Annotated in this window: 44 protein-coding genes (1 of these 44 cut by a window edge); 17 read left to right on the top strand and 27 right to left on the bottom strand. The window is 57.5% G+C overall.

The annotated features are described in order from the left end of the window. Positions 1-830: 830 nt before the first annotated feature. A complete protein-coding gene (locus J5Y06_RS22310) occupies positions 831-1544 on the bottom strand; it encodes an alpha/beta fold hydrolase (protein WP_245248303.1) in 714 nt (237 codons plus the stop codon). On the opposite strand from J5Y06_RS22310, the gene J5Y06_RS23210 reads away from it, so the two are divergent. Together J5Y06_RS23210 and J5Y06_RS22305 are read left to right on the top strand one after the other, a co-directional pair. Then, complete coding sequence (locus J5Y06_RS23210) at positions 1488-1649, top strand: hypothetical protein (protein ID WP_245248305.1); 162 nt, start codon at positions 1488-1490, stop codon at positions 1647-1649. The genes J5Y06_RS22310 and J5Y06_RS23210 overlap by 57 nt on opposite strands. A gap of 207 nt (positions 1650-1856) precedes the next feature. Further along, positions 1857-2705, top strand: coding sequence for a class I SAM-dependent methyltransferase (locus J5Y06_RS22305; RefSeq protein ID WP_209337413.1), 849 nt, complete (start codon positions 1857-1859; stop codon positions 2703-2705). Between the two features lie 103 nt (positions 2706-2808). Here the strand turns inward: J5Y06_RS22305 and J5Y06_RS22300 are convergent, their stop codons facing one another. Both J5Y06_RS22300 and J5Y06_RS22295 read right to left on the bottom strand, forming a co-directional pair. Next, the gene (locus J5Y06_RS22300; protein WP_209337412.1) at positions 2809-3564 is read right to left on the bottom strand and encodes an N-acyl amino acid synthase FeeM domain-containing protein; all 756 of its coding nucleotides are present in this window, start codon (positions 3562-3564) and stop codon (positions 2809-2811) included. 29 nt (positions 3565-3593) lie between these two features. Next, positions 3594-5897 (bottom strand): putative bifunctional diguanylate cyclase/phosphodiesterase, encoded by a 2304-nt coding sequence (locus J5Y06_RS22295; RefSeq protein WP_209337411.1) that lies wholly within the window; start codon positions 5895-5897, stop codon positions 3594-3596. A gap of 565 nt (positions 5898-6462) precedes the next feature. Here J5Y06_RS22295 and J5Y06_RS22290 point away from each other — a divergent pair. The 4 genes from J5Y06_RS22290 to J5Y06_RS23385 are packed head-to-tail and all read left to right on the top strand — an operon-like array spanning position 6463 to position 9649. Next, complete coding sequence (locus tag J5Y06_RS22290) at positions 6463-7314, top strand: CsgG/HfaB family protein (protein ID WP_209337410.1); 852 nt, start codon at positions 6463-6465, stop codon at positions 7312-7314. After that, complete coding sequence (locus tag J5Y06_RS22285) at positions 7311-8417, top strand: hypothetical protein (RefSeq protein WP_209337409.1); 1107 nt, start codon at positions 7311-7313, stop codon at positions 8415-8417. The genes J5Y06_RS22290 and J5Y06_RS22285 overlap by 4 nt, the downstream gene beginning before the upstream one ends. A 57-nt stretch (positions 8418-8474) precedes the next feature. Continuing rightward, a complete protein-coding gene (locus J5Y06_RS22280; protein WP_209337408.1) occupies positions 8475-8915 on the top strand; it encodes a hypothetical protein in 441 nt (146 codons plus the stop codon). Positions 8916-8956: 41 nt separating this feature from the next. Next, a complete protein-coding gene (locus J5Y06_RS23385; protein WP_342453477.1) occupies positions 8957-9649 on the top strand; it encodes an invasion associated locus B family protein in 693 nt (230 codons plus the stop codon). Positions 9650-9742: 93 nt separating this feature from the next. Here J5Y06_RS23385 and J5Y06_RS22270 read toward each other — a convergent pair whose 3' ends face one another. From J5Y06_RS22270 to J5Y06_RS22260, 3 genes are all read right to left on the bottom strand, one after another. Beyond that, positions 9743-10429: a LuxR C-terminal-related transcriptional regulator gene (locus J5Y06_RS22270; RefSeq protein WP_209337406.1), complete on the bottom strand. Its 687-nt coding sequence runs from the start codon at positions 10427-10429 to the stop codon at positions 9743-9745. Positions 10430-10726: 297 nt separating this feature from the next. Continuing rightward, complete coding sequence (locus J5Y06_RS22265) at positions 10727-11341, bottom strand: TetR/AcrR family transcriptional regulator (protein WP_209337405.1); 615 nt, start codon at positions 11339-11341, stop codon at positions 10727-10729. A 141-nt stretch (positions 11342-11482) separates the two neighbouring features. After that, positions 11483-16306 carry a DUF4214 domain-containing protein gene (locus J5Y06_RS22260; RefSeq protein WP_209337404.1) on the bottom strand — a complete coding sequence of 1608 codons (4824 nt, stop codon included), beginning with the start codon at positions 16304-16306 and terminating at the stop codon, positions 11483-11485. A gap of 793 nt (positions 16307-17099) precedes the next feature. Between J5Y06_RS22260 and J5Y06_RS22255 the strand changes: the two genes are divergently transcribed. From J5Y06_RS22255 to J5Y06_RS22245, 3 genes are all read left to right on the top strand, one after another. Next, positions 17100-17549 carry a DUF5681 domain-containing protein gene (locus tag J5Y06_RS22255; RefSeq protein WP_209337403.1) on the top strand — a complete coding sequence of 150 codons (450 nt, stop codon included), beginning with the start codon at positions 17100-17102 and terminating at the stop codon, positions 17547-17549. After that, on the top strand, positions 17527-18741 hold the full coding sequence (locus tag J5Y06_RS22250; protein WP_209337402.1) for a hypothetical protein: 1215 nt from the start codon (positions 17527-17529) through the stop codon (positions 18739-18741). The genes J5Y06_RS22255 and J5Y06_RS22250 overlap by 23 nt, the downstream gene beginning before the upstream one ends. 217 nt (positions 18742-18958) lie before the next feature. Further along, positions 18959-20254 (top strand): site-specific DNA-methyltransferase, encoded by a 1296-nt coding sequence (locus tag J5Y06_RS22245; protein ID WP_209337401.1) that lies wholly within the window; start codon positions 18959-18961, stop codon positions 20252-20254. Between the two features lie 81 nt (positions 20255-20335). Here J5Y06_RS22245 and rfbD read toward each other — a convergent pair whose 3' ends face one another. The 3 genes from rfbD to rfbC are packed head-to-tail and all read right to left on the bottom strand — an operon-like array spanning position 20336 to position 22839. After that, on the bottom strand, positions 20336-21211 hold the full coding sequence (gene rfbD / locus J5Y06_RS22240) for a dTDP-4-dehydrorhamnose reductase (RefSeq protein WP_209337400.1): 876 nt from the start codon (positions 21209-21211) through the stop codon (positions 20336-20338). Further along, on the bottom strand, positions 21208-22272 hold the full coding sequence (gene rfbB, locus J5Y06_RS22235) for a dTDP-glucose 4,6-dehydratase (protein WP_209337399.1): 1065 nt from the start codon (positions 22270-22272) through the stop codon (positions 21208-21210). The genes rfbD and rfbB overlap by 4 nt, the downstream gene beginning before the upstream one ends. 12 nt (positions 22273-22284) lie before the next feature. Next, positions 22285-22839, bottom strand: a complete 555-nt coding sequence (rfbC, locus tag J5Y06_RS22230) for a dTDP-4-dehydrorhamnose 3,5-epimerase (RefSeq protein WP_209337398.1) — start codon at positions 22837-22839, stop codon at positions 22285-22287. A gap of 931 nt (positions 22840-23770) precedes the next feature. On the opposite strand from rfbC, the gene J5Y06_RS23200 reads away from it, so the two are divergent. Genes J5Y06_RS23200 through J5Y06_RS22215 form a run of 3 tightly spaced genes read left to right on the top strand, consistent with a single transcriptional unit; the run spans position 23771 to position 27830 of the window. Next, complete coding sequence (locus tag J5Y06_RS23200) at positions 23771-25465, top strand: glycosyltransferase family 2 protein (protein WP_209337397.1); 1695 nt, start codon at positions 23771-23773, stop codon at positions 25463-25465. After that, a complete protein-coding gene (locus J5Y06_RS22220) occupies positions 25462-26700 on the top strand; it encodes a glycosyltransferase (protein ID WP_209337396.1) in 1239 nt (412 codons plus the stop codon). Before J5Y06_RS23200 ends, J5Y06_RS22220 begins: the two co-directional genes overlap by 4 nt. A 32-nt stretch (positions 26701-26732) precedes the next feature. Continuing rightward, positions 26733-27830 carry an acyltransferase gene (locus J5Y06_RS22215; RefSeq protein WP_209337395.1) on the top strand — a complete coding sequence of 366 codons (1098 nt, stop codon included), beginning with the start codon at positions 26733-26735 and terminating at the stop codon, positions 27828-27830. On the opposite strand, the gene J5Y06_RS22210 is transcribed toward J5Y06_RS22215, so the two are convergent. From J5Y06_RS22210 to J5Y06_RS22190, 5 genes are all read right to left on the bottom strand, one after another. Next, a complete protein-coding gene (locus J5Y06_RS22210; protein ID WP_209337394.1) occupies positions 27753-28868 on the bottom strand; it encodes a glycosyltransferase family 61 protein in 1116 nt (371 codons plus the stop codon). The genes J5Y06_RS22215 and J5Y06_RS22210 overlap by 78 nt on opposite strands. A 16-nt stretch (positions 28869-28884) precedes the next feature. Beyond that, positions 28885-29964, bottom strand: a complete 1080-nt coding sequence (locus J5Y06_RS22205) for a polysaccharide pyruvyl transferase family protein (protein WP_209337393.1) — start codon at positions 29962-29964, stop codon at positions 28885-28887. Positions 29965-30159: 195 nt separating this feature from the next. Next, positions 30160-31023 carry a glucose-1-phosphate thymidylyltransferase RfbA gene (rfbA, locus tag J5Y06_RS22200; RefSeq protein WP_209337392.1) on the bottom strand — a complete coding sequence of 288 codons (864 nt, stop codon included), beginning with the start codon at positions 31021-31023 and terminating at the stop codon, positions 30160-30162. Positions 31024-31138: 115 nt separating this feature from the next. Then, positions 31139-31999 (bottom strand): class I SAM-dependent methyltransferase, encoded by an 861-nt coding sequence (locus J5Y06_RS22195; protein ID WP_209337391.1) that lies wholly within the window; start codon positions 31997-31999, stop codon positions 31139-31141. 389 nt (positions 32000-32388) lie between these two features. Beyond that, a complete protein-coding gene (locus J5Y06_RS22190; RefSeq protein ID WP_209337390.1) occupies positions 32389-32595 on the bottom strand; it encodes a hypothetical protein in 207 nt (68 codons plus the stop codon). A 24-nt stretch (positions 32596-32619) separates the two neighbouring features. Between J5Y06_RS22190 and J5Y06_RS22185 the strand changes: the two genes are divergently transcribed. Both J5Y06_RS22185 and J5Y06_RS22180 read left to right on the top strand, forming a co-directional pair. Further along, positions 32620-33819 carry a hypothetical protein gene (locus J5Y06_RS22185; protein WP_209337389.1) on the top strand — a complete coding sequence of 400 codons (1200 nt, stop codon included), beginning with the start codon at positions 32620-32622 and terminating at the stop codon, positions 33817-33819. Between the two features lie 24 nt (positions 33820-33843). Then, positions 33844-35124 (top strand): glycosyltransferase family 4 protein, encoded by a 1281-nt coding sequence (locus J5Y06_RS22180; protein WP_209337388.1) that lies wholly within the window; start codon positions 33844-33846, stop codon positions 35122-35124. 106 nt (positions 35125-35230) lie between these two features. Here J5Y06_RS22180 and J5Y06_RS22175 read toward each other — a convergent pair whose 3' ends face one another. From J5Y06_RS22175 to J5Y06_RS22150, 6 genes are all read right to left on the bottom strand, one after another. Further along, on the bottom strand, positions 35231-35623 hold the full coding sequence (locus J5Y06_RS22175; RefSeq protein ID WP_209337387.1) for an HNH endonuclease: 393 nt from the start codon (positions 35621-35623) through the stop codon (positions 35231-35233). A gap of 67 nt (positions 35624-35690) precedes the next feature. Next, positions 35691-36311 (bottom strand): lambda exonuclease family protein, encoded by a 621-nt coding sequence (locus J5Y06_RS22170; RefSeq protein ID WP_280819710.1) that lies wholly within the window; start codon positions 36309-36311, stop codon positions 35691-35693. Beyond that, positions 36311-37096 carry an ERF family protein gene (locus J5Y06_RS22165; protein WP_209337385.1) on the bottom strand — a complete coding sequence of 262 codons (786 nt, stop codon included), beginning with the start codon at positions 37094-37096 and terminating at the stop codon, positions 36311-36313. Before J5Y06_RS22165 ends, J5Y06_RS22170 begins: the two co-directional genes overlap by 1 nt. Before the next feature lie 55 nt (positions 37097-37151). Beyond that, the gene (locus J5Y06_RS22160; protein ID WP_209337384.1) at positions 37152-37655 is read right to left on the bottom strand and encodes a hypothetical protein; all 504 of its coding nucleotides are present in this window, start codon (positions 37653-37655) and stop codon (positions 37152-37154) included. Positions 37656-38086: 431 nt separating this feature from the next. Beyond that, positions 38087-38449, bottom strand: coding sequence for a response regulator (locus J5Y06_RS22155; RefSeq protein WP_209337383.1), 363 nt, complete (start codon positions 38447-38449; stop codon positions 38087-38089). Between the two features lie 345 nt (positions 38450-38794). Next, positions 38795-40078 (bottom strand): flagellar hook protein FlgE, encoded by a 1284-nt coding sequence (locus J5Y06_RS22150; RefSeq protein ID WP_209337382.1) that lies wholly within the window; start codon positions 40076-40078, stop codon positions 38795-38797. A 469-nt stretch (positions 40079-40547) separates the two neighbouring features. Between J5Y06_RS22150 and J5Y06_RS22145 the strand changes: the two genes are divergently transcribed. Together J5Y06_RS22145 and J5Y06_RS22140 are read left to right on the top strand one after the other, a co-directional pair. Next, the gene (locus tag J5Y06_RS22145; protein ID WP_209337381.1) at positions 40548-41753 is read left to right on the top strand and encodes a GGDEF domain-containing protein; all 1206 of its coding nucleotides are present in this window, start codon (positions 40548-40550) and stop codon (positions 41751-41753) included. 573 nt (positions 41754-42326) lie between these two features. Next, a complete protein-coding gene (locus J5Y06_RS22140; RefSeq protein ID WP_209337380.1) occupies positions 42327-42614 on the top strand; it encodes a DUF982 domain-containing protein in 288 nt (95 codons plus the stop codon). A gap of 282 nt (positions 42615-42896) precedes the next feature. Here the strand turns inward: J5Y06_RS22140 and J5Y06_RS22135 are convergent, their stop codons facing one another. Both J5Y06_RS22135 and J5Y06_RS22130 read right to left on the bottom strand, forming a co-directional pair. Further along, entirely contained in the window at positions 42897-43244 is a 348-nt protein-coding gene (locus J5Y06_RS22135) for a helix-turn-helix domain-containing protein (protein WP_245248290.1), read from the bottom strand. Positions 43245-43302: 58 nt separating this feature from the next. Further along, positions 43303-43707, bottom strand: a complete 405-nt coding sequence (locus J5Y06_RS22130; protein ID WP_209337379.1) for a helix-turn-helix domain-containing protein — start codon at positions 43705-43707, stop codon at positions 43303-43305. A 308-nt stretch (positions 43708-44015) separates the two neighbouring features. Between J5Y06_RS22130 and J5Y06_RS22125 the strand changes: the two genes are divergently transcribed. Beyond that, positions 44016-46355, top strand: a complete 2340-nt coding sequence (locus J5Y06_RS22125) for a DUF4214 domain-containing protein (RefSeq protein ID WP_209337378.1) — start codon at positions 44016-44018, stop codon at positions 46353-46355. 58 nt (positions 46356-46413) lie between these two features. Here J5Y06_RS22125 and J5Y06_RS22120 read toward each other — a convergent pair whose 3' ends face one another. The 5 genes from J5Y06_RS22120 to J5Y06_RS22100 form a co-directional block, all read right to left on the bottom strand. Continuing rightward, a complete protein-coding gene (locus J5Y06_RS22120) occupies positions 46414-46644 on the bottom strand; it encodes a hypothetical protein (protein ID WP_209337377.1) in 231 nt (76 codons plus the stop codon). Positions 46645-47022: 378 nt separating this feature from the next. Continuing rightward, on the bottom strand, positions 47023-47454 hold the full coding sequence (locus J5Y06_RS22115; protein WP_209337376.1) for a hypothetical protein: 432 nt from the start codon (positions 47452-47454) through the stop codon (positions 47023-47025). Positions 47455-47553: 99 nt separating this feature from the next. Continuing rightward, entirely contained in the window at positions 47554-47946 is a 393-nt protein-coding gene (locus J5Y06_RS22110; RefSeq protein WP_209337375.1) for a Rap1a/Tai family immunity protein, read from the bottom strand. 90 nt (positions 47947-48036) lie between these two features. Continuing rightward, entirely contained in the window at positions 48037-48435 is a 399-nt protein-coding gene (locus J5Y06_RS22105; RefSeq protein WP_209337374.1) for a helix-turn-helix domain-containing protein, read from the bottom strand. 135 nt (positions 48436-48570) lie between these two features. Then, positions 48571-48897, bottom strand: partial view of an acyl-CoA dehydrogenase family protein gene (locus J5Y06_RS22100; RefSeq protein ID WP_209337373.1) — the final stretch only. Its footprint extends 813 nt past the window's final position; only the last 327 of its 1140 coding nucleotides appear in the window; its start codon lies off the right edge, out of view; the stop codon is at positions 48571-48573.

Below are 48897 nucleotides of genomic sequence, written 5' to 3'. Positions count from 1 at the left end.
CGAGCACCGGCCGCACACGAGCCTGCGCGGCCTCACCCCGAACGAGTTTGCAACCCGGTCCAGATCGGACCACAAGGAGAACAGAGTCCAGTTATGAACGAGGGCTGATCGGGGGCAACGTCAGAGCTCCAAAGGAAATCGCTCTCGGGTATACCAATTGATCTCCCGGATCGCTTCGAAAAGATGCGGCAAAGGACGGTTTGGCGGCGCCTTCGATGCGCTCACTTCGAGCCATCTTTTCGATCCAATGGCTGTGTCGTCCGTCCATTCACCCGCGTGAACGGCGAATGTGTCCGCCACCGATCATGGTCATGTCATTAAGCCGCTCGTAAGTGTCACGCCTGTGAACTCGAGGAAGGTTCTCAAGGGATCACCCACGCTGAAGCCTTCAACTTACTCAACCTTCTGGTGCTGCGCAGCTTTGCGCAAGCCTGTGGCAATATCTAGCCGTCAACAGCGGCGTCGCCCTGCACCGACAGCTTGATGGGCTCCGCGCTGGCCCTTGACGTGGTATGGGCCACTAACGAACGCTTGCCGAGAAGCTCGAGGCTTTCAGCACTTCCGGCGCGGTCGGTACCACCGCGTCGAGCCCCGTGCCGTCACATTCGATACATGGGATCAAGTCGGGTTCGCCGGCGTCCGAACACATCCCGGCCACACCCAAATCAGCGCCTGAAATGTATCCCGCGCCTTCGCACGCGAGGCAAGCGAGCCTCGTTCCTGATCGCCTTTGCGAATGCCTATCCTTGCACATGCCTGATCATCCAAATGGGGAAGCAGTTTAGGCGGCTGACAGTTGTCAGCAGCAACATTTCTTAGTGTCGTACTGGTTAGGCGGCTAACCGCCTTTGCTTTGCTTCCACCTCACGGAGAAAGGCCGCGAGATGCGCGTTATAGGCGCGGGAACTTTCAAGGAACGGCGCGTGGCCTGCCTGCGCGATCCGCGCGGGGTGACCGCCCCAAAGCGACTTGAAGTGGACGTTTTCAAGGAAGCTCGCGCTTGAGAATGGCTCCGCCTCGCCATCGATGATGGCGATTGGCACGTCGCTGTTTTCAACGAAGTCGAGTTCGTCGGTCGCCAGCCCTGCCGCCAAGCTTGCAAACAGGATCTGCCGCGCCTGACCATCAGTCCGGCGAATGGCTGCCTGGAAATCGGCAACATACGGCTCCGAGGCCATGGCTCGGGCAACGAATGCGATCTGCTCATCATCCAGGTGTGCTTGAGATAGCAACCCGAAGGCAGGGTGGGGCTGAAATGCCTCCATCAGCCCTTCCATTCCGGGGCGCGCCGGCGGTGTGCCTGTCAAGGCGATGGCAGCAACACCTGCCCAGCGAGACGCCACCTCAAGGGCAACATGTCCTCCGAGAGACCAACCCGCCAAAGCAGCGCGTTTGATACTCAGAGCCTCCAGCACCTCGCAAACCGCGTCGGCGTAGCCGGGGAGTGTATACGTGCGCTGCGGATCAACAGCATCCTGCGATCCGCCATGACCTGGAAGATCCAAGGTAATCACCCGATGCTTAGAAGCCAAACCACTTTCCATCTGGCTCTTGAAGACATCCTGCGATGCAGAATTGCCGTGCAGGAAGAGGATCGGCAATCCATGACCGCCGCTATCTTTTCCGACGATCTTGCCATGACTTGTTGATAGTGCAAAATCTCGCATAATCGGCCTCGCCTCCTGACGAAGTACTTGAATGGGAGCGAAGAAGTCGTGTACTTCTCCGTTGGTGCTCCTGTTCTAATAGGCGTCGGTTATGAAGTGGTAGACCGGCGGCCCTCTGCAAGAAATGTCTGGACTTAAGGTAAATCCTTCCGCTAGCTGTTCGATAAAGTTGCACGGAAGTTCAGACCGATGACCAAGCTAAGCCAAATGTACGATGCGTCTGCGGCCGGTTATGTTTTGGGTCACGGCAAGGAGGAGCTCGAGCGCCTCACGCAACAGGGCGAGTTTTTTCGTCACTTTACGGAATCCGTTTTTCACAACGCGGGCCTGCGTCCCGGCATGCGGGTCCTCGATATCGGATGCGGCGCCGGTGACGTTTCACTGATCGCCGCCGGCGTGGTCGGAGCCGAAGGTCAAGTCGTCGGACTCGACCGGGCTCCTGATGCCCTCCAGGCTGCGCGGAACAAGGTTGCCGCTGCCGGATGGTCAAACGTCACGTTCGTGGAGGGCGAAATCCACGAGGTGGAACACGACAGGTTCGACGCCGTAGTGGGGCGCTTCATTCTGCTTCACATGCGGGATCAGGCGAAGACATTGACCCGGCTCAAGCAGGCTTTGAAGCCGGGTGGCGTCATGGCGTTCATCGAGATGGATCTCACCACCGCCAGTGTTTATCCGCCCATGGCGCTCTTCGACCAGGCGCTCGGCTGGATCGTGGAATGCTATCGCAAGGATGGTGTCGACGTTGATGTCGGATCGAAGCTGTTCAGCTTGATGTCGGCGGCGCAGCTCAACCCGCTTGTGACGGCGTCCACGCGCGTGTCGGCGGGCGAGACCACGGACCAGGCCTGCGACTACCTTGCCGAAACACTTCGTAGCCTCATGCCGCGAATCGAACAGCTATCGGTTGCTGATCCGAACCAGATCGACTTGGCAACCCTGGCCCAGCGCCTCAAGGAACAAGCCCGTCTCGACAATTCCTGCTTCTTTTACCCGCGCATGGTCGGTGCCTGGGGTGCTCTCAGCAACATGCAGTGAGCGAGCGACCGGCGTCTTCCGAAAGCGACCTGGATTCTGTTCTCCGAGGGATCTTCTGTAAAACCTGATCGGCGGATAAAACGACGGTTCGGGGCCGCAGTAGTCAGGTATTCCGCTCCGCGGCTCCTCCATAGGAGCAGCCGTGTCTGCTGCTGCCAAACAGCGTCGCCGGAGTGCTTGTTCTCTCGGCTTCTCCGAACATCGCCTCACGCTCGGCGCGCGTGGAGCGCAGAAACGGATAGCGCGCTTCAACGACGTTCCGCTGCTCCTGAAAGTCCAGAAACAGCAGGCTGAGCGGTTTGGTCAGCGTGTGGTATTGCCTGCAATCGCAAACAAGCCGGTAGTTGAAGACGCGCTTATAGAACGCCTGGTGCTCCGCCCTGGCCGTGGAAAGCACCAGATCCGCCTTGTAGTGTTCTCCGGCGACCCAGCCCGTCCGCGCCGTCAGATACGCGAGTTCCGGATATTGCCGCGACCATTGGGCATCAACCACGAAGCGGGTCGGATCGACGATCCGACGGCCCCTTTCCATTTCCGGCTTCAGAATATCCGCAAAGGCCCACATGGCCGGCAGTTCGAAACAGCCTGATCCCGTTGCGTGGATGCGCATGGACGCACACAGGTTGTCGTCGACAAACAGACCGAGAAGCTGCGCGTTCGGCGTTTCGTCATAGGGATCGGTGAAGCGGCCGGTTGAATTCGCCACGATCGCGCCTTCGCGGAGATAGGCGGCATATCGCTGACGGAAGATCTGCTCCCGGTCTTCGGGTGTCCTGGCGGGTCGGTATTCAACCCGCTCAAGGAGCTTCTGGACGCGATCAACAAACCGGTTGCCTGCGGTTTCAGCGATCGCTTCCATATTTCGTCCTTGGGCCGAAGGAGCGCCGTCTAGGCTGCGTCTCGCTTCTGGCTTAAGCTTGCAATCAGAGTCAAGGTCTCATCAATATGTAAAGGTTTACTGAAAAGATAGCCTTGAAGCTCATCAATTTGTCCGATCTCTTCCAAGAGAGCCAGTTGTTGCCGAGTTTCAACGCCTTCCACCGTGACCGAAAGACCGAGCTCCTTTGCCAAGCTGACGATGCCGGCTATGAGTTTCAGGGACTTCGGATCCTGACCAATATCGCGCACGAATGCGCGGTCGATCTTGATTTTGTCGAGCTTAAGCCAGCGGAGATAGCTGAGGCTCGAGTAACCTGTGCCGAAATCGTCCAGGGCCAAACGAACACCCATCCTGGATAAGCCCGCGAGGTCCTTAAGAGCCCCCGCCTCGTTGTGAAGCAACACTGACTCGGTGATCTCAAGCTCTAGTCGTGAGGCGGGCAAGCCGGTTTGCTTAAGGGTCTGGCGCACGACCTCAAGGAAGTTTCCGTCGCGAAACTGCAAGGAGGAAAGGTTTACGGCGACGCGGATGTCCTCTGGCCATTTCAGACATTGCAGGCAGGCGGTTTCTAGCACCCAACGTCCCAGAGAAACGATGAGCCCGAGATCTTCTACAACCGGGATGAACTCCTGCGGCGAAACGGAGCCGCGTTCCGGATGATCCCACCGAAGCAGCGCCTCGAACGTGCGCACGTGCCGGGACTTCATGTCAACTAACGGCTGATAGGCCAGGTGGAAGCGGCGCTCTTCAACCGCCTTCCGGATGTCCGTCTCGATCGCTTGCCGCGCCCGCGCGCGATGAGCCATCTCGGGTTCGAAAGCACGCCAGATGCCTTTGCCATCGGCCTTCGCCTGGTAAAGCGCCGTATCGGCGTCTCGAAGCAGCTTTTCTTTCGTGGTGTTCCTGCCGCCCGACACCGCCACGCCTACGCTGGCGCCGAGAGCAACGGAGTGATTGCTCAATTGATATGGCTTCGACAGGATCGCGATAGCCGCTTCTGCAAGCTCAACCGCAGTGGGCATGTCGACCGACGGCAAGCAGACCACGAACTCGTCGCCACCGAAGCGAGCAGTCTTGCCAGCCTGCCCGACCACTGCGGTAAGCCGTCGCGCCACTTCACGCAGCAGATTGTCACCTTGATGGTGCCCCAACGTGTCGTTGACGCGCTTGAAGTTGTCTAGGTCGATGAACATCACCCACAAGCGCCCCCCGTCCGCTTCTGCTTTTGCGAGCGTTCCCTCGATTAAGGAGTCAAGGCCGTTGCGGTTCAGCAGCCCGGTAAGAGAATCGAATGTGGCAAGGAACTCCACCTTTTCCTCGGCGGAGCGGCGTTCCGTGATGTCCTCGAAACACACCACAAAGCCGCCGCTGTCCGCGCCTTGGACGGTAACAGACAAGAAGCGGCCATCATCCGTAGGGAAGTCGGCTTTCTCGCTTCGGCCTGTGCTTGCGGAGAGGCACATGCGCTTCAGCAACCGTTCCGCCTGAGGCGATGCTTTGAAAGGGCAGGCGGCGATCAGGTCGTCCAGGCTGTCGATGGAAAAAGGCTGTTCCGGCTGTGACGCAGTACCCAGCACGGAGCGAAGGCTCTGGTTGAGCACCACGGCACGACGTTGTGCATCGAACATCACCAGTCCATGCGGCATGTTCGTTAAGGCAGTATCGAACCGGCTGGCCAGCTTCGAATAGCCACTCGCGCTGCTGACGGCCTTTACGAGCGTGTTCTTCAGGCCAGCAGCGATGCGTCTCATCGCCACGAAAAGAGGCAACAGCACCAATATGCCGATTAAGGGATAATAGCCGCCGGCCGAAATCAGGCCGATCGCCAGCGGAACGGCAGAGCAAAGGATCTGCGCATCGATCAGCTTGTCGTGGGCATAGTTCCGGCCAGAGACTCCGATGTGGTAGGCAATCACCATGGACAGGCTCAGCATCTGGCTGAAGGCGTCATCGGTCAGCAGGAACGTCATCATGCAAAACGTGCTGAGCAGGGCAACGTAAGCCGCGGCTGCTATGACGTAGTGAGCTTCCCAGTCTCGCGCGTCGTCCTGGGTCCAGGAAGAAGGATCCGAGCGCCGGTAGCGCCGCACCTCGATGGCACGATAGGTGGCGACCGCGAGGATGAGCGCCACGCTGGCGTAAAGATAGGGATTGCCGGTCTTCCAGGCGATGAGCAACGCCGCGCCGGTGGCAGCAACACTTCCGATAATTAGCGAGCGCAGTTCACCGTACAGAGCCGAGACGAACGAGATGTAGATCTCGCGCGGGAGCTGCTCACTGGTCTGCTGGTCGGGAAGTGTGAACGAGTTCATGTCCTCAGCACCGGAGACGATCTAAACACCCAGGGTAGAGCGGTTGGTGTAAAGATCGCTTTAACGGAGCAAGATCTGAAGAAGCTGAACTAGAAGAAGGGATCAGCTGCTCAGGGAGCAATCCCCGTAACAGGGATAGTTATAGTTTTATGGGCTCTGAAGCCGGCCTCATTTCCTCGAAACTCCCGGGAACAAGCCGTTTCAAAGGCAGAATTCCCTAAGCCAAGTAGCAGGGAATGACTTTCGCCGAGCAGGGAAGCTACACCAGCGCAGCAGGGATCGAAGTTCTAGTTCGGTTCGATAGGTGTGATAGCCCGCCTGCACCGGTCACGACACTTGGACGCTTGCAGATGATCGCGTCCTGATCTCCCCAATTTTGGATACTCCTTTTGAGGTAGGTTGAAGATCTTTCAATCATCTTACCTCCTAGGTCGTAATACCGCTCGAGCTCAAGGAAAAAATTTGGCTTAAGACAGTTAATAATTTCATTATACAAAGGTTTGCAAAGTAATAGTCTGATCATGCGATTGTAGCTCGGGGTTAGGGCTTATTGGGGGGTGATCGCATGTGGGGACGTCTACTAACGATCTTATCTGTCAGTTCTTTGGGTTTAGCAGGTTGTTCAACAACAAAAGAGGACATGAATACCGCGGGGGTCAAGCCCGCTTACGGCTACGCCGTTACAAACAACCCTACGCCATACAGCAAGTGCCTCGCAGATCTTGCTGATCTCAAAGTGAATTCGAAACGACTGCCGGTCTTTTCCGTGGGGGAGATCGTAGACAAGACGGGGCAGATCAATACCGACAATGACAGCCGGGCTTTGAGCCAGGGTGTGTCTGAGATGGTGATCAGCGCTCTGCAGAAAACGAAGAAGGTCACACAGGTCGAGCGGCTCGACCTTCGTATACCGCTGGCGGAAGTGAAGCTTGCTGAACAGAAGAAGCTGTCCCGTACTGAGGCGGAATACGGCAAGCTACCCGCCAGCGACTTCATCCTTATCGGTGCTCTGACGGAGCTTAACTACAACATCGTCTCAGGCGGTGCGCAGCTCTTTGTGCAGGGTATCGGCGGCGGCGCCCGTAGCGTCGTGGTCAATGTCGCCCTCGATCTGCGTGTGATCGACGCGCGGAGCTTCAAGATCCTTTACGTCGCAAGCCTGCAAAAGCAGGTGCGCGGCTACGAAGTCGAAGCCGGAGTGTTCCGGTTCTTCGGCAATACGCTCATCGAGCTAGACGTCGGAGCGATTCGGAATGAACCGCTTCAGCTCGGCGTGCGGTCCGTCGCTGAAATGGCCGTTCACCAGATCATGACGGACTTCCTTGGTCTCCCCAAGAGTGAAGGCTGCGCTCTCGTGGAGAACAATCACACGGCGTCATACCTGAAAAAGCGGCCATCAACAGGAGAGAAGTCATGACTAAGTATCGGGCAATACTTCTCGGCGCGACGGCTTCGGCGGCGTTGCTGGGGATTACACAAGGCGCTTCGGCGTTCGAAGTGGTGGATTGGGATTGGACGCATACCGTAACGGGCGAAACGAATGTCAGCGTCGACGTTTATGTCGACAACGACCCGGAAGGCCTGGTGCAGGTAGAGAAGCTGCAGGTCCACTTCGGCAACATCAGCGCAACCTCGAATGTGGACGGCGTCTTCAACAACGCGGCCCCGAACGGGACCACCGGCAGTGGGACCATTCTGGTCAACGAAACATTCAACTTCGACACCGTTTTTGATGACAGCGGGCCTGATCCGGCAGAAATCACGCCGGTGGTTGGGACTGGTCCTGCCAGCAACAACTTGACGGCAAGCCTTCTGGACGGTGGGACGATCACCGAAGGGACTGATACCCTCGGGTTCCAAGTTCAGGTGACAGGTGAAGTCCCTGTTGAAAACGTGATCCTGGATGGGGTCCTCAGCGCGGTCGACTTGCCGATGGTCGAGAACGCCGCAACGGCTGTGGCCAACAACCAGTCGATTGAGGCTGATGTGCCGCTTTACCTGCACGATGCACAATTCGCTGCAGGCGGGTTCGGCGCAGAGGGAGGCGAACTGTCCGGCATCGGCGCTCTCGGTGCGCTTCTCGCTGGCGCCTACATCGTCGAGAACGACGAGGATCTCGAAGACATCAACGAGCATACGACAATGGCCGCTCTCCTGACGGTGGCGGCGGGCGCGGGACTGATCGAGCCAGCGGAGGTCAATGCCAGCGCAAGCGTGTCAAACATCTTAAACGCTTACGTCGACAATGCGGCCACGGCGGTCACCAACAACGCCTCGTTTACGATCGAGTCCGACAACATCGAAAATCATGTGATGGTGGCGGATCTAACGCAGTGGGGCTACGCAAATGTCAGCGCTGCTGCATCGGTGAACAATGTGAGCCTGAACGGCTACACCGGCTTCGGCGAGGCGGGCCTCGGTGGTGGTTTGGACGAGATCACCCCGATTGTGCGTAACGCTGCAACGGCGGTTGGAAACAACCTCAGCATCTCTGTTGGCATGCCTGACAGCGACGAATGATGAAAGCGGGGGAGGGCGGCTCCCGCCCTTCCCCACCTTTCTGGGGAGAGCACGCACATGAAACGGTTCTTATTTTCGATGGTGGTCGGCGTCACGGCTTCGCTTATAGGCAGCCCAACATCAGCCGACCCATTCAGTTCAGGCTGGAAGCCGAAGCCTAACGCCAACCGCGCGTCAATCGCTTCGCTCATGCTTCAGAAGGAACAGATGCGCAACAAGGTGCCCAGCTATGCCGGGGCGATATTCACGTGCGGTGGTTCAGGCGGGGGTGGCAGAGGTGGTGACGGTGCGGCCGGCGCCAGTGCTGGGCCGGGCGGTGGTTCCGCCACGGGAACAGCCACCGCCAACAACAACTGTTCCATCGTTGTAGACTCGAAGGGCACGGTACTCACCTCTGACCAAGTCAGCGATGGCGATCAGAGCTCAAACGTCAACACCGGACGCGCGAGCAGTCATGGGGCGGAAAGCCTCTCATCTATCTTGGAAAGCATGGAGTAACCCCAAGAGCTAGGGTCACCATCGGTGCTCCTCACTCCTCCATGCAGCTCCGGCCGCGCTTCACGGCGCGGCCGGAGTCAAATCAATCAACCGAAGGAGATGTACCCATGCGTACACGTCATCATGTGGGGAGAACATCCTCATCTTTCGTGCTCTCTGCCTTTGCTGGCCTCCTTTTGACAAGCAGCGCCAGCGGGCAACAGACCACGCCAACAGGAGCAACTGCGGGCTCAGAACAAGCGGCGCAACTTGCACCTGATCAGCCGGCCGCTCCGCCGCCGACAGCCGCAGCCGCAGCCGAGCGACCCGTGCAAGCCGCCGCACCCGTGAAGCCATGGAATGTCCGCTGCAGCGAAGGACAAGGCGCCCAGGGAGGCAGCTGTCAGATGTTCCAAACGCTCGCCAATCCGAAGGGCGAGCGCGTGCTAGCGGTATCCATTCGCAAGCGGCCACAAGGTTTGTCGATGGTTATGGCCTTGCCACATGGCCTGCATCTTCCTGGCGGCGTCGTGTACCAGGTCGATGGTGGTCAGAAGAAGAGCATCCCGATCGAGGCAAGCGACGACAAGGGTGTTTACGCTGTGATCCCGATGAACGAGGCCCTCCTCGCGTCCATGAAGCGAGGCAACACGTTCAATGTAACAATGACAGCTATGAACCGTCGGCCCGTTTCAATCCCGATGACTTTGTCGGGCTTTACTGCGGCCGCAGACGAGCTCGTCGCCAAGCAATAGCCGGCAACACCAACTGACCACAACTAGCGCGGAGCGGCTCGCTTCGCGCTTTTTGTCGGCTGGGGCCAAACTCCCCCCGAGGTGCTGAAACCTTCAGAGGTGGAGCCGGGGCGGCATGCTGCTCAAGGGAACAACAAGCTCGGGCGAGAAAGTGATGCCGTGCTGTATCGCCCATATCGCTGCCTGTGTGCGATTGCGCACGCCAAGCTTCTTTAGGATGGCCTTCACATGGACTTTAACGGTCGCTTCGGTGATGTTGAGCTTGGTTGCGATCACCTTGTTTGGACAGCCATCAGCTAGCCACTGCACAATGTGCAACTCGCGGTCCGATAATGGAATGATGTGGCCCAGCTCTTTGACGTCGCGCCTGAGCGGAGACACATGCTCTGCGCAGAGATAAGTGGCGAGTTGGCTCGGGTAGACCTTTTCCCCATGTGTCACCAGGTGCAACGAGTCCAGCAGTGCCTCGGGCGAGATATCTTCCAAAAGATATCCATCAATCCCGCACGCGACGCAGGCCGCGAACTGCTCTAGCTGTATCGTCTTGGCCAGCAGAACGACCCAAGGCGGGTTGGACGACGATTTGAGCGCTTTGATATCGCTTGAGATGATTGCGATGTCGTCTGGCTTCTCGATCAGAACCAGCGCACGCTCGAGGTCATCTCCAACAATGTTCCGAACCGCATCAGTTTCAAACTGAACGGCGAACTGCGTATCTCGCAAAATGAGCGAGAGACCGAAGCGGAATAGTTTGCTTTGTCCTACTAAATACGTTCGCATGCTGTCCCCCCTCCTGGTCAGCACACCCCACGTAAACACAAGCGCCAGCGCAGCTCGCCCTTTTCCTACGTAGCGAGATGCACCTGCGCGCTAACCCCAATAAGCGCCAAGAGCACCCGCGTTGCAATGAGATGATCATTTCAACGTCAAGTTACATTAGCACAAATAGTTGTGGATGAAAGCTTAAAATCTCCTCTTGCTCAGAGGGGTATGTCCTGTGCCGGCTGAACAAATGGTTGTCGGGCCGCTCACATTCGATCGGGCGAATGAGGATTGATCACATTTAACGGCATTCACTCAGGCTTCGGGATTCTCGTAGCGGTGAACGTAGGACTCGATAAGCCGATCCATCGCCTCCCGCGAGATGCGGTTGTAGTCTCGGGAGAACCCCAAAGTAGCTACAAATTTCCAGTGGCCATACATCAGCGAGATCAGCAGATAACCGAGCTCGCGGCAGGCTGGCTGCGGTAGAGTGGGAAAACTGATCTGGATTTCATGAGCCACTGTCATCTGAAGCAGCGCATATTGATCGTGCAAGTTGCGCTTTACCCGGTCGGATGTTGAAGCATAAGCGAAAAGTGCGTCGTACACGCTGTCATCGCGAGGTTTTTCGAGCCCTTTTTCGCTCAGGAAGTCGAAGTAGAAGTCGAGAAACGTTCGAAGACGGCGGTTATCATCGGAGGCGATGATGCCCCGCATGAGGCAATCGCGGTATGTTGCGGCAAGATGGTCGCACAACGCTACGGCGAGTGCTTCAGGGTCCGGAAAATAGTGCCTGATAAGCTGGCGCGACATGTCGCCGCTTTGTGCCACGTTGTCGTAGCTGGGCAGCGAGATCCCATGGGTTTGGATTGCCTGGTAGAGCGCTTCGACGATCTCCGGCCGCCGAATATCTGCGATCTTCTTTGCCATCTGCCGTCGATCTGAATCACCTGTGTGGAGGTGAAACAGATAACGTCGAATGACCCGAGCTGCTAGGCGCGAAGGCGACGCAGCCTGTTTGCTGCGCCGCCTTGTTGTTGGATGGGCTAATAATTTGTCGGCGGCTTGGGTTCAGTTCATCAAGAAGAGACCATCATCAACCGCGTTCTTGATGATGCCCATCATCTCCGGACTTGTGGCGAAGCCGATGAACAGGTCCTCGTCCGAGAGGCCAGCTTCCAGTTCGCCAAGCCAGTAGATGCGGCCGCCTTCGTCAGGTGCCCGATCAAACACGTTCTGGTAAATCGCGTCGATCAAGGCGTCGTCGGACGGCGTTGAACCGTAGAGGGTTTGAAACTCAAGCGAGTTGACGAAGCCTTCGACGATCTTCTGGATATCGACGCCCTTCGCTGCCTCGTTTGCCCAGTAGGTGAGGCCGCCGAGGTCCGGCGTGCGGTCAAAAACCGCCTGGTAAAGAGCATAGACGGTCTTTGCGATGTCCGTATCGTTGCGGATCAAGGAGGTGTCGTTGAAGACGATCTGCTCGACATTCTTCAGCTCGATGAGCTGGCTCGACCCGTCGATCGGAACAAGCGTGAAGCCGCCCTCGATCGGCTGAAGCGTGTAGTCGGACAAAGATCCGTCGATCGTAACCGTGTCGAACCCACCCTTACCATCAACGATGCTGGGAGCACGCACGTTGGAGAACGTGTTGTTGTCGTCGTCGCCATTCAAGATGGCGGGGCCAGGGTTGCCGCCACCGCCACCGCCACCGCCTCCGCCACCGGGGTTTCCGCCGGAGCTTCCGAAGAACACGATCTCATCGTCTTCACCGGTGTAGCCGTTGTTGGGGGCGGAGTCCGGATCCGGTTCGCCAACGGCCACCAGCTGCGCCCGGGCAAACTGGGCATCCGCATCGTTGACCTGCACGGTGACCGTCAGGGAACGGGTGAGGTTGTCGCGCATATTGCCGACATCCCAAATGCCTGTTGCTGGGTCGAAGGTACCCTGCACACCCGGATTGCCGGAAAGGATCTCCAGCCCCGCTGAATTCTCAAACTTCACCTGCAGTGCCGTTGCCGAATTGGGCCCGGCATTTGTGAGGTTGATGGTGAAAGTCAGGGTGTCGCCGGCAATAAACGTCGTCTTATCAACGGTGCCTGCGAGGCTCACATCAGCTTGAACCACCTGAGCTGCGTCTGCGGTACGGTATTGAACAAGGCTGTTGTTGTCGAAATTTGTGTCATAGGTCGTGTTTGACCGCACCTCGCTCGACGAAATGGTCGGTCCAGCCGTCTGGATCTTGCCGGAGATGGTGATCTCCTTGGACTCACCGGAGGCCATCGTTCCAAGATTGATTGCCTGACTCGTAGCGGTCAGCTGTCCGGAACTGCCACCGGAGATCTGGTAGTTGGCTACGCCGTAACCACCTGAGACCATGCCTTCCACATATTCGCTTAGGATCACGTTGTCGGCACCTTCAGGGCCGCTGTTCGTCACCCGAAGCGTATAGCTTGCCTGATCGCCGACCGCACCATTGCCGGCAGCCGTGACGAGCTCAACCGATAGGTCTGCGTAAGTCGGCACGACTTCCACAAAGCTTACCAACCCATCATCGGTGTTGTTGAGGAGATCATCGTCGAAGCTCGTCGTACTCGCAGCGGAAGAATGCGAAACGATTTCCGCGTCATTGCCGTTGCGGTACAACGTGATGTTGATCGTCTCAGAGGCGCCGGCAGCAATGTCACCAACTTCCACAGAGAACAGGTTGTCCGTGCTCGTTAGGTAGTCCGCTCCGGCATCCGTATCATAGTAGTAGTAGGCTCCGGCCGTGTAGCTCTCCGTGAAAACAACACCCTTTGCCGTGGCAGCGCCCTCATTGGTCAAGGTCACCTCGTAAGTGACCGTGCCTGCGGCCGCATCAACGACGACGTTGTCCAGGCTCGTGACGACACTCAGATCCGCTCCGCTCCCGACCACGGCTAGGTCCGTGGCATAGGGTGATTGGGTGGGCACGCCACCCTCAGAGGTGACAACGGCATACACATAATAATCGCCGGTCGGGACGGCTGAAGTGTCCCAGGTATAAGTTGCGGTGGCGCCCGGTGTGAACTGAAGACCACTTGCGATCGGAACGCCGTCGTACCCGTCGCCGTCATCGTCGTAATAGAGCGTCACGTCGCCGGCTGATGCATCGGACGTCACGACGTACCCGATAGACACGTTGCCAGCACCCGATGCGACCGTCGTAACTTCTGCGGCAGCAGGTTCAGCGATCTCGAAGCGCGACCCTGTGACGTCTCCAAGACCAGTTTCGTCGGCAGCCGCGATCATCCAGCCTTGCGTGGGAACCGTGCCGCCTGCCGTGTCGGGGCCGACGGCCACGGTGACCACACCATCGCCCGAGAGTTCCTCCACGATCATGATGTTGTTGTCGGCGAAATCGGCTTGCTGCACCGTGCTGCCATCAGGCTTGGTGATCACCAGATCCGGACGCGCCGCGTCTGTGTTCGACCATTCGAGCATCAGCAGCACATAGTCCGTTTCATCAGCGGCAGCAGCCACAGCAAAAGCTGCGTCTGCGTCAGCTGAAGCCACCAGCGCCATGCGGCTAGCGGACGGCGCCAAAGGTATGTTGTTGGCGCCGATCACGCTGAAGTCGCCATCGAATTCGGCCCGCAAGCCGAAAACGCCGGTAACCTCCTGACCGAACACAAAGAACGAATACGTGCCCCAAACGGCTGACGAGTCATTGCCAAGATTGTTATCGTTGGTGAAGGTCAGCGCCGCGTTACCGCTTTGAAGCGTCTTTCCCTTCAGGAAGCCTGGGATGCCATCGATATTCGGGATCGCGACGCTGGCGGAACCACCGAGACCGACATTGTAGCTTTTGTCGATCTTAAGGATTCCGTCGCCCTTGGCGGCGCCAAACAGCAACTCATAACCGCCGTTGACGACCAAAGTACCCTTTGCCCAGTTCAGGTCGATCGTGCCGGTTTCCTTCAGCAGGCTTGGGCTAAACACGGAAACAGTTCCGGTTCCCTTGAAACCATCCTGGTTGATGGAAACATCGACATCGCCGCGGCTGACGGCGAAGTTGCCAAAGTCGAATGGGCCAACCTTGCCGATGTTGATGGTGGGTCCGTAGGTGAAGCCAACGCCACCGGAATAGGTCACCGGATCCGCATTGCCCGGCGCGAGCTTGTCGACGCCCAATGCGAGTTTCTGGAAGAACAGCCCAGGCTGGATGGCAGGCGCCGGGATGTTCATGTTGTCGACGCTAAAACCAATCGTGTTGATGGCCAGCGGATCAAGCGCAGCACCCAGCGTTAGCGCGATGGACGGCGTTCGTGCACCGACCGGCAGTTCAAATGTTCCGGTGCCCGCAACGGTTGTGGGTGTGCCCGTGGTGTCAATGGCAAGTGAGAAGTCCTTGAACTTGAACTTACCAAGCTCAATGTCGCGCTCAAACTTGATGTTGCCCTTGAAGTCGACCTCGCCGTTCTGGACGCTGACGAAGTTTGGATCCAGGATATCGACGGTAAGCTTCGTGTCGACGCCCTTGATTGGCGCCGCAATCTCCATCTTGCTCTGGAACTTGATTTGTTGATCGAAGGCGCTGTAGCCGATCGTCGAGTCAGAGGCTTTGGCTTCGATCAAGTTGAGGAACTTGTACTCCGCGTCCGGCAAGCGGAGTTTGAAGCTTGGACCCGCGAAGTTGAGGCCGTTCTGATCGAGAACGAGAACGTCGCTGCTAACAGTTTGCTTGTTGACCTGAATAGCGCCGATCTCACCCGGCAGGGCAAACTCGGTGTCGAAACGGACACCACTCTTACCGACCGTGAAGCCTTCCAGATCAACCTCAAGCCCGCCGAGTGAGAGAAAACTGCCGACGTTGAGGTCGGTGGCCTTTCCGGTAGCGTAAGGGATCTTGAAGCTTCCGGTAAACAGCGGCTGCGAAACGTTGCCTATGGCCGCATAAACGGTGCCCCCGCTAACAGAAACTTCGGTCTTATTGATTGTAACGGTGCCGCCCTCGACTCGGAGCAACTGGCTGGTGCCATCCTCGCGGCCAATCATAACCGTACCAGTATAGGTGCAGGTATCGGGTGTGCTCGGGTCGTGTTCAAAGTTGCCGCCAACCGCGTTGACACTCAGCGGCGCGGTATCAGGGCATTCATCGCCTTCGGTCTCAAGGCTATAGTTCCAAGCGGTACCGGCATCATCCGTGATGACGTAGACCTGTACGTTGTCGGCGGTGCCCCGATCAATCTTAACTTCGCCCGAGCGGCTGCCGCTTACAAAGCCAGTATCGAGCAGCGTTTTCCCCTCATATCGTACAACGAAGCGGTCCGGGATGCCGTACATCTCGAAGCTGTACTTCAAGACATTGTCGCCAGAGCCCTCCAACGCGATGGTGGTCTGGCTGCCCTCGAAACCACCGGAGTCAGACAATGTAGCCTGCTCAACCGCGAGCTGTTGACCATCAACTGACGCGAAGCCCTGGTCCTCGACATGCGTTGTATCAGGGACAATGAAGCCTTCGCTTTGAACAGCCGAGTAGAAGGCGCTGCCTTCATCGCCAGGGGTGTCTACGCCGTTAAATTGGTGGTCGAGGTGGTGGCCGTACTCCTCGATCAGGAGGCGCGATAGAAAGCCCGGCTCTGCATCGTTGATCTGAAGAGCTTTATCCGAGATCAGGATCAGATCGCGACCGGCCACGTAAGCCGCCAAGGCACCTTGCAGAGATGCGTCGCTTACTACCCTGATTTCAGGCCAATCTGTCTGACCCAAGGTAAGGGCCCGTGCGACATCATCGGCTGCAGAGGGGCCGAAGATCTCCGTAAGCAGCGATGCCAACGACTTTGAGTCCCCGAGCTCAAGCACGAATCGCAGCAATGCTTCGTCGGCAAGCTTCTGCGCCGCAGCGATGGTCTCGCCATGGTGAATAGACATCCCAGCCCCCTGAAATACTCTCCGCGCCAAGGTGACGCCTGTACTTCTTCATCTAATGCACTTTCCCAAACGTAACGCAATCTTAATAATTTGCAGATCGAAAATTTCTTAGCTTGGAGGACTGCTCAGCAGCGCGTGGACTTTGGAGACGCTCCACTTCCCGCTGTGCCCGATGGGTGAAGGTTAAGGCAGCTCGCTTTGAGTTGTCGTTGCACCGCTGCAAAGGAAGCGGCGAGAGCAAAAGCCTCAACCGAGCGGTAGCGGAGGTCGACATCAACAACGCCGCTCACGCAGTCATCCCTGGCGGTAGACCAGCGATGATGGAGGCGTAATGTCGTGCCCCCTTCTCGATGAAGCCTTGGCAACTCCGCGGCGGAGAGACGCCGGCGTTTACTGTCGGGTGGGGGGATCGCCTGAGTGCTGAAGATGCCTCAGCCGGGGAGGCGAATGTTTCTAATGCAGTTGTCTGCCTCGCCGGCTCCGTCGTCAGAATGACTTGGCAATCCAACCATTTTCTAACGGTTTGGCCGGGTGCAATCGAGGGGCGGAGGCCCTAGCGCATCAACGGCGCCGCCACGGGTTTGTTTTCCGGGCCTGGAGCAGGTGGCGAAAGGGCGAAAGCCCGCGGCTGCTTTTACTCCGAAGCCCCACACAGCAGAAGGAATTTTCCCCTTTCCCGAGCAAGTTGCGTCGTCCGGTCGCCTTTTTTTGGACAGGGCCTTTTCAGGTAATAAACTCCAGTGTATGAGTATAGTGTTAACGTGAGTTCAGTATTTCTTAGAGGAGACAAGTCATGACACGATCTTTCCAAAAAATAGAAACTGGTTTGCAAAACGAATTGCAATCATCAGAGAAATCGTATTCGAAACCAGATTTCAAAGTGGGTTACGCAAACCCTCCAAAGCACTCGCAATTCAAAAAGGGGCATTCTGGAAATCCTCGTGGACGGAAGCGACGCAGTGAGAACACGAACGTGTTGCTTCTTGAAGATCTCGCAGAGCTAATCGAAGTACGCGAGAAAAACGGGACTACTCGGAGGATCACGAGACGTCACGCTGTCATTCGAGCGCTTGTAAATGACGCCATCCTCGGCAGACCGCACGCCAGACAGCTTCTGATCAAAGTGCTCGATATCCAACCGTCACCCGAGGCGTTCACGCCGACGAAGGACGACGAGGAACTCTTGCAGCGCTTCTTGGAAGACGGGCAAAAGAAATCTGATGAGCCGTCCGACCAAGAGTGAAGCGGTTGCCGCGCTTTTTCGCAGCAGTTTTCCACCGTTTCACGGGTTTGCATACCGTGAACTTCATGGGGAAGTGCTCCGAGGAAACTTGGCTACCGAGCTTATTGCTGAACATTGTGAGGAGGTCGCACGCGGCAGAACGCGGCGCTTAATGATCAATGTTCAGCCCCGGGCCCTCAAATCAGAGATCGCGTCCGTCGCTCTACCTGCCTTTGTCATCGGGCGCGATCCCACCAAGCAGATCCTGATTATCGCGGGTTCGCAGAAACTCGCTGCTGAACTGATGAGCAAAGTGATGAAACTGGTCGGTGGATCCCGTTACCGATCCTTGTTTCCAGCGGCTGACCTGCGGTCGAAGGGCGCAACATCCCTTCGATCGCGACAAGGAGGCAGCATCACGTGTGCTGTTGTTGGGCAGCAGCTTAGCGGGCGAGGGGCCGACTTGATCATCGCCGATGACCCTCTGTCCCCTCAATTTGCCAAGGACAAGGGACGACGGAACGCCGTCAACAGCTGGTATGATGCAGAAGTCCGCACCCGCCTGAACAACCGGAGCGACGGCGCAATCATCATCGTGATGCAGCGGGTTCATCCAGACGACCTATGTGGACATCTGCTCGAAACGCAAAGTGAAGAGTATGAAGTCCTAGCCCTGCCTGCAATCACGCGCACCAAGGAGGACATCCGTTTTCCGAGTGGTCGTGTCTACACGAGAGAAGCGTACGAAGTTCTAGATCCAGAACGCGACAGCGCGGAGCAGCTGGAGGCGCGTCTGGACGAGATCGGGGGATTCAACTTCATCGGGCAGTACCTGCAGGGGGACTTTGCGCCTTGGGATGAAAATGAGGTCCGTTCGGAGTACCTGTTCAGCAAACGACCAAAGAACTGGCGCCCCGGTGATCCACTGGCTTGGAGCGCGCTGTTTGCGTTGGATATGCGAGATGACATCAAGGCAGCGTATTTCGGCGGTTATTCAATCTATGAGGACTATCAGCAAGACCGCTGGGGAACGATGGAAGAGCTGCAAGCGTCCATTGTAGAACAGCAGCGCCGCAGCGTGGAACTTGCGAATAGCACTGGTCCGCTCCCGAAACGCAAATTGACTCCCCGCGAGCGTAAGCTGATGCAACATGCAATGCGCGGCATGAAGGAGATGCAGGCGCGCAAAGCAGTGGTCTGGGCACCCCTGTAGAGCGTCCGCCGCGGAAGAAGCCCTCGAGACATCCCGCTGCTCGCTTCAGCGCATCGGGATATCTGCGCAGGTTTGCCAAAGGTCCCTTGCGGTTCATGTAAACGCTTGTGGCGTTTGCCGCTGGCTTGACCTCGGCAGCCACGCTCGGACGTACTTGCAACATCAGCTTGTTTTAAGACACCTGTGACACGCTTCGAGCTTTGAAGGCGAGCTCGAGATGTCGAACACCAGAAAGTTGTCGGGGCAGCACCTGACCGTTGTGTACCGCTCCCTCTCCGAGCTGAAGCCCGATCCGCGGAATGCGCGAACACACTCGAGGAAGCAAACGAAGCAGATCGAAAACTCGATCAAGGCGTTTGGCTTCACCAACCCCATTCTTGTAGACCAGGATCTTAGGGTCATTGCCGGTCATGGCCGGCTTCTTGCTGCCAAGCAGTTGGGCCTGGACGAGGTGCCGACAATCAGCCTTGCCGACCTGACTGAAGCGCAGGTCCGCGCGCTTCGCCTGGCAGACAATAAGATAGCGCTTAATGCCGGGTGGGATATCGAGCTTTTGCAGGTGGAACTCGGAGGGCTGGAGGAGCTGAACTTCGATCTCGATCTGACGGGTTTCTCGACGGGTGAAATCGACTTGGTCCTTCACCCTCCGCAAGATCCAGCCGATGAAGACATCCCTGAGGTAAGAACGGCGCCACGATCGAAGCGTGGGGACATTTGGATCCTGGGTGATCATCGGATTGGCTGCGGTGATGCCGCGGACGTCGATTTCTTGCGTTCGGTCGTAGGAGACGGGGAGAAGGTCGACGCCGCTTTCCTCGACCCACCCTACAACGTAAAAATCAGCGGACACGCGAATTCTCGCGGCCGGCACCGAGAGTTTGCGATGGCTTCAGGCGAGATGTCTGAGACTGAGTTCCAAAGCTTCCTGAAAAGCACACTTGGTGCTGCCGCGGCCGTTTCGAGGGATGGGGCCGTGCACTTCGTTTGCATGGACTGGCGGCACATGACCGAACTCCAGAGCAGCGCAGCCAAGATCTATGGAGCCCTGATCAACCTGTGCATCTGGAACAAGTCGAACGCAGGAATGGGTTCGCTTTACCGCTCGAAGCATGAGCTGGTTTTTGTCTACAGGGTTGGGCAAGAGCAGCATTTCAACGCCGTGGAGCTCGGCAAGCACGGGCGCAACCGGACGAATGTTTGGGACTATCCGTCTGTCAATTCGATGCGCGGAAGCCGTCGTCAGGACCTCGCGCTTCATCCGACCGTAAAGCCAACGGCCATGGTCGCCGACGCTTTGAGCGATGTAACGCGGCGCGGGGATACGGTCCTCGACGTCTTCTTAGGATCGGGAACGACACTGATTGCTGCTGAGAGGATCGGCCGGCGTCTCAGGGGAGTAGAGATCGACCCCGCGTATGTTGATGTCGCTGTGGATCGTTGGTGCTCGCTTACCGGACGGGAAGCGAAGCTCGAGAATGCGGACACGCTTAAGACGGGGTTGCGTCGCGCTTGAAGCTGACCGTTTAACACCATCGCGATCAAAAAGCGCGCAGGCGCTCTAAACTTGTGAGCCGCGAAGCTTTTCAGCGCGAGCTCATCTCACCGCCTCAACGCAAGCTTTTGTACCCTCCTGCCATGTTGGCAGAGAGTGTCCGAACACTGCTCGGAACCGGCTGGTGTCGAGCATGGAATTCGGCGGGCGTTTGGCTGGCGTTGGGTACTCTGCCGTGGCAATACGCTCGACCTTTGCGGATGGACCACCACGAGCAGCGGACTGTGCAAAGATTTCCTCCGCGAAGTCTGCCCAGCTGCAGTAACCTTCAGCGGCCATGTGGAACGTGCCGCGCCAGTGCTCACGATCCGGTGCAGCTAGGATCGTGTCGAGCACTACGTCAATCGCCTTGGCAATGTCAGGCGCATAGGTGGGGCTCCCGTATTGGTCAGCCACCACTCGAACGACGTCGCGATCGGCAGCCAGCCGCAGCATCGTCTTCGGGAAGTTGTGCCCGTAAGGGCTGAACACCCATGCGGTCCTTAGAGTAACATGTGCCGGACTGGCTGCGGCAACCGCAAGTTCGCCAGCAAGTTTAGAGCGGCCATAGACGCTTTGAGGATCGACAGGGTCGCCTTCAACGTAAGGACCTGTTTTGGTTCCGGCGAAGACATAGTCAGTGGAGATATTGACGATCGGCAGTCCGGCAGCGTGTGCTGCTGCAGCAAGGTTGCGAGCGCCGAGCTCGTTTGCTGCGAACGCTGCATCCACTTCCGTTTCCGCTTTGTCGACTGCCGTGTAAGCGGCAGCGTTGACAACTGCGATTGGCTGATGCGCTGCAATAGCAGCATCGATGGACGAGCGGTTTGTGATGTCCAAATCGGGACGGCCAAGCGCCACAAAGACGCGTTCAGGAGTTGATCGTGCAGCCAGAGACTGCGCGACTTGTCCAGATCGACCTGCAACGAGCACCTTCACGACGCTTTCCGCTGCCCGAGGCGTTCTCCAGAGTATTTAGAAGCGCGGATCGGCCGCCACCAGGCTTCATTCTCGAGGTACCATCTAATGGTTTTCTCGAGCCCAGTTTCAAACGTCTCATGGGCTCGCCACCCCAATTCAGTTTCGATGCGCGTCGCATCGATGGCGTAGCGCATATCGTGTCCCGGTCGGTCGCTTACAAAAGTGATCAGATCACGTCGGCTGGTGCCGCTATTCAGGGGTTGAATACGGTCCAACACGTCGCAGATGGTTTCAACTACCGTGAGGTTTGTGCGCTCATTGCGACCGCCGATGTTGTATGAGCGGCCGAGTTCTCCCTTAGTGGCAACGAGCACAAGCGCGCGAGCGTGGTCGTCGACATAGAGCCAATCGCGGACGTTTTCACCCGTGCCATATACCGGAAGCGGCAGCCCCTCCAAAGCGTTGAGGATCATCAAAGGGATCAGCTTCTCGGGAAAATGGAATGGTCCGTAGTTGTTCGAGCAATTCGAAAGCACCACCGGAAGACCGTAGGTATGATGCCACGCCATCACGAGATGGTCTGACGCTGCCTTTGAAGCGGAGTAGGGAGACGAGGGAGCGTAGGGCGTAGTTTCGTTGAAGAGTCCGTCATCGAAGCCGAGCGTCCCGAAAACCTCATCAGTGGAGATGTGGTGAAAGCGGAAGCGCTCGCGCTTCTCGCCAGCCAAACCGGCCCAGTAGCCGCGCGCAGCTTCGAGGAGGCGGTAGGTGCCGACGATGTTGGTCTGGATAAACTCACCTGGCCCATCGATGGAGCGATCCACATGGCTTTCCGCCGCTAGATGCATGACGGTGTCAATGTCATGCATGCGCAGCAATTCAGCAACTTTCGCGCTGTCCGCGATATCTGCCTGCACGAAGCAGTAGCGCGTGTCTCCAGCGATCGAGGAAAGGGTCTCTAGATTGGCAGCGTATGTTAGCTTGTCGAGGTTAACCACCCGGTGCTGTGTTTCGGCAATGAGATAGCGGCAGACTGCAGATCCTATAAAACCTGCGCCGCCGGTCACGAGAATATTCATGTCCGGTGATCCTCAGAATACGAGTGTGACGTCGGCGAGGAGTGGGGCGGCGGCGTCTTTGTCCGATAGATGCGGGTCGTTCCCGTTGAGCGGCCAGTCGATCGCAAGAGCGGGGTCATCCCAACGGATGGCCCTGTCATGAGCCGACGAGTAGGGCGCCGTAACCTTGTAGAAGACTTCCGTGTTCGGCTCCAGCGTGAGGAAGCCATGGGCGAACCCTTCTGGAACAAGGATCTGATTGAACGCATCTGCGGAGACTATCAGGGACACCCATTTGCCAAATGTCGGAGATCCCCGACGAATGTCGACGGCAACGTCGAAGATGCTTCCTTGAAGCACGCGTACCAGCTTCGCCTGTGCGAAGGGCGGTTCCTGATAGTGCAACCCCCTCAGAGTGAAGCGTTCCCTAGATAGTGACTGATTGTCCTGGACCCAAGTGTCAGGAAAGCCGGCCTCGGACAGTCGCCCTTGATTGAACGTTTCTGAGAAGAAGCCGCGGTGGTCGCCAAATTGTCGAGGAATAAGCTCGACGACCGGAGAAACCGCTAATTTGTTGATCGTCAGCATCAAACTTCGACTTGACTTTTTGCAGGCGCGAAGAGCTATAACCTGTCAGATTGTTGCTGTCGACATCTGGGGACGAGATGTCTGTGAAGACTGCCATCGCGCGCGTGTCGAGAAGCTTTGCCGTCAGCGGCGAAGGTGTGTCAGCCGTGCCAAAAGCTTCTTCCACGCAGTTGGAGATCGCAAAAAGCCTGTGGAGGCTGGTTTTTTGTAATTCGGAAGTCGTTCCCTGCCGAAGAAGGTATCAGCTGCTTGAAGCTGGTAGTTCGACTGACTGGGTTGGTATTCTGAAGTAGACTTGCGCGTGATCCATAGCCCTTCACAAAAGACGATCCCAACCTTCTTTGGCCACCTCGATGGTGGCTATGCTGGGCTCGTCGATTACATGGACTCCGAAAATGGCATCTTCGGTTGGTTGCTTGGGATTGCCAGTCCTGATCAGCCAACCAGCTGGACGCTCCTCGCGGGGGATGTGGTTCTTCTGACAGGTTTGGCTGACGAGGTGCGTGACGACATTTCGCTGGCCTTGGGCAGAACTGCGAGATGCACCTTCCGGATCGCGTGGGATCGTGTGACCGAGCAGGCAAGGTCTGCGATCCGGGATGTTCCTGGGACAGACCCCCTGAGAGTGATCGTATCGGCCACTGGGGAAGAGCTCGAATGGTCGGCAAAAAGGCCCACCGTTCAGTGGCTGCGTGATCACGTCTTCAAACGGGTATCAGCAAAGCCGACAACTGAGCTCACCGCGCTCCCAGTTGCTGAGGTTGCGGTGGTCACGCCTCAGGCAGCCCCGCCTTCGAGCAGATCACTCCTGGTGGGGCGTCACGTGGGCGCCGTCCGCTCAGCGCCTTGTGTTCTGGTGGTGCCGTCTGAGCAGGGGGCCATCGAGTGTGGAGTCGGTATTGATCATGCAGTTTTAGCCGACGGATGTCTGGTGCTCACGGGGTGGCTTGTTGAAGCCATCGCGCTGGAGGCGAGAAGCGTGGATGGAGCGCTTCTGCCTTCTCGCCAGGAGTTGTTCGAGCGTGTCGACGTGGCAGACGCCTATTCAATTTCGCGCGACGATGTGCGCGGCTTCCTTCTCGTGGTGCAGTGCGGGCTACAAGCAAACACGATCAAACTGGTTTGTCCGGATCAGCAGCAGCTTTCCTTGACACTCCAGCTGCCGCCGATCGCGAAATCAGAAGCGATGGTCCAGCTGGTCAAGGAGCAGGTGCCGAGGCTAGGGGCTCTCTTGTCCGCCACAGCGCATTCACTGCGGTGGGCCAGTCAGATCATTCCGTTCTTGCAGGATCCACCGCCGTTGTTCAATGCGGCGCGCGGCCATATCGAGCAAGCCAAGGCTGCCTTTTCCGTGGGTGGCGTGGTTGCGGGATGGGCTCTCAGCGTGCCGACCTGCGAGATACTGGTTGCAACGAGTTCCGGGATCGTTCGGTTCGTTTGCGACGCAATCCGCTGGCACAGGGATGACATCACGCAAGCCTTCGAGAAGGACTTCGGCGCCTTTTCGATGGATGCCGGCTTTTTTCTGGCTCTCCCCGGCAAGCTGCATGCGACTGACAGGCTGCAGCTCATCGCCGTTGAAGGCAATCATGCCTATACGATCGCGAGGGGAGACTGGACCGCTGCGCCTCAGGAGCCAGCAAGTTTCGCAAAATGGGCTTTCGACTTTCCGCTCCCGCCCGATCGCTTCCAGGCCGGATTGTCCAGCCATATCGTTCCAGTCGTCGGTGGTCTAATCGAAGCGCGCAACAATGCCTTCCATCGACTGGAGCCCGAGATTGCCACCTTCGGCCAGCCGCCTGCCAATCCGCTTTGTTCGATCATCATTCCGCTTTATGGGCGAACAGACTTCCTCCAGCAGCAACTGATGGAGTTTTCGGACGATCCGTTTGTCCGCAAGCAGGCCGAGATCGTTTTCGTGATCGACGACCCGCGGATCCGCGGAACGATCCTAAGTGAAGCGGCCATGCTGTCTCAGGTCTACGAGCTGGGCTTCACGGTGATCGACGGTCGCGTCAACCGTGGCTATTCCGGCGCAAACAATCTTGGCGCAAAGCACGCCAAAGGCAGAACGCTGTTGTTCCTGAACTCCGACGTGTTTCCGACCCGCCCCGGCTGGCTGCAGAAGATGCTGAAGCCCCTGGCGGAGAATCCGCATCTCGGCATCGTCGGCGGCCGCCTGCTTTATTGCAACGGCTCGATCCAGCATGACGGCATGATGTTTGAATGGGACAACGCGTTGCGCGGCTACCTTAACAAGCATCCGGGTTCCGGCATGGAGCCGCCACCACCGCGGCCGAAGCCTCTCGAGCGGATCGCGGTCACGGGCGCTTGCATGCTGATGGCAGCCGAGGTGTTTGCGGAAGTGGGTGGCTTTGACGAACAGTTCCTGATCGGCGACTTCGAGGATTCCGACCTTTGCTTGAAGGTCCGGCGTTCGGGGCGCGAGATCGTCTGCGTGGAAGATATTTCCTTGGTGCATCTCGAGCGCCAGTCCTTTTCGGGGCTGGGCAGCGGCGGGTTTCGCCAGCGCGTCGTGTTCTACAATCTGCACCGCCACCAGACGGCCTGGGGGCCGACCATTGACGGCCTGCTGCAGGACCCCCGCTTCAGGCCCGCCGCATGAAGGTGCTCGTGATTGCCCATGCTCATCCCGATTTCAGCGTCGGGGGCGGCGAGATCGCGGCCTATAATCTTTACACCACGCTGCGCGACGACCCGGACACGACCGGCGCCCTGTTTCTGGCGCGCTCCGATCTCGGCACGATCGGCCATGGCGCGATCGTCAGTCGCCGCCCGGGCGAGTATCTGTGGCGGCAGGATATGGGCGACTGGTTCAAGCTGCGCACCGCCAACGCGCTTGCGGTGGTGAAGGATTTTCGCGCGTTCCTCCGGCAACACCGGCCGGACACGATCTATGTCCATCATTACGCCCATATGGGGCTGGAACTCCTGCGCGAGATCCGCCACACGCTGCCGCAGGCGAAGCTCGTGCTGACGCTTCACGAATACACCGCGATCTGCAACCATCAGGGGCAGATGGTGAAGACCGATTCGACCAAGCGGCTGTGTTACCGCGCCTCGCTGGAAGACTGCCACCTCTGCTTTCCCGCCGTTTCGCCCGAAAGCTTCTGGCTGCGCCGGCGCTACATCGAAAAGCATTTCCAGGTCGTGGACATGTTCGTGTCGCCCTCGGAGTTCCTGCGCCAGCGCTACATCGACTGGGGCATTCCGGCCGACCGCATCACCGTGATCGAGAACGGCCAGCCGAGCTTTGCGCGCGACATTCCACGCCGCGGCCAGCCCGGCATACAGAAGATCGGCTTTTTCGGTCAGGTCACCGAATACAAGGGCGTCGACATCCTCCTGAAAGGGCTCAGCCTCGTGCCGCCGGACGCCCGGCGCGACCTTCGGGTGGAAATCCATGGCGCCAACCTCGAACAGCGCTCCGAAGCCTTCCAGGTGCTGATCAAGGAATTGCGCGCGCCGCTCCTGGAGGAAGGGTGCCTGCGCTGGGTCGGGGGCTACGAGCGCACGGAACTGTTTCGCAAGATGAGCCAGGTCGACTGGGTGGTGATCCCCTCCATCTGGTGGGAAAACTCGCCCATGGTGATCCAGGAAGCCCTTGTGTGCGGCAAGCCGGTGCTGGCGGCCGATATCGGCGGCATGGCCGAAAAGGTGCGCGACGGCGTCACCGGCCTGCATTTCGAGGCTCGCAACCCGTTCGACCTCGCCGAAAAGCTCACCATGATCGCGCAGGGCTATGTGCCCGCCGGTGTTGAACAACCGGACCTGCTGAAAAGCGTGAGCTATGCGGAGAGCGCGCGGTTGTATAAGCGGCTTGTAGCATCGCTCACATAGACCTCCCGATAAACACATGCGGATACAACAGTATGACTGACCAAAACTCGATCGCTGCTGGACGGCTTCCGCCGAATTTACCGGAATGGATATCGACTTCAGCTCAGGGTTTATGGAGCCAAATTGGGATAGCGAAGCCCGACCCTTCTTTCAGCTATATTTTAGCACAGGTTTTGAATTCATACACTGATGGAGAGGTCAATTGCAGAATAGAACCCCTGAGTGAATACCGGGAGGTGCGTGACGGTGACATTGAAGGGTTAAAAATAGAAAACCCAAGCGCGAAAGTTTTTATCGCAGCAGGCGCATCTTTCAAGCGGACGCGGGTAAGCGGCAGTAAACCAGGGTGCGTCTACATTGGGACTGATGCGCTGTTAATCGACACGAATATCGCGTTGCTAGCAGAGACGAACACAGTGTGCTTCGGATTCAACTGCAGGACAGAAGGCTTACTGATCCACATGTACGGAAAGGCCGGATTCGTAATCCTCGGATCAGGAACAACTGTGCAGCAGGGAAGCAATTTCTTGGTTCAGGAGGGCTCATATATTCTCACCGGGAGCGATTGCATGGTGTCAACTGCCGTTTACATCAGGACAAGCGATTCTCATACTATCATCGACAAAGCCACTCGAAAGCGGATAAATCCTCCTCGGCCTGTCATCTTGCACCCTCGCGTCTGGCTTTCGCGTGCAGTGCTGGTAAACAAGGGTACAGAAATCGGTGAGGAAACAGTGGTTGGTCAAGGCGCTGTAACAAGCGGGCAGCTTCTGCCTTCTAGGATCTATGCCGGATCACCAGCGGTGGCCGTAAAAGAAGGAGTGACGTGGGATCGGCGGGCGATCAGTGAATTGGATGAAGGACACGACTTCTCTTCCGGTCACTTTACGCCATCCTTCAGCAAGAACTTGGCGCGCGCCAGATCTTTGCCCCAGGGCGATCTAGAGAAGATTTCTTTTGAAATTGCATCGCCGACTTCCGCTTCAACCGCGGCCAGCTACCATCTATACCCAGAAGTCTCTGCTCTTCTACAGTATGTCGCAACCTGCAAGTCAGACAGGGCTCGTTTCTCGGTTCCTCATGCTGAGAATCATTTCTTGAAGAGTAAATTGGTCCACTCGGAAACTTGAAGTATGTAAAGGAGTTTTCTCGTCGATCATTTCCCCGCAAAAGACTTCGCTCCAGATCGCGCCCTTCGCGGCGGCTAAATCAAAGAAGAAGTGGTCGCTAAACCATTCTGGAGTAATTGAGAGTATCTGCATTTTGCTTTTTGCGAAAACGATGTTGGTTAGATCGCTTCCCAGGACGGCGCATACGTGAGAGGCGTCGTGCCAGAGCTGCAACTGGCTGGCAAAACTGCTCTTTCCCACTTCGCTTATCGAATAGCCATTCTCCAGGAGAATGCGTTCTACCGCTTCTAGATTTGCGACCTCCCGCTTGCCTGGGGTCACCCGCTTAAGAAATACGCGTGAAAAAACATCGACGGTTGTCGGAACACTGCCAGCTGACTCCAGTATCTTCAGCGCTTCTGGGTGGATCGATCGATCCTGATACAGGAAATCCGAAGTTAGGAGGGTATCAAACCGGTAGGTAACTTCGCTGCGTATAGGCAGCAATCTACTAGCAAACGTGGGCCTTAGAAAAAGTAAGGACTCAAGAAAACTCGGACGAGATCCGAAATAAGCTTGCGGAATCGCGATCCGTGCGTCCCGGAACTTGTCGCCTAGCATGATGAGAGTTGGTAGATTATGGACAACCCAGTGCCCCCAAGTTCCGCTACCCTCGTTGCACACAAATATTACGGGTTCTTCAACGAAGGTCGAAACCTCGCTCGCCGAAGCTGCTTGCTCTGAGAGGTTCTTTGCGAACGCCAATAGTCGACCCGGCTCTGAAGTGACGAGGGCCGTGATCGTAGTATCCAAATAGATGTGCTTGACGTCAGAAACGATATAACCGCGAGCCACATCGACGCCGTGAAGGCGACGAGCGAGAGTAGGCCCAAACTCTATCGAACGCTCCGTCCAGGGCATCGACCGGGAGTTGGTGCAACTCGCATCAGAGACTATGCGGCCGATGTTAGCTTTCCTAGACACCGTGGTTGATGTAGCTAGTTCCACGGGCTGGCCGTAGCTTTCGACGCCTAGCCGCTGAGATATCGGGTGCTTCATGCAGATTGACCCTTAGCTACATGCGTGTCGCTGCACCAAGACTCTGGATGTAGTTCTTCATCCGGTCATAGTTGCTGGTGAAGCTTTTTTGAAACGACGAAAACTGATCAAGCCCGAACAACTCAGCAAATGGGCGCTGAAGAGCATCTTCTGCCGAGACTGTTGGTATGGAGAACGTCTCCGCAAGTTCCGCTGATCGGCTGTCGTAATTCACCATAAGTCCCGGAACGCTATTAGCTAGTGCAGGAAGAATGCCATGCACTCTGTAGCCCAAAGCCGTGTCATATTTGACGATTTCGGAGTCGTAGTCTTCCACCCGGTCGTTGAGAAACAGTCGGTGGTTGTAGATGGCTTTAAGGGCTGGTTCGCTTTCAGGATCAAACCACCCCTGTTGGCGGAGGAGGACATCTGCCTTCGCCATACCCTCTTTATCTTGAACGAAGTACGCCTTTTCGGGAGGCTCGCCGTGTATAGTTACTGTTGTATCGTACGCGTTCGCGACTCGCAAAAGTAGCTTTTTCTGAACTTGAGTGAAGTCGCGAGTATCTATAGCGTAGTAGTGACTCGTCTCGCGACGCAAGCTGAACGCCACCTTGCGAATCTCATCCGACAACCTGAGGTTTAGCCTGAGATTTCGGTCGCGCTTTCGAAACAAAGATGGACAGCCGACGACCTCAACGTTGGTTACCCCATTTTGGCTCAAGACTTCGGCACTAAACCCGCCTCGAACGCCAATAGCTCGAGTTCGCTCTGAGATCAGCTTCCAAACACGCTTACTTTCAGCGCTAAGCTCAATCGCGCGATGTTTCTCCGCCTGAGCGCCGACCCCGATAGCATGGACAGGGATCGTAAGGCGTTCGAGCACCCAAATCGCTTTCTCCCATTGCATATGCTCATGAATGAAATTTGAGCCACGGAGAAAAGCGTAGTCGAATTCACTGTTGTAGCGCTCGATGTCCGCTTCGGTAGGGTTTGCAATTTTTAGCACGTCAACGTCCGCGAAGTCCAACAGCTTCAGCGTTGAGTCGTAGACCATCATATCGCCAGTGTTGAAGTACGACCTGACGTAGTCTTCGCGAACCTGATCGTAAATCATAACGTTATCATGATTGTACCGCTTCCCAGCGGGGATCATGACAAGAATACGTGGTTTTCGTCCGGTCACAGGCTTGTCTCTCCAAGCGCTAGGCGCTCTCACAGCATGAAGCGTGTTAACTAATTTGCGTGCGCTCAGCTACCACCAATATGACAGGGGTTCTACCGCGTTGTAAGGTCGCGGTTCATTTTAGTGCTAACCAACCATCCGCTGCAGGTACTTCCCATAACCACTCTTGCCGAGCTTCTTGCCGAGTTCGGCCAGCTGCTCCCCGGTAATGAAGCTCTGATGGAAGGCGATTTCTTCCGGGCATGCGATCTTAAAACCCTGGCGGTGTTCCAGCGTGCGGACGAATTCGGCCGCTTCCAAGAGCGAGTCCGGCGTGCCGGTGTCGAGCCAGGCAAAGCCGCGGCCCATGGACACGACGTTGAGCGTGCCTTCTTCCAGATAGACCTTGTTCAGGTCGGTGATTTCGAGCTCGCCGCGTGGCGAGGGTTTCAACGTGCGGGCGATTTCCGACGCGCGGCTGTCATAGAAATAAAGCCCGGTCACCGCCCAGTTGGAGGCGGGCTTTTCCGGCTTTTCCTCGATGGTGGTGGCGCGGCCCGATGCGTCGAACGACACGACGCCATAGCGCTCGGGATCGTTGACATGGTAGGCGAAAACCGACGCGCCGGTTGCCGGCACGGCGGCCTGCGCCAGGAGTTCGGGCAGACCGTGGCCGTAAAACAGGTTATCGCCGAGGATCAGCGCCGAAGGCTCGCCGGCAACGAATTCTTCGCCGATCAGGTAAGCCTGCGCCAGCCCGTCCGGCCTGGGCTGTTCGGCATAGGAAAAGCGCATTCCCCACTGCGCGCCTGAGCCGAGCAGCGCCTCGAAGCGCGGCAGGTCATGCGGCGTGGATATGATCAGGATGTCGCGGATGCCCGCCAGCATCAGCGTCGACAGCGGATAATAGATCATCGGCTTGTCGTAGACCGGCAGGAGCTGCTTGGAAGCCGTCAACGTCATCGGATGAAGGCGCGTGCCGCTGCCTCCAGCAAGAATAATACCCTTCACGCCAGGCTCCTTCGTGCTTCGGGCGTACACGGGCGGCAATCCGCCCGAGGCGACGTCCAGCACTGGTAGGGGCGGGGCACACGAAGATCAAGAGGTTGCCATGCGGTGCAGCAACTTATTGTTTGCGGCACACGACGATTGCCTGCTTGTCAAGACGCAGTGGCAGTATGTCCAGGATGTCGAAATAGCGGCCCCAGACATGGTTGATGTATTCGCGCGAATGAAACACGTTGCAGCGATAGGGGTCATCCTGGCGGAAGGTCGCCACCGTCTTGCCGACCGGCAGCGTTGGGCTATCCGCGATTTCGGGCGTCAGGTAGTCCCTGACGGTGGTCAGGAGATTGCTGTCCTTGATCTTCCAGGTTTCCTCGTTGTGGATCGACAGGTAGGCGATGCCGCCCGGTTTCAGGATGCGGCGCAGTTCCAGCAGCCAACCGGACTCCGTTTCGTCGATATGGGTAAAAACGGAGAAGGCGGTAACGGCGTCGAAGTAGTTATCTTCCACCGGCAAGCGCGGATAATAATCGTTCTGCCAGACCTTGAAGGGCTTTGGCAGGTAGCGCATCATCCATTCGGCGTTGGACGGCTTGAAGTCGCAGCCCCAGCATTCCGCCCCGGCCTGGAAATAGAAATGGCGCAGCACTCGGGCCGTTGCGCAGCCGAATTCGAACACGCGGCGCGGTTCGACCCCATACTGGGTGAAGGTGTCCACCGCACGGCGGTAGTCACGGTAGCCGCCGAGCCAGAAGGCGAGGTGGTAATCGCCATGGTAGCCTTCGCGGTTATCGGCATGCGGGATCGGCGCCGTATCGCAGCGGATCCGGTCTTCCAAATCGTCTTCCTGCCAAAAAACGTTGTTGGCGAGATAGCTCGGGTCGATGAAGCTTGCGGGAACACCGACCGGCGGCCGCAGGGGCAGGGACTCCGCGTAGGGATTTGCATAGGCGAGGAGGCGGGTGAGGCGTTCAAGCGTCAAGAAAGCGGCTGCCTTGCAAAGGAGAATCGTGGGTCGCCAGGCTGTTCATGTGCCGGGAGCAGCCCCTATGCAAGTTTCTATACGCAAAGAGCGTGGGCTGTGGCATAGGGAGGCGCATGTCCACAGCTTCTTCCTTTCCAAGCGCCCCAGCATCGGCCGCACAAAAAGGCGGCAGACCCTGGAGCGTGCTGGCATTGGCATCGCGGCTGATCATCCAGGTGCCGGCCGTGCTCGGACGGCCGTTGACCGCTCTCTGCTTGACGGATCGGATTGGCGCAGAAGCAGTCGTTTCCAGCGGTCAATGGGTCACCTTCCGGCATGGTGCCGCGGGCGCGCCGGTTACATGCCTTTCCGTGGATACTTTCGACCTCCTTGAGATTGATGTGGCTTCAGTCTTGAGCGCGCGCCTCACCTTCGTGGATGGTCAGTCCCACGCGGCGGCCGTGTCCATTCGGACGATTTCTGACCACGGCGGCATCGATGCGGAGCTCATTGCGCTGATCCAGGCTGCGGCTGCGGAAGGCGCGGTCGACCCGCGCATCGGACTGGTCTTCGACCGATCCTGCCGATGGCTTGGGGCTGAAGCAGCCGGACATCTCAGCCTCGACAAAGCAACACCCGTGACGGGGGCAACCCTCGTCGAGGGATGGATCGAGCACATTGACAGTCGCGAAATCAGCCTTATCAGTGCAGATTTCCGCGCTTTCAGCTCTTGGGAGAACATCCTCAGCTTTTATCGCGAGGACGTCGTTTCACACCTTGCTTCACTGCCGGACAGCCGGGCTGTGGCAGTCGAACACGGCTTCATCGCCCTCCTGCCTGGGTCTCTAAGCCTCGCAACAGATCTTTATCTGCTGGAACGTGACCGCTCCGGCGTGTCCATGACAGGGCCTCTGGCGGTGTCCCAGATCGGTGAGCGAAGCAAAGCGCTGCCGTTCATCCGATTAAAGGTGGCGACCGCGGAGAAACCGCCGGAAAGGGTGGCTCGCCTTGTCGCTCCGTTCGCTCGACGGGCTCGTGGTAAGCGGAAAACGGTCACCAAGCATTTCGGACCGCCCGCAGAAGATATTCACTTTTCCATCGTGGTTCCGCTGGAGCGCGGGGATCCGGTGTTTGTTCAGGCTCAACTCCTCAATCAGGCGAAAGCGCCGCCTGGTGTGGAGTGGATCTTTGTTGGCAAGGTTGACTGGGATCTTGCCGGATTTTTAGAACAGCAGACTGAGATCCAGTGCTCCACCACCATCATCCTCCTGCCGTCCGAAGATGGACTTGCTTTCGCCTTGAACAGCGCAGTTGAAGCAGCGCGTGGAAGAAGCCTCTTGGTCCTTGATCGGTCAGCCTGGATCAGCGACTTTGCTGGACTGATGTCTCACATCCGTCACTTAGGCGACGATGGGTCTATAATCGTTGGGCTGCAGGGAGTGCTGGAAGACGGGTCGCCGGCCCCTGTTGCTTGGCACTTCGGCGATAGTGAGGGCGTGTTGGCCAAGTCAAAGACCTGGCGCAGTCCTGCCACAGCGGCTGTCTATAACAGGCTCCCTGACGGGACCTTTCTTTCCTTAGATTGCATGCTGGCGCAAACAGAGCTCTTCCGCACCTATGCCTTCAACGAGCGCTTGGTATCACTGCTCGCCATCAGCGCAGAGTTTTGTCGGCGCGTTCAAGAGCATCAGTCCCTGTCGTTGTTCACCGCTTCCACTCCGGCATTGCAGAGTGGCTCAGCGATGGCGGCCGCCAACTATGGTGCGAACGATGATGAGGCGTGGGTAGAAGCGACCCTCATCAACCAAAAGCACCTGCTGCCCCAAGTTTCATCCTAACCAAGATCCGGTGCTCTCATCAGGATGCGTATCCTCATTTACTCGCATGGGCATCCAGCCTTGTCGCCTGGGGGCGCCGAGTCTGCCTCCTATGCGCTTTTCGAGCGGTTGAAATCTGAACCGGATGTTGAGGTTCTTTATGTCGCCGCTGGACTGGAAAAGTTGGCGGGCTCTGGTCGCGAAACCATGTTCTTTCGAGGCAAAAGCGACGAATTATTGCTTTCGCTGCCAAAGGTGGATCCCTTCTCGCTTTGCAGTGAGGACCCACGCTCGGTTGTCGAGCGCCTTGACCCAATCGTCCGGGAATTTCGGCCCGACGTGATTCACATGCACCACTTTCTTGGGGTGGGCTTGCAAGCTGTTCCTTGGCTCAGAAGCCAAGCATCAGCCCTTGTGCTCACCCTGCATGAGTATCTGGTGCTCTGCCATAACCACGGACAGATGATCAAAACCAACGGCGCACTTTGCTTTCGGAACTCCGCAGCAGAATGCGCCGGATGTTTTCCGGAGAAGGGCGTGGCCGCGTTCTTTGCTCGAGAGATGGTATTTTCGGAATACTTAGAGGCTGTCGACCGTTTTGTGAGCCCTAGCCGGTTTATGCTCGAGCGCTTTTGCCCAAGCCCCAGGTGGTCAGAAGTACGCTTTCAGCAGATCGACAATATCCTAGCTCCTGCCGCTTCAGGTGATGGGACGTTCGGCAACAGACGTAAGGGCGACAAACTCCGTCTGGGCTTTTTCGGCCGGTACACATCGTATAAGGGCTTGGATGTCTTACTTGAAGCCATATCCAGGTTGAAGCCCTCCTATCGGAAGCGTCTGTCTGTTGGAGTTCACGGCGGCGGCCTCGAAAGCCAGCCCACGGAGTATCGAAAGAAGGTACGTCACCTGGCGTCGCAGTCAGCAGATGCTATTGTCGACCATGGCCCTTACCTCAACAGTCAGGCAGGCCGGCTGATGGCCCGCTATGATTGGATCGTCGTGCCTTCGATTTGGTGGGAAAACTCGCCTGTCGTTATCCAGGAGGCACTTGCCGCTGGCGTTCCGGTTATCTGCGGCGACGACGGAGGCATGGCTGAGAAGGTCGTGGACGGAGTGGATGGACTGCACTTCTCACTAGGCTCTTCTGCGGATTTGGCCGACCTTCTGGCTGCAATCATTGGCGGAGATGTTGAGGCGCCCAAGGTCGATCACAGGAAGGTTCAGTCGGGTTCGACGCAAGCTTTCGAAGAGCATTTGCGGCTGTATCGGGAGCTCGCTGGATCACCGAACTCAGTTGATCGCGACCAAGCACAATCGGCTTTGTAACGAAGAACCATACTTGGTCCGAGGCTCAGACGCTCGAATGAGCCGAGCCCCCTTTGGCAACCTCCGCCCTCCAGCGATCCGCCGGCCAGCGGACGATCTGCTCACTTCATCCCATCTCCGGCGGGTCCTCAGACTTCCGAACGAACAGATGCCTGCGCGGCAAGGGGTTCGGAGGGGCCGATCGATCACTGGTTGACTGAAAGCCGCGGCTATCGATCGATTTGGCCGAGCGAAAGAACCCCCGGTGCTTGGCTTCAAGGTTCTTTGCTTTGCTGATCGCGGGCCGATCGTGTTTGTGGGTCTTAATCTTATGACATTTCCGGTGAGCGGGTCGCAGGTTCTTGTCGCTGTCGTCGCGAGAGAGCTCCCACGCGATGACATGCTCGAGATCCCAAGCCTGTCCGATCTGGATATGCCCACCGCATAGATGGCAGATCCCATCATGTGCAACAAAGATGCGGGCACGGTCTTTGTTGGAGAAGCTTTTCCGACGCGCCATCAGCCAAGCTCTTTCGCGGCCGTAAGGGTCCACGCTGAAGGTGAGTCCTGAAAGGGCAGGGGGCTTCTCATGCTGCCTCCTGCTGCTCGACGTGTTGATAGTTGCGGATGCGCTCGACCAGCGCCGCCAACTCATCGTTGAACCGGTCCACTTCATCGGAAATCGTCTTGATGAAAGCCTCGTCGCGGTAGACGCGGACCTGAAGCATCGGCAGCTTGGGCCAATAGGAGACGAAATCCCAGTACTCCCGTTGCGCGATCCAGAGGTTTCCTTGAACCTGTGCCTTGTGTTCGGGTGGCAACCTATCCCGCTGCAGCCGATCGATCTGGATGTGCGGCAAGGCCGTCTTGATCTCCAAACCACCATTGCTGCCCAACAGGCTATCCGGGCTTGCGCCTCGATTGCCGCAGCGGATGAACCCAACCCGCTTCAGCTCCACTGCATTGATGAAGGCATAGGTATCGCGGGCCTCGTCTTCCATCATCCTGCCGCGCTCGGTGTGGATGTTAGAGAACTGCTCGCATGGCTCACCGGTCAGGATCTCGCCGGCGAGCTTGCGCATGTACTCAGCGCGGGTTTTTCCCTCGCCTTTGGCCATGACCACCGCGAACTTCGATGCGGTGGGAATGCCGGCTCGGCATGCGAACCATTCAGGCGAGCCCTGAGCGACGTTTTCGAAGACCTTCATCATGCGCCACTCCGCTCGTTGAGCTTGGCTCTGCGCTGATAAAGAAGCCTGAGGGCATTCTCGTAGGTGTCGCCAGGCAAATCCGGGATCGCTTCGATCTTGTGCATTCGGCAAAACTGGCTGGCGTCGGAGCCGGTCTGCTTCAGAAGACGCTGGATGGTCTTCACCTGCGCCGGCGTGATGGTCTTGATCGGCGCTTCAACCGGGTTGCCGTCGCGATCATCTCCGGTGCTGATGTTGAACAGCATGCAGAGAAGATAGCGGCGACCATAAGTGGCGGTGCTGCCAAATGTCTGCGTCGCGGTCTTGCCACTCCTCCCCTGTGAGCTGTCGCCATCGATCGGGATTTCACTGAGACCATTCCGCCGATAGCCTCCCTCATGAGAGATCTCCCAGAGGATCCGAAGCTCGCCCCTGTTGTTGTAGCCGTCCGGTTGGAATGAAACCGCGAAGCCATGCTGGTAGATCACGGGCATGGCCTGCTCCTCGATCGCTGCTAAATCGGCGTAGGACGAGTTGGTGTGCTTGTTCACCTTCGACTTGGTGACAATCGGAAGCTCCGCCTGGCAGCGTGACATGGCGGCGAAATAGGCCTTCTCGGCCGCTCGCGCTTCGTCCTCACGGGCTCGCTCTTCCATCCGCTCCTTGAAGAGGAGCATCTGGTGAAGCCGGTCGATGGAAATGGAGGGATCCATTACCACCCGTTCGATGAGGGCGATGATTGCTCCTTCGGAAGTGGGGATGATGCCCTCGGCGAACTCCTCTTGTGGTGCGAGCACGTTCATGCTCCACCTCCCGTTCGCGCGAATGCAGCCTCGTTGTTCCAGAACCAGGGGCGGATCACAGCAGGGCTCCCACAATGAAGCCGCAAGTCAGCGCAGCGCCGATCGCATAGGGCAGCCCCCGTGGGTCGCTCTCGTGACCAACGGCGGGAGCATCCTTCTCTGTGTTTCGAAAGACGCGGGTTAGGGAGCGCATCCTGTTTGGTTCAGGCTTATCCATCATCTGTTCGACTTCTGCATAGGAGGCGATGGCTCGCTTTGCCCGTATTTCGGCGTAAGCGAGATCTCCTTCGCGAACAGGGAAGCGGTTGCGCTGGCAGACAAGGTTTGCTGAAGCCGCCTGCAGTTCATATCGAGCGCTCCGAAGGGGCTCGGCCAAGCTTTCAATTTCATCGCGCTCCAGCCAAACATCTCGCGTGTCGGGCTCCCGCGAAATCACGATCTCGACTGCCGTCGGACCGGGGTCTTCACTGTTCCTGTTCGCTGCGCTTCTTAGACGCTCAAGCAGCGGACGAGAGTTGCGGTGGTAGCGCGATCCAGTATCGTTGAAGTTGATGTTCATAAGCTCATCTCCTTTTGATGGTGATGAGCACCATGCTCGACTTCAGGCCGGCATCAAGTCAGTATCGCTGTGAGATCGAGACTGCTTTACGTGCTTAGTTAATGCTGAGAATACCACGGGGAATGTGTTCGGCGCCTTGCGAACACTTCCATGATCAAAGCTCTGCATTAACAGGGAGTGGTGTAGAGCAACTCGCTGATCACTTGATGGGTACGCCGATGCGTGGGCCGCGCTCCACCCTCAGCGCATCAGGCCAGTACCCCCAGCTCTCGACCGTCACGATGACGATCGCAACTGCAATCACGGCACAGGCAAATCATGATCCATCGTTTGGATGGTGGTCGTCGGACCCAATATGCCATCCGCAGAAGGAAGTGAGTGAGATCCATTTTTTTGATCGCCTGCAGAAGGAGAGGCTATTGACCTACGGCTCAGGCGGCCATTTGGCGGATCGCTTCGGCCACGCTTTTCGCAGTGTAGGGTTTGCGCAGGAACCGGCTGTCTGCCGGAAGGTCCGAGCTTTGAACAACTCGGTATCCGGAGGTCACGATGATCCTGATTGGTGGCCACCGCTCCCTGACCTCTTCGGCCAGCTTCAGCCCGTCAATGCCGCCAGGCATATCAACATCGGTAAACAGGACCTCGATCTCAGGGTGGGCGCACAGCACCTCCAACGCTTGCGTAGCGTTGCTGGCTTCCAGTACCTGGAACCCTCTATCGGTAAGCTCGTCGGCGATGTCGATACGCAGGAGGCCTTCATCCTCCACAATGAGGACATACAAGAGGATGGGCATTGGATGTCCAGTCTATCGTTCGAAGTGGGGGCTCTCAACATCGAACGTTTCCCCGTGCTATTAGGTTCATAAATGTTTACACCGGCGCGCAACACAAGTTTCTTGGCCGGTCGCGGCACCATCGATTGCGATGCCGCAGATTTTCAGCGTGACATTGACGCCATCCGGCCGATCGGCGCCCATATGCCCTCACAGTATAAAAGGCTCGACGGCAGCTTATCTGCCGGGCTTAGTGCCGCCAGATGGCAGCGCAGTTGTGACGGAGCTTTTCAGCAGGGCGCGGTTCTGATCAGCAAACAGGAGATGGCGTGTGGGTGTTCCGCTCCGACTAAGGCCGCTTAGAACCTACCGCTTCAAATTGACAAGAAGGTCAAGCAGGTCCGAGCCGGTCTGAAACACCTTGGAATTGGCCGTGTAGTTGCGCTGCGATTCGATCATGTCGGTCAGCTCTTCGGCGATGTCGACGTTGGAGCCTTCTAAAGCACCTGAAATAACAGCTCCCAGTCCGCTGTCGTTTGGGAAACCAACACGCAACGCCCCGGACTCGGGGCTCAAGGAGTACACATTGCCCGGCATGACCGTGAGTTGGTCGGGGCTCGGCACGCTTGCGAGCGGGATGCGGTAAAGCGCCTTCAGCTCTCCGTTTTCATATACCGCCGAAACGATGCCGTCGCCGCCGATGTTGATGCTCTGGATGGGGCTCGGACCGTTGCCGTTGGCGCGAATCTCCGGATCGAAGGAGGTCGCAAGCTGCGTCAGGTTCTTCAGGTCGAGCGTGAACTCGCGTCCACCTGGGATGTCGAAAACGATGTCACTATTGCTTGCCGCGGTCAGGCGTCCATTGGCGAGGTTGAAGTTCAGTGTCGTGGTTGCGAGCGGACCCGTGGAATAGGGAAACGAGGTGTCCGCGGACGCGTCAGCCTGGTTATAGATGGCAACTTCCCAGGTCGGCTCCGTATCTGGCGGCGACCCTGCAGCCGGACCGGTCTTGGTGAGGAAGACGTCGAGCAGGATTTCCGAGCCGAGGTTGTCGTAAACCACGACGGACGACTTCGCGGAATAGCTCGCATCCGCTGCATTGGTGGACGGGAGTCGGGCTGCGTCGACCACTGCCGCCGTGGCTGGCAGATTGGCCAGGATGAGGCCGGCGTCCGAGGGCGTTACCGAAAGCTCGTAGGCGCCGATGTTCACCACTTCAAGGCCGTTGAAGCCGTTAGCGACGGCGCTCGGCTCGCCATTGGCGTAGTTGCAGCCCATCAGATAGAACCCGGCCGCATTAACCAACCGGCCTTGCCCGTCCGGCACAAAGGAGCCGGCACGCACGAGGTTGGAGGTGCCGTTCGGGCTTTCGACGATGAAGAAGCCGTTGCCGTTGATGGCTAAATCGTTGCCGGAGGTGGTGTACTGCAGGACGCCCTGCTTCGACACCTCGTAGCGCACGGATGTTTTGACGCCGCCGGAGTTATAATAGCCCGGCGTATTCGGCACCACGAGCGAGGAGAACTCCGTCTTGGAGCGCTTGTAGCCGGTGGTATTCGCGTTCGCGATGTTGTCGGCGACCGTCGACAATCGGTTCGCTTGGGCAGACATGCCCGACACGCCCGTCCGCATCATTCCGTATAAGCCCACGCCCTTAACCCCCCCCCCCAACCCATGCCTTCCCTAAGGTAATCTAATCGGCTTGCGTGAACCTGAAACAAAAATGCGTTTCCGAACTGTTTCGCAATTTCACTGAGAAGCGTGGTTTGCGCGCAGAGAAGAACCTGAGATAGTGTTCGGGCGGGCTGATCGACAACGTTCTTGATCCTGCGCGCAGCCGCTTCGGCGGCATTGTTCTTGATCTCGACGCCACCCGTCCGCTCAGCCACGTTCCGCATGCCTGTCAGCTGAGCGGCTCGGACGGAATATCTGCCGTTAGCCAAAGCTCACCTCGTCCGACTGGCTATCGACGACATAGCAGCGCTTCATGTGAGCGCGTCTGCTCACCAGAGGTTGGCCGTCCTGGAGCAACAGGACAACTACATCCGGCCGGGGATCAATACGCGTCCGAAGGTCGCGGGGGCCCGCTGCTTAAGCCTTGTTTTATGGTCATGGTGAAATGTCACCTGATTACGTTCGAGCCCTAGAAGGTGAAATGGTCGGCGAGTTCATCTTTAGGTTGTTGAACCCACTGATCCTGCTGGTGCTTGGCGTGTCTGTTCTGCTGCTTTGGCGAAGGCATCGCGGCCATAGCTACCTTCTTCTGCTTGCCGTGGCATTCACCCTCGCCGGAACGGGCTTCGCCGCGAACGATCTGCTCAGACCCTTGGATGGCCTAGCCCTTCGCGCTGTTGTCAACGCGCTGTTCTTCGGGGCGGTGCTCTCGGTGTGCCTAGGCTCCATCGTCCGGATCAACGCACCGATCCCATCGATTTTCTTTGCCGCTCTGTCCGCGTGTTCCGCTGTCGCGTTCTGCTGGTTCCTCATTGGCCAGCCTTCGACGGTTGCACGGATCTATATCGTCAACGTGACCTATTCGGTTCTGGCTACATCAACGGTCGTGATCCTGATCCGAGCGGGGCCCAAGTCTTGGGTCGATCGGCTGTTCGTCGCCCACGCCCTGCTTCTGCTGTTCGTCGCATTGTCCCGCCCACTCGCCCTGTTCGTTGATCGGCTGGACATAAACACAGGCGGATCCCTCAAGGACTCCGATTATTGGACGATGGTGCAGGCGATGACGCCTTTGATCGCCATGACGATCGCACTGTCGTTTCTCACCGGCTTCGGCTTTCAGTTGTTCAACGAACTGCGGGACGATGCTGAACACGACCACCTTACCGCGTTGCTGAATCGCCGTGGCTTCGAGCGGCGCGCTTCGGCCTTTCTGAAGGAGATGACCGCCTCCCGCCACCAATGGGCGGTCATGATGGTCGACATCGATGACTTCAAAGCTATCAACGACACGTTCGGCCACGACGTCGGCGACCGCGTCATCATGGCCGTGGCCAATGTTCTCAAGAGGCAGGGAGCGGACAACGTTGCCCGGGTCGGCGGCGAGGAGTTCGCGCTTTTCTACAACGATGCTCATAGCGGTCAACTGACGTGGCACGCCGCAAGAATCCGCACGCAGCTTAGTCGTGTAGAAGTTGAGCCTATCCCCCGTGGCTACCCAATCACGGTAAGCATCGGGCTTCATCTGCGAGACAATCCCTTCGAACGTCTTGGAGAGGCGATGCGGCAGGCGGATCAAGCCCTGTATGCCGCAAAACACTCAGGCAAGAACCAAGCTGCCTTCGCGAGACCCATCCGCCGGTCAGTCACGTAGTCCTTCCAAGCTGCTGTCCCGAACAGCCCGTCCGCTTCAGACGCGCCCGACCAAATCAGTTTCGTTCGCTCGGCCTGACCACTAAGCTAACGCTGCTGCCCTTAGTGGTACAGGCAGATGTGGAAGATCTCATACAAGGCGCAGTGTCTGGACCAGGCCGAGACCGTGGCGCTGCCAAGTAGAACAGATGTGATTAGTGCAATCGGGATAGGTATGCGGCTCATGATCGTTCCCTTTCCGGTCGATCGAACTGCTTGCAAACCTTTGCGCTCCGATTGCGCGCCTTATTGACTAAGGAATCCCTAAGAGGCCTTCCGTTTTCCACCGTGAGGCTTTGGCTCACGCGGTGGCAGACAACGAACCCTGGCACAAGATCGGACGACGAGATCAGGGCATAACTCTGTTCAACATTCAAACCCTTGAGCGGGCACGCCACTCTCACGAGCGTTGATCTTTATCCCATTCGTGCAGCTCGCGCTCACGGCAAGCTTGGAACTTGAAGCAGGACGTCCTTATTTCAGGGGTGCTGCGCAACTGAGCGCACATTGTTGGTCCCCAAACATGGAGGGAGTCATGCATGATCTGCGTTTTGAACAACCCGTCTCCATCTTTGTCGGGCTCGGGTTTCCGAGTTCCATCGAAAGTGTGGAAGATGCGTACCGCATCCTGAACGATTGGGATGGCCGTCGAGGACCCGCTCATAGTGCTGCGCTTAACGCATGTCGGGCGGCAATCCACGGCGAGATCGAACCGGAAACCGTTCGCGGGATCTTCACGGCATTCGCGAAGGCCCACGGGATTATAGTTCCGGATGCTGTAGGCGCTGAGACGCTGGGTTCGAGCAATCGCCTCTCGTCCTAAAAGCGAGCGCCGAGCTCGCATAAGACGCCGAAGCAGCCTGTACGAGCTAGCGCTTTCCAACATCCTCTCTCAGGCTCGATAGCCTACCTGGGAGGTGACCATATCAAAGGGGGCAGACCAAATGCCTCCTGCATCAGCGGCGCAGCCAAAAATCACTTCGGAGAGCATCTGATTGCTTGCGCCTGCTGTGCCTAGCTGGCGCTCATGCCTCAGGTGCGCCTTCCCCAAAGATGAGCTCGCCTGATTTGCGGAGGCCCGGTGGGCGTGTAGGCCGCCCGGCTCCTAGCCCTGCGAGAGTGCCGATTCTAGCTTCGCAATGCGAGCCGCGAGAGCATCCATCTCTTCCTCACGAGAGGCGAGTTGGTCGCGATCTCGATCCGTGATCCTCTTGGCGAGATCATCGGTGAAGATCATTTCGTAGTGGTGTGGCTCGTAATGTCGCAACAGAGTAATCGCGAACTCCCGCGGTGAAGCTTTCACGATTTCCGCGTATCGTTTCATCTGCGCCGGAGGGAGCTTCGCAGCTCCAGTCTCTATCTGAGAAACAAAGGTGTAATACTCAAAGCCAGCTAAGGATGCGATTTCTCGCTGCGACAGACCAATAGCCTCGCGCAGCTCCTTGAGGTACAACCCAGCCTCTCGCCGGCCCTGAGCGGCTACTTCCTTATCCAGGCTCTTCGAGCCCGACTTACCTGTTGGCGACAAGGCTTTCGAGCTTGGCAAGACGAGCCTCTAGGTCGCTGACCTTTGAGCGATCGCCCTGATCCCTATCGTCGGCAAAGAGCTGAGCGCTTTCTTCGGTGAAAATCATGTTGAAGGTGAGCGGATCATAGAAGCGCATCATCTGAATGGCGAATGTCCGCTGGGGAATCTGCAGAGCCCGCGCCCAGTCAACCATTTGCGCAGGCGGGACACGACCGCGCCCAGACTCGATCTGCGACACGAAGGTATAATGCTCTATGCCAATCTCTTTAGCTAACGCACGTTGAGAGAGCCCAAGCGCTTCCCGGTACTTCCGGATGTATGCCCCCGCCGCTTGACGAAGCCTTAGAACTTCATCTGCCGGAACGCCCTGCTGTGGGTGCGAGTACATTCTACTGCCCTGCTAAGCTGACCGTTGTGCAACTCCACAACGAGTAATTGATGAGGTCTACAAAGCGCCTCTTAGTCACTTTACATATGATGGGCGGAAACCTTTGTCCAGAAGGGATTCCAACGCTTGGCTACGTTGCTAGGTTCCTGAACAAGAATCCCGCTCTGCCAACTTTTCCGGATTGACGACGGGGGGGTTAGCAAGTTAATCAACCCCCGCTCTGCCGGAATCGGTAGATGTAACCGTTTCGGGCCGGCCATCGTGCACGGCTTCGGTCGGCTTGAAACTCTGCGCTAAAGGGAACCCCCATGGACGCCATTCAAACCATCTACATCGCCCTGTTCGGGCGTCCGGCCGACCCGCTCGGCCTTGCATACTTCGCAGCAGAAACGAACAACGGCGCTGACCTGACGGCGATCGGTGATCTGGCTGCTACCGCTGAATACCAGAACCGCTTTGCAGGCGACGACATTGCGACCGTTATCACGGAAATCTACAACTCGCTGTTCAACCGTAACCCAGAGTCATCTGGCTTGGCGTACTACATCGCCGAGTACAATGCGGGCCGCTTGAACATCAACAACATCGCTATCGCAATTGCGCAGAGCGCACAGGGTATTGATGTTGAGACCTTGGCTAACAAGGTTGCTGCTGCAAACGCGTTTACCGCTGCGATCGACACGCCAGACGAACTCGCGGCCTATCGCGGCGATGCTGCTGCGGCTCAAGGTCGGGCGTATCTGGAAGGTGTGACTTCCGACGATGCGACGATCCCAACGCAGGCTGAAGTTGATCAGGCAGTTGACAATCTCGACCCGAATGTGGGCGATACGATTGTTCTGACAGACGGGATCGATGTTGGTCCTGAGTTCACTGGCGGTGATCTGAACGACACCTTCGTCGGCACGATCGACACCGGCAATGATACCTTCAATGTTGGCGACGATCTGGATGGTGGCGTCGGTAGCGACACGCTGCGTCTGACCTCCACCGGCACCACCAACGCAATCGATCTCTCCACTGCTGATCTCACCAGCATCGAGAATGTCGAACTCCGCATCCGCGACGAGAACTTCACGGACCTCGACCTCGGCAGCATCGCTGATGAGCTTGAGACACTTTCGTTGGACTTTGGCGGCGGTGAGCAGTCTGCAGACTTCGAAATCGAAGGTATTTCGGCGGATACGGCCGTTTCTATTTCGAATATCGAAAGCGACGGGTCGGGCATCGACGTTGAGGTTGTCCTTGAAGAAGTTGATGGAAACATCAACGGCTTGTTGTCCCTGTCGAACGTTGACGATCTCGACGTTTTCGTGGAAGTCGATGATGCAGCCGACGGTTCGGGCGATGCAGACGTCTTCACTGTTAATTTCGCTAACGTTTCCAATTCAAATGGCAATGCATCGTTCTACATCGATGATGTTGAGACGCTGAATATCAACGTTGCGTCTGACTCGACGCTCGACTCTATCGGCGTTTACTACAACAACGATGGTAGCGACTTCGGTCCTCAGACCGTCAATCTTTCGCTCAACGGCGATTTGACGGTTGAAGACTTCTTCGATCTCAGCGACGACGAAGAGGATGCCACCCTCAACATCACAGGTGCGGGCAATCTCACCATCGAAGAGATGGATGACGGTGACAGCAACCTGACGATCAACGCTGAGGATGCAACTGGCAACATCGACATCCAGGAAGCGTCTTCGGGCTACACTGGTCTTACCGTGACCTACGGATCTGGTAACGATCGCCTTACGCTCGAAAGCGGCTTTGACATGTCGGTGCTTACTGCTGATGGCGGTGAAGGCACGAACATTCTGGGTGTAGATGCTGATGACGCTGCCGACATCGCGGACGCTGACATCACCAACTTCCAGACGCTTGAGCTCACCGGTGCTGCTGGTGCAGATGTCACAGTCGACGCAGACGACAACGACTTCGACAACCTCATCATCAGCGCTGACATCACCAATAATCTGGTGGTCGAAGACCTGTCCGGTGATGTAACGATCTCTGCTGATCAGTCGGGTACTGTCACGCTGACGCCGGAAGGTTCGTCGGATGATCTCGTCATCACTCTTGACGATGAGGCGGGCGACATCACCCTCGCGCAGCTCGACGTTTCCGAATATACGGCCATCGAGTTCGTCACCACCTCTTCGGACTCCGATGAGACGGACGTTACCTTCACGAGCCTGATCGCTGATGAGCTTGATACCCTCACCTTCACGGGTGAAGGCGATGTGGACATCGACGCTCTGAGCTCTACAGACCTCGGTGTGTTGGATCTGTCCGGTCTGACCGGTACGTTCGACAACAACGGTGCGGTTCTGAACGCTAACGCGGACGTTTTGATCGGCAATCTTGGTGATAACTCCTACATCGATCTGGATGCCGGTGCGACGCAGGAACTCACCTTCGGTGCAGATCTGGACGAGACGGTCAACATCGACGGCTTTGAGACCGGCGTAGGTGGCGACGTGTTGAACCTGGCTGCTCTTGGTGTGGACAGCTTCGCTGATCTCGACATCGTTCAGACGGGTGCCGACACCACGATTACCTCTGACGCGTTCGAGGGTGAAATCGTTCTGGTGGGCGTTCTTACCGGCGATCTGGACGGTACGTCGAACTTCACGTTCGCGTAAGCTTTACGTGGGACAGAAAGGGGCGGGTTCGTACCCGCCCCTTTTTTTATAGGGGGCCCTAGCGCTTCCTTCGTCGAAGCTCTTCCATCGGGTTTTGGAGCCTGTCCCGAAGCTCGCCCTGTTTCTCATCGCGGATCGCTGCCGAGATAGTCTCCACTGCCAAAATCAGACGCTCCACCTGCTCCTCGTTGCCGAGCTCCATGGCTATTGAAGCCACGGCGGGGTTAAGCGGTGCAGCAGGCCTGTTCTTGCTGTGGATGAACATGACGGTGCCGTCGATCGACAGCACGAAAACAACAGCACCCGCGCCCAGGCCGCAGTTCAGCTAGGATGCTTTCCAAGAATGCGCTCGCTGTATGGGACACAAGCGGCTTTTGCCGCTGTCTAGATGAGCTGGGCGTCGGCCGGTACGGAGAAACAGAGCTATCAGCAAAGGAAACAGCGCGTAAAACGCATACAACTCACTGAAGCGCTGCCAAGTTCAGCGTCAATCGTAATCAGCTCGTATCACCGATCACCGTCGCTCACCTGGGCTTCAGGAGATGGTCGAGCGCGAACGTCCCGATCCAGTGGAACAATCGTGAAGCTACGTTTTCGGCATGCGGCGCTCACTCGCGGTCGCGGGGGAGTCCCTGGCGGCACTTAAGGCCGAGGGAGTGGTCCGCCTCTAGCGACTATTCGTTCGCTGACGCTGGATACGGAGGTTTTCCTCACGAATCGCATTCTCAGCGGCGAGGCGGTCCTGGATTTCCGCCTCGTTTTGAACGGGCGCCGGGCGCGCCTGGTTGCGGTCTGACGAGCGCGGCGGGCGATTGTCGCTACGCCTGCGATCGCGGTCGTCGCGATCACGCCGGTCATAGCGGTTGCGGTCATACCGATCCCGATCTCTTTCGTAGCGACCACGGCGATCGTAGCGATCGTCATAGCGATAACGCGGCGAGCGATCGTAAACTGTAACGCCGCTGACATAGGTACCGCTGCCATAGGCGCGGCCGTAGCTGTCATACTCGCTAGAGCCATAGGTGTCGCCGACACAGCCGGAAAGGGCGACGGTGCTCACAACCAAGGCTGCCGACACAAACATGGACTTCAAGGACATCTTTGGGTTCCTCCTTCGGGAAGAAATAAGGTGGCCCCGCGTGCTGGCAAGCGGCTGCTCATCATCTGTCTGCACAAAAGAACCGCAGTCGCGCAATCGTTACGGCTTTGGCGGCGGACCGCACAGCTTGAACGTGACGTTGCGGAGCGCATCCACCGCCTCGACCTCCAACAAGGCCGGTTCCGCCTGGATCTCTGCGATGACGGCGTCGTAGAGATCCTTTATGGTCAGCTTCTTTTCGGTCAGGCAGTTCAGCCGATGGTCGGTCAGGCGGTTGCGGGTTTGATCATAGCTTGTGTAGTCGGCCAGCATGTAATCGAGCGCGCCCTGGATGTAGCCCGTGCCGAAGGTCTGTTCGAACCGTAGCAACTCGGCACCGGTTTTTGCGGCCGCGTCATTGGTGGCGCCGAGGTAAGAGGTCGTCGCTGCAAGGAGGAGGGCGGTTGCTGACGTACTCCGCACGGAGTGCTCCAAAAGGCTGTTGCAGATCATGGCAGTGTTCCATGCCTTGATTAAAATTGCATCTGGTTCAGTGAGAAGGTGAGACAATCACGCCAAGACCCAGCTCTTCTGCGGGTACGACTATTCAGCGGCTGCGACAATTCCATCGCTGTTTAATGGGCCGAGCGCTTCTGCCTCTTCAGCGATCGCGGTGATTGCGGCCAGAAGCTCCTTTCTCACTCGGTCGGATTTCACGCGCTGCCATGCTGTAGCGAGTTCCCTCAGCTCAGGTCTGAAGGTTACGGCTTGACCACCGCGAGGCTCTGTCCATCCTAAGTCAGCCGGCCCCAGGTCAAGCGTTCTCGCGAGCATCAGCAGCGTGCTTGATTTCAGCTCGTTGGCACCAGTCTCGTATTTTGAGTACTGCTGAGGACTTATCCCCAGCATTTTCCCTATGGCGGCTTGCGAGAAGCCAGCCGCTTTTCTTGCCGCGCGGAGCGTTTCGATTACTTGTGGAGGCGTAGACTGCTGGCGAGACATAAGTGGTCCTCTCTACCTGAGAGGCTAAGCAAACTCGTTAGCAACTTTCAAGAGCGGAGACGCCGTACCGGCTACTCTGGATTGAAAGTGTGGTTCCCGCTCTAAAGTACTGCGCCAGCTGCTACGGCAAGCAAGCTACAGCGGCCCCACCGTTTCCGCCACACGCCGAAGGTGATGGTCCGTGTCGCCGAACATCAGCTCGATCATGGTCAGTCGCTTGAAATAGTGGCCGACGGCCGCTTCCATGGTCATGCCGATGCCGCCGTGGAGCTGAATGGCTTCCTGGCCGATCTGGCGCGCAGAGCGGCCAATCTGAACCTTTGCGGCTGAGATCGCTCGCCCGCGTTTGGCAGCATCCTGTTCAGCGGCCATCATGGTTGCAAACAGCGCCATGGAGCGCGCTTGTTCAAGCTCCACATACATATCAGAAGCACGGTGCTGCAGCGCCTGGAAGGATCCAAT

The sequence above is a fragment of the Tianweitania sediminis genome, from assembly GCF_017813335.1.
GTDB classification, from domain to species: domain Bacteria; phylum Pseudomonadota; class Alphaproteobacteria; order Rhizobiales; family Rhizobiaceae; genus Tianweitania; species Tianweitania sediminis.
This window is presented reverse-complemented; position numbering and strand designations above follow the sequence as displayed.

Excerpts from the sequence above, each read along its gene's own strand:
- J5Y06_RS22300 (WP_209337412.1), bottom strand. The coding sequence starts at position 3,564 with ATGGAAGCGATCGCTGAAACCGCAGGCAACCGGTTTGTTGATCGCGTC.
- J5Y06_RS22170 (WP_280819710.1), bottom strand. The coding sequence starts at position 36,311 with ATGAAGGTCTTCGAAAACGTCGCTCAGGGCTCGCCTGAATGGTTCGCA.
- J5Y06_RS22220 (WP_209337396.1), top strand. The coding sequence starts at position 25,462 with ATGAAGGTGCTCGTGATTGCCCATGCTCATCCCGATTTCAGCGTCGGG.
- J5Y06_RS23385 (WP_342453477.1), top strand. The coding sequence starts at position 8,957 with ATGCAGCTCCGGCCGCGCTTCACGGCGCGGCCGGAGTCAAATCAATCA.
- J5Y06_RS22160 (WP_209337384.1), bottom strand. The coding sequence starts at position 37,655 with ATGAACATCAACTTCAACGATACTGGATCGCGCTACCACCGCAACTCT.
- J5Y06_RS22205 (WP_209337393.1), bottom strand. The coding sequence starts at position 29,964 with ATGATTTACGATCAGGTTCGCGAAGACTACGTCAGGTCGTACTTCAAC.
- J5Y06_RS22245 (WP_209337401.1), top strand. The coding sequence starts at position 18,959 with ATGTCGAACACCAGAAAGTTGTCGGGGCAGCACCTGACCGTTGTGTAC.
- J5Y06_RS22145 (WP_209337381.1), top strand. The coding sequence starts at position 40,548 with ATGTCACCTGATTACGTTCGAGCCCTAGAAGGTGAAATGGTCGGCGAG.
- rfbC (WP_209337398.1), bottom strand. The coding sequence starts at position 22,839 with ATGCTGACGATCAACAAATTAGCGGTTTCTCCGGTCGTCGAGCTTATT.
- J5Y06_RS22215 (WP_209337395.1), top strand. The coding sequence starts at position 26,733 with ATGACTGACCAAAACTCGATCGCTGCTGGACGGCTTCCGCCGAATTTA.
- J5Y06_RS22260 (WP_209337404.1), bottom strand. The coding sequence starts at position 16,306 with ATGTCTATTCACCATGGCGAGACCATCGCTGCGGCGCAGAAGCTTGCC.
- J5Y06_RS22190 (WP_209337390.1), bottom strand. The coding sequence starts at position 32,595 with ATGTCCGGCTGCTTCAGCCCCAAGCCATCGGCAGGATCGGTCGAAGAC.
- J5Y06_RS23210 (WP_245248305.1), top strand. The coding sequence starts at position 1,488 with ATGACCTGGAAGATCCAAGGTAATCACCCGATGCTTAGAAGCCAAACC.
- J5Y06_RS22265 (WP_209337405.1), bottom strand. The coding sequence starts at position 11,341 with ATGGCAAAGAAGATCGCAGATATTCGGCGGCCGGAGATCGTCGAAGCG.
- J5Y06_RS22290 (WP_209337410.1), top strand. The coding sequence starts at position 6,463 with ATGTGGGGACGTCTACTAACGATCTTATCTGTCAGTTCTTTGGGTTTA.
- rfbB (WP_209337399.1), bottom strand. The coding sequence starts at position 22,272 with ATGAATATTCTCGTGACCGGCGGCGCAGGTTTTATAGGATCTGCAGTC.
- J5Y06_RS22285 (WP_209337409.1), top strand. The coding sequence starts at position 7,311 with ATGACTAAGTATCGGGCAATACTTCTCGGCGCGACGGCTTCGGCGGCG.
- J5Y06_RS22175 (WP_209337387.1), bottom strand. The coding sequence starts at position 35,623 with ATGGCGCGTCGGAAAAGCTTCTCCAACAAAGACCGTGCCCGCATCTTT.
- J5Y06_RS22140 (WP_209337380.1), top strand. The coding sequence starts at position 42,327 with ATGCATGATCTGCGTTTTGAACAACCCGTCTCCATCTTTGTCGGGCTC.
- J5Y06_RS22130 (WP_209337379.1), bottom strand. The coding sequence starts at position 43,707 with ATGTACTCGCACCCACAGCAGGGCGTTCCGGCAGATGAAGTTCTAAGG.
- J5Y06_RS22250 (WP_209337402.1), top strand. The coding sequence starts at position 17,527 with ATGAGCCGTCCGACCAAGAGTGAAGCGGTTGCCGCGCTTTTTCGCAGC.
- J5Y06_RS22165 (WP_209337385.1), bottom strand. The coding sequence starts at position 37,096 with ATGAACGTGCTCGCACCACAAGAGGAGTTCGCCGAGGGCATCATCCCC.
- J5Y06_RS22110 (WP_209337375.1), bottom strand. The coding sequence starts at position 47,946 with ATGATCTGCAACAGCCTTTTGGAGCACTCCGTGCGGAGTACGTCAGCA.
- J5Y06_RS22280 (WP_209337408.1), top strand. The coding sequence starts at position 8,475 with ATGAAACGGTTCTTATTTTCGATGGTGGTCGGCGTCACGGCTTCGCTT.
- J5Y06_RS22155 (WP_209337383.1), bottom strand. The coding sequence starts at position 38,449 with ATGCCCATCCTCTTGTATGTCCTCATTGTGGAGGATGAAGGCCTCCTG.
- J5Y06_RS22125 (WP_209337378.1), top strand. The coding sequence starts at position 44,016 with ATGGACGCCATTCAAACCATCTACATCGCCCTGTTCGGGCGTCCGGCC.
- J5Y06_RS22305 (WP_209337413.1), top strand. The coding sequence starts at position 1,857 with ATGACCAAGCTAAGCCAAATGTACGATGCGTCTGCGGCCGGTTATGTT.
- J5Y06_RS22310 (WP_245248303.1), bottom strand. The coding sequence starts at position 1,544 with ATGGAAAGTGGTTTGGCTTCTAAGCATCGGGTGATTACCTTGGATCTT.
- J5Y06_RS22255 (WP_209337403.1), top strand. The coding sequence starts at position 17,100 with ATGACACGATCTTTCCAAAAAATAGAAACTGGTTTGCAAAACGAATTG.
- J5Y06_RS22105 (WP_209337374.1), bottom strand. The coding sequence starts at position 48,435 with ATGTCTCGCCAGCAGTCTACGCCTCCACAAGTAATCGAAACGCTCCGC.
- J5Y06_RS22115 (WP_209337376.1), bottom strand. The coding sequence starts at position 47,454 with ATGTCCTTGAAGTCCATGTTTGTGTCGGCAGCCTTGGTTGTGAGCACC.
- J5Y06_RS22180 (WP_209337388.1), top strand. The coding sequence starts at position 33,844 with ATGCGTATCCTCATTTACTCGCATGGGCATCCAGCCTTGTCGCCTGGG.
- J5Y06_RS22210 (WP_209337394.1), bottom strand. The coding sequence starts at position 28,868 with ATGAAGCACCCGATATCTCAGCGGCTAGGCGTCGAAAGCTACGGCCAG.
- J5Y06_RS22295 (WP_209337411.1), bottom strand. The coding sequence starts at position 5,897 with ATGAACTCGTTCACACTTCCCGACCAGCAGACCAGTGAGCAGCTCCCG.
- J5Y06_RS22270 (WP_209337406.1), bottom strand. The coding sequence starts at position 10,429 with ATGCGAACGTATTTAGTAGGACAAAGCAAACTATTCCGCTTCGGTCTC.